Origin of the sequence: Paraburkholderia sediminicola (assembly GCF_046026895.1) — a bacterium.
Taxonomy (GTDB): Bacteria; Pseudomonadota; Gammaproteobacteria; order Burkholderiales; family Burkholderiaceae; genus Paraburkholderia; species Paraburkholderia sediminicola_C.
On the sequence record NZ_JAQQEU010000002.1, the window covers coordinates 173,015 to 226,282 of the forward strand.

Below are 53,268 nucleotides of genomic sequence, written 5' to 3' on the forward strand. Positions count from 1 at the left end.
GGCGATTGTCACGTGTTACGTGCTGGTTGAGGCGCTCGTTCCGCTGGCGCTCCTGTCGGGAAAGCGGGATAGCGCTGTCAAGGCGATTGCCTTGTTGCATGAAGTGTCAGTGCGTGCCGGTTTGAATGTGTATCAAGCGTGTTGCCGCTGTTTCGACGAATACCTGCGCTCGCTGGACGAGAGCGCGCCGGAACGTTTGCTTGCTTTCCGCTCGACGTTGGACGAACTCGAAACGACCCGGTACGGCGCGCCGCGCGCGATGCTGGCCGCGCAATACAGTCTCGCGCTCGGCCGCGCTGGACGGTGGGAGGAGGGCATTGCTGCCGTGGTGCATGCGCTGGCGCAGTGCGACGACACCGGCGACTATTGGTACGCCAGCGAACTTAGGCGCGTTCATGGCCAACTGCTCTTGATGAGCCAGACGGGTGGCCCACCATCCGATGACGTGGCGAGGGACGCGCAGGCGTGCCTGACCGCGGCGCTGGAGGACTCGATGGTGCAAGGCTGCCGTTCGCTGCAATTGCGAGCCGCGACGAGCCTCGGCTGCCTTTGGCACGCGCAAGGCCGAAGCGCGGAAGCTGTGCAGCTGTTGAAATCCGCATGCTCGAAGCTCACGGAAGGCCGTGATTGGGACGACTTCAAAGCGGCAACGCACCTGCTGCAGATCGCGGCCGCTGTCAGCGAGTCAGACAATGTTGGTGGCGATCCACCTGTCGTGGAGGAATCATTCGACGAACCGTCGTCTTGCGACATCGAGGAACGTGCCTAGACGACCGTTATCCGTGCAATATCCTTTGTTGCGCGACCTCGTCGATCAAATCCGGCCGGTCCAACTGCTCGACCCACCAGTGCAGGGCTCTACCGGTCTCATCGTCGCGCCATGCGAGATAGAAATGCGTGATGTCCCGCATGCCAATCACTTCTTTTTTCACCAGTTCGCCGCGGCTGAGCGGCTCGATAGCGAGACATTCCGGAATCGTGCCCACTGCCAGACCCTTGATCTGGGCGGCGAGCTTGGCTTCGAGCGTGGGTACGGTGAGGTATTCCTGATTGGCAGCGAGTGCGATGCTGCGCGGTGCGAGCTTGCGGGATGTATCGCCAATCGCGACCGCTCGATGGCGCGCGACGATGTCCAGCGTGAGCGGCTCCGGCGCCGAAGCGAGAGGATGATGCGGCGCCACCACGAACACATGCCGTAGCGAACCGATTGGCTTGGCGATCAGATTGGGGATCGCCGCCGGCTCTCCCGCGGCTCCGACGATCAGATCGGCACGGCGCGTCAACAGCGCGTCCCACGAACCGCCCAGCACTTCCGTCGACAGATGCAGCCGCGTGTTCAGTTTCAACCGATAAAACGTATCGACATGTTCCCAGAGCAACTCGAACGGGATGATCTCGTCGATCGCAATGTGCAGCTCGGATTCCCAGCCGTGCTCAATCCTCTTCGCTTTGCGTTCGAGGTCTTCCGCGGCCTGCAGCAAACGGCGCCCTTCCTCGACGACCACGCGCCCCGCATGCGTGAGTGTCGCGCGGCGGCCAGTGCGGTCGAACAGCTTCACGCCAAGATCGAGCTCCAGTTTCTGAACCAGATAGGTCAGGGTTGACGGGACCTTGTGCAGCGTTTCCGCCGCGCTGGCAAAGGTGCCGGTTCGATCGATCGCATCGAGAACCTGCAAGACTTCAAAGGATAGGTTCATGACAAACCGCCCGATGGAATGGGGAACGTGATCTCGAGAGCGCTTTATGGCCGTTGCGTTGATGTACGGAACATCCGGGTAGGATGACGCACAACATGCTTCAGCGCAATATGACATCCGCATGGGCGGGCCGATCGGGTTCGGACAGCCCCCCGAAGCGACACTCGACGCGGGACGGCGATGGCCGCCCGCGATGCATGCTCAATCGATCAACGGTTTCGACTGCGATCTGCGCCTACCACTTCGCGCCAAGTCGGAACTTGTGCAGCAATGGCTCCGTATACCCGCCAGGCTGCGACCGCCCCTCAAAAACCAGCGCCTTCGCCGCCTTGAACGCGAGCGATGTGTCCAGGTGACCGGTCATTGGCCGGTAATGCGGGTCGTTGGCGTTCTGCGCGTCCACTACCTTCGCCATCCGCTGGAACGTTTCGTTCACCAACGCTTCCGACACCACCCCGTGATGCAGCCAGTTTGCAATGTGCTGGCTCGAAATGCGCAGTGTCGCGCGGTCTTCCATCAGACCGACGTCGTCAATATCCGGCACCTTCGAGCATCCGACGCCCTGATCGATCCAGCGCACCACGTAACCCAGAATCCCTTGGACGTTGTTCTCGATTTCCTTGCGGATTTCCTCATCCGGCCACTGCGCCTGTTCGACGACAGGAATGGTCAGCAAGCCGTCGAGCAGTTCGTCGCGTACGCTGTCGTAGGCAGTCTTTTCCAACGCTTGCTGCACGGCCTGAACGTCGACTTGATGGTAGTGCAGCGCGTGCAGGGTCGCGGCAGTCGGCGACGGCACCCACGCGGTGTTCGCGCCCGCTTTCGGATGCGCGATCTTCTGTTCGAGCATCGCGTGCATCAGGTCGGGCATCGCCCACATGCCCTTGCCGATCTGCGCGCGTCCGCGCAATCCCGAGCTCAAGCCGGCCAGCACGTTATTACGCTCGTAAGCCGCGATCCACGCCGACGATTTCATCTCACCCTTGCGCATCATCGGACCGGCTTCCATGGCGCTGTGCATCTCGTCGCCGGTGCGATCCAGGAAGCCCGTATTGATGAACGCCACGCGCGCCGATGCCGCCGCAATGCACGCCTGCAGATTGACACTCGTGCGGCGCTCCTCGTCCATGATGCCCATCTTGAGGGTATGGCGCGGCAGCCCCAGCAGGTCTTCCACGCGGCCGAACAGTTCATTGGAGAACGCCACTTCGGCCGGCCCGTGCATCTTCGGCTTGACGATGTAGATCGATCCGGTCCGCGAATTGAGCTTGTTTTGCAGATCGTGCATTGCGCCCAGCGATGTCATCACCGCATCCAGAATCCCTTCGGGAATCTCATGGCCGTCGCGGTCGACGATTGCCGGGTTCGTCATCAAATGCCCGACATTGCGGATGAACAGCAACGAGCGGCCATGCAGCGTCACGGTCGTGCCATCGGGCGCGGTGTATTTACGATCGGCGTTCAGGCGGCGCGTAAAGGTCTTGCCGTTCTTGGTCACCTGCTCGGTCAGATCGCCTTTCGCGAGGCCGGTCCAGTTGCGGTAAAGCTGGACCTTGTCGGCGGCATCGACGGCGGCAACCGAGTCTTCGCAATCGATGATCGTCGAGACGGCCGCTTCCATCAGCACGTCTTTCACCCGCGCCGGGTCGGTCTTGCCGATGGAGTCCGTTGCGTCGATCTGGATCTCGAAGTGCAGGCCGTGATGCTTGAGCAGGACGGCGGAAGGGGCGCCAGCATCGCCCTGATAGCCGACGAACTGCGCGGGAACCTTCAACGCCGACGCGCCCTTCTTGAGCGTGACGGCGAGCTTGCCGCATTCCACGCGGTACGCGATGGCGTCGGCGTGCGAGCCGTGGGCGAGCGGCGCCGCTTCATCGAGGAATGCGCGGGCGCGCGCGATCACGCGTTCGCCGCGGACGGGGTTGAAGTAAGCGGTGCGCTGCGCGCCCGCGGTTTCGGGGATGGCGTCGGTGCCGTAGAGCGCGTCGTACAGGCTGCCCCAGCGCGCATTCGCGGCGTTGAGCGCGTAGCGCTGGTTCGAGAGCGGCACGACGAGTTGCGGGCCGGCTTGCCCGGAGATTTCGGTGTCGACGTTCTGGGTCGTCGCCTGGACGGCTGCGCTGGCCGGCACGATATAGCCGATGCTTTCGAGAAATGCGCGGTATGCCTTCAGATCGCGCACGGGCCCCGGATTCGCACGGTGCCACTGGTCCAGCTCGATCTGCAGACGATCGCGTTCTGCGAGCAGCGCTCGGTTCTTCGGCGCGAGGTCGTGGACGAGAGCAGCGAAGCCTTTCCAGAAGGCTTCGCTGTCGATGCCGGTGCCGCTCAACGCCTCATCGTCTACAAATTTGCTCAGAACAGCCGCGACCCGCAGACCGTTTCGCTCGATCATTTCACCCATCTTGTGCTCCAACAGTTTCAAAATATCAATCGATCAGCCGTTCAGGCTGTTTGCTGCGGTTCGGGCCACTTGCGAATCCTGATCCGGCTTGACACCGGACACGCCCACCGCGCCCACCACGTGCCCGTCGACGACGACGGGCACGCCGCCTTCCAATGTGCCGGCCAGCGGTGCGCTCAGGAACGCGGTCCGGCCGCCGTTGATCATGTCTTCGTACTGCTTCGATTCACGTCGGCCGAGCGCCGAGGTACGCGCCTTTTCGGTTGCGATGTAAGCGCCTATCGGCGCACAGCCGTCGAGGCGTAGCAGGGCCAGCAGATGGCCGCCGTCATCCACAACCGCGATGGTGACTGCCCATTGGTTTTTCTCTGCTTCCGCGCGTGCGGCTTCGAGGATTCGCATAGCTTCTACAACGGTCAATACAGGTTTGCTTTGCATGTCAGTGCTATCAAGTGAGTGTTTCGAAGTGAAGTGTCGCCACCGGCGTATGCCGTTGGCCGGGATTCGTTTCGCGGAGAAAAGGGTTATCCACCCAGCGCGCCCTGGGTGTTGACGTGCACCGCATAGATGGACTGCGACGACGCCATGAACAGCCGGTTGCGCGCGCGTCCGCCAAAACACAGATTCGCGCAGCGCTCGGGCAGGGCGATCCGGCCAATCAATTTTCCTTGGGGCGAGATCACCATGACGCCATCGAGTTCGTCATTGCCCATGCCCCAGCCGCACCACAGATTGCCGTCGACGTCCGCGCGCATTCCGTCGATCGTGCCGGCCCCCGCGTCGTAGAACATCCGGCCTTTGCCGATGCCGCGGCCGTCCGCGTCCATTTCATAGACGTGAATCATCCGGTTGGGGACCCCGCGCGATTCGATGATGTAGAGCAGCTTCTCGTCGGGGGAAAAGCACAGGCCGTTCGGGCCTTTCAGCTCGCGCGTGACCACGGACGCTTCGCCCGTCACGCCGTCGATCCGATAGACGGAGTGCGGGAGTTCCTGCTCCGCCTTGATGCCTTCGTAGTGCCCGGAAATGCCCATCGGCGGATCGGTGAACCAGATAGAGCCGTCCGACTTCACGACCAGATCGTTGGGGGAATTAAGCGGCTTGCCTTCAAACGAATCGAGCAGGACCGTGATGCTGCCGTCGTACTCGGTGCGTGTGACGCGGCGGCCGTGCTCGCACGTCACGAGCCGCCCCTGCCTGTCGCGGGTGTTGCCGTTCGCATAGTTGGAAGGTTTGCGGAACACGCTGACCACGCCCGTTTCCTCCTCCCATTTCAGCATCTGGTTGTTGGGAATGTCGCTCCAGAGCAGGTAGCGTCCATCGCCGAACCACACCGGACCTTCGGTCCACCGGTAGCCGGTAGCCAGCCGCTCGACAGCCGAAAAGGCCACGCGGTATTTATCGAAGGAAGGGTCTAGCGAAATCACCCGGGGGTCGGGGTATCGCTCAGCTTGTTGCCACATCTCAATCTCCTGTTCGGGTGCCCGGCATCTCCGCCCTTTGCGGCGGCACGACCGGAAGTATAAATGGAAATGAGTAAGCGCTTTCTCTTGAACTCGCGATCGAAGTACCATAAGATGCCTGAAATTCTTGAGTTTAGAGCAGCGGCGCATTGATGGTGGTGGTTATGTAAGAAAGCGATTACTCTGTTTCGCACCTTTTTGACCGGCCGGCGCAAAATTTTTAGAAGGGCAATGCCTGATGACTGAGACGACGAGCAAGAACGTAACCGGGCCGGTGATCCGGTTGCATCCCGCTGACAATGTGGTGATCGCCCGCCTCGACGTCGCCATCGGTACGCCGGTTCCGGCCGAAGATTTTGTTTGCCGCAGCCAGGTGGCCGCGGGTTATAAGATCGCGGCGACGCCCATCAAAAAGGGCGAGGCCGTTCGCAAATACAACGTGGTGATCGGTTTCGCCGCGGCGGATATCGCGCCAGGCACGATGGTCCATAGCCATAACGTCGAGTTCCGCGAGTTCGACCGGGACTACGCATTCGGCGCGGACTACCGGCCCGTCGAGATGGTGCCCGAAGCCGGGCGTGCCACCTTCCAGGGCATCGTGCGAGAGAACGGCGAGGTTGCTACGCGCAACTACATCGGCGTGCTGTCGACAGTCAATTGTTCGGCCACCGTTGCACACAGGATTGCCGAATGGTTCACGCCGGAACGGCTGGCGGATTACCCGAACGTGGACGGTGTGGTCGCATTTACGCACTCGATCGGTTGCGGCATGGAAATGAGCGGTGAACCGATGGCGCTGCTGCGCCGGACGATGGCGGGTTATGCGCGCCATCCCAATCTCGCCGCGGCGCTGATTGTCGGGCTGGGATGCGAGCGTAACCAGCTGGCCGGACTGATGGATCAGGAAGGTCTGCAAGCCGATTCGCGGCTGCACACGTTCATCATGCAGGAGAACGGCGGTACTCGCCGGACCATCGAGGCCGGCGTGGCCGCGGTCCAGGCGCTGTTGCCCGATGCCAATCGCGTGAAGCGCACGACGGTTTCCGCCAGCCACCTGAAGATCGGTCTGCAATGCGGCGGCTCGGACGGCTTTTCATCGATCACCGCCAATCCTTCGCTTGGCGCGGCAATGGACTTGCTGGTCCGTCATGGCGGCACGGCCATCCTCTCCGAAACACCGGAAATTTACGGCGTGGAACATACGCTGACGCGGCGTGCGGTCAGCCGCGAAGTCGGCGAAAAGCTGGTTGAGCGGGTCCGCTGGTGGAAAGACGAGTATTCGGTCGGCCGGGACGTGCAGATCAATGGCCAGGTCAGCCCCGGCAATCAGGTGGGCGGGCTGGCGAACATCTTCGAAAAGTCGATTGGATCGGCGATGAAAGGCGGCACCGGTCCGCTGATGGAAGTGTATCGATACGCCGAGCTGGTGAAGCAGCCTGGACTCGTTTTCATGGACACGCCCGGTTTCGATCCCGTCTCCGCGACGGGTCAGATTGCAGGCGGCGCAAATCTGATTGCGTTCACCACAGGGCGCGGTTCGATGTTCGGCGCGAAGCCCGTGCCGTCGCTGAAGCTCGCCACCAACACGCCGATGTACAGCCGTCTGACCGAAGACATGGATCTGAACTGCGGCGGAATCCTGGATGGCACTGCGTCGATTCAGAGCACGGGCCGAAAAATCTTCGACGCTATTCTAGCAGCCGCGTCGGGCGAGCGCACAAAAAGCGAAATGCTCGGGCTAGGTGATCACGAATTCGTCCCGTGGCAGATCGGCATCATGAGTTGAGTCCGCAGTGGCTCAGCGTGTCGCGAGGGCGAACGGCCATTTACACCCATAAGAAAACCGCCGCCCTGCAGCCAGTCAAATCAAATAGCGGAGACAGCCCCTTGAGTACCCAGAACCCGGCAATACAAATACCTGACAGCGCGGCAAGCAACTCCCTCTATGCGCGAGTGACCTGGCGCTTCATGCCCTTGCTGTTCGTCTGCTACGTGGTGGCGTATCTGGACCGGGTCAACGTGGGCTTCGCCAAGCTCCAGATGCTCAGCGATCTGAACTTCAGCGAGGCGATGTACGGCTTCGGCGCCGGCATCTTTTTCATCGGGTATTTCTTCTTCGAGGTGCCGAGCAACCTGCTGCTGCACCGGCTCGGCGCGCGCCGCTGGATCGCCCGGATCATGCTCACCTGGGCCGTGCTCTCGGCCGCGACCGCGTGGGTCACGACGCCCACGATGTTCTACATATTGCGTTTCTTTCTGGGCGTAGCCGAAGCGGGCTTTTTCCCGGGGTTGGTGCTGTATCTCACCTACTGGTATCCGTCGCACCGGCGCGGCAAGATGATCGCTTTCCTGATGGCGGGCAACCCGGTGGCCGGCATTGTCGGCGGCCCGATATCGGGCTTCATCATGCAGCGCCTGGCGGGGAACGCGGGGCTTGCCGGCTGGCAGTGGCTGTTCATTCTGGAAGCCGTCCCGGCTCTGATCTTGGGCGCCGTCATTTTCTGGTTCCTCGACGACCGGGTGAAGGACGCAAAGTGGCTGTCGGTCGAGGAGCGCGACTTCATTGCATCGGAAATCGATGCGGAAGCACGCACCAAAAGCCACGGTTCCGTGCGCCAGGTCTTCACGTCGCTTAAAGTCTGGACCTTGTGCGCGATTCTCTTCGGTATCGTGATGGGCTCCTATGCCGTTGGCTTCTGGCAGCCGACCATCATCAAGAGTTCCGGCATTACGGACGCCTTCACCATCGGCCTGCTCACCGTGGTGCCTTATCTTGCCGCCTTGATTCTGATGATTGTGGTCGGCCGCCACGCCGATCGCACGCGGGAACGCCGCTGGCACGTCGTGTTGCCGCAATGCATGGCGGCGGTGGGTTTCGTGACGTGCGCCTACGCGGGCAACAATACGTATCTCGCGTTGCTGGGTCTCACGCTGGCGGCGTCGGGCGTGATTACAGCCTTACCCATGTTCTGGGCCTTGCCCACGTCCTTTCTCGGCGGCACGGGTGCGGCCGCCGGCATTGCCTTGATCAACTCGACGGGCAATCTCGCAGGGTTCGTCAGCCCCGCGCTGGTGGGATGGCTAAAGACGGTCACGCATTCACTTGATTCGAGCCTGTTCCTGATCGCGGGGTGTCTGATCATCTCCGCCTGTCTCATCTTGACGCAGCTTCCGGCCAGGCTTGTCAACAAGTAGTTCCGCCATGGCACTCGATAGAAGTGCCAGATAATAACTTTCGGTATCCTCAATTACATGGATTAGAGACAACATGAAGACTGGCAAGTATCGCTATGTCGTTGCCTTGCTGCTGTTTATCGCGGGCGCGATCAATTACATGGACCGCGCGGCGCTCGGCGTCGTCGCACCTGTCCTCAACAAGGAGCTGAGTCTTTCACCATCGCAGCTCGGCGTGGTGTTCAGCAGTTTCTTCTTCGGCTATTCCATCTTCGCATTCGTCGGCGGGCAACTCGCCGACAAGTACGGACCGCGCAGGGTCTTTTCCTGGGCGATGGGGACGTGGTCCATTCTCTGCGGGTTGACTGCGGCCGCGACCGGATTCGGCACGCTGCTGTTCTTCCGGGCGCTGTTCGGCTTCGGCGAAGGTCCCATGAATTCGACGACCAACCGGACCATCACCAACTGGTTTCCCCGGCATGAAACCGCGACCATGGTCGGCTTTACGTTTTCGGGCCAGACGGTAGGCAGCGCGATCGCCGGGCCGGTGGTCGGACTGATTGCGATTGCCTACGGCTGGCGCACGTCGTTTGTGATCATCGCGGCGTTCGGGCTGGCGTGGATCGTCGCGTGGCGTATCTTCGCGACCGACAAGCCGGCGCAAAACGCGTGGGTCGGCGAGGCCGAGCGCGAGATGGTCGAAGCGAGCCGCAACGCGGCACATCCGGCGGAAAGCGGCGACGAAACGACGCCGCTGCGCAGCTACCTGTTTCGTCCGAGCACGCTCGCGCTCGGCGTCGGCCTGTTCGCGGTGAACTACACGCTGTTCGTGTTCATCTCGTGGATGCCGAGTTATTTCACCAACGCGCTGCATCTGGACATGAAGCACATGAGCATTCTGAGCGCGGTGCCATGGGCATGCGGCGGGATCGGCTACTTCGGCGGGGGCCTCGTCGCCGACGCGTATTTCAAGCGCGCGAGCAACAAACTGCAGGCGCGCAAGGTCTCGGCGATCGTGCCGCTCGCGCTGTCGGGTCTCGCCCTGCTGGGCGTCAGCATGGTCGATTCCGTGACGCCCGCAGTGCTGCTTGTCGCGTTCGCCGTACTGTTCCTGACGGCTTCGTCGCAAGCGTGCTGGGCCATCATGCACGAGCTCGTGCCGGGCAGGCATCTTGGGGGCGTCAGCGGCTTTGTTCACCTGATGAGCAACATCTCGGGCATCGTCGGGCCGACCATGATGGGTTTGGCGGTCCAGTACCTGGGCGGTTACAGCAGCGGCTTCATGCTCGGCGCGGCGGTCGATCTGGTCGGGGTGCTGGCCATGCTGCTGGTCATCGGCCGGCGCGCAGCAGGCGAGACAGTCGGGACGAACACCACCGCTGCATAAGCGGGCGCCCCCGCCGTGCAAGCGGTCAGGGCGGCGCAGGCGGACTCACCCGCCTGCAACCGTGCGCGCGGCCGCACGATCGGTCCCGCGAGCATCGTTATCTTTTTCGAGTCTACTGCCATGAAACACGTCATCGCTGAACCCGAGCAAGCCGACTATCAGACACGTGCGCGGATCGTTTCGGTGGAGGCGCGCACCATCCGCGTGCCACTCGACCGCCACACCGCGTTCTCGACCCGTCTCGTCACGGCCCGCGACTACACGGTCGTGCGCGTCAGGACGGCCGATGACCACTACGGCATCGGCTTTTGCTACAGCGGCAACCGCGCCGGCATGCTGGTCACGTATGCCGTGCGCGAATTGTTTGCGCCGCTGTTGCGCGGGCGCTGCGCGCTCGATGTCGAAGGCTCGTGGTGCGCGATGTACGACGAGTCATTGCTGCAGGGGCGCGCGGGCTCGGTCATGCGGGCGCTGTCCATCATCGACATCGCCCTGTGGGACCGCAACGCGCGCGCGGCGGGCCTGCCCTTGAGCCGTTATCTCGGCGGCACCTGCAGCACCACTGTGCCGGCCTATGCCAGCGGAGGTTACTACCTGGAAGGCAAGACGCCCGAGCATCTCGGCGAGGAGATGGCGGGCTACGTGGCGCTGGGGTTTCGGGCCGTGAAGATGAAGGTAGGGCGGCTCGATCCCCGCAGCGAGGAAGCGCGGATCAGGGCGGCGCGAGAGGCGATCGGCGACGACGTGCTGCTGATGCTCGATGCCAACAACGCCTGGTCCGACGTGCCGACCGCGCTCGAATACATGCGCCGATACGAGCCGTTCAATCCGTACTGGATCGAAGAGCCCTTCAGTCCGGATGACATCGAAAGCCATGCGCAACTGAGCCGCCGCACGCCGGTGACCGTTGCGACCGGTGAGATCGAAGCGGGGCGCTGGCGGCATCAGGCGCTGCTCGACAAGCGCGCGGCCATGATCCTTCAGTCGGACGCTGCGGTGTGCGGCGGGATCAGCGAATGGCGACGGATTGCGGCGTCGGCCGCGGCCGTGGGGGTAACGATGTGCCCGCACTGGTTCCACGATCTGCACGTGCATCTGGTGGCATCGACGCCCAATGCGCGCTACGTCGAATTTTTTCCTGACGACCAGGTGCTGAATTTCCGCCGGCTAGTGGATACGCAGCTGTCGTTCGCAGACGGCAAGCTGACCGTGCCGACGCGTCCAGGCCTCGGGTTCGACTTCGATGAAGCCGCGCTGAACGAATACGCGCTGGACGATTGGGCGTGACGCCGAAGCAATGATTAGCTGGAAACACCCGCCGGTTGCGCATGCAACCGGCGGGTGTTTCCGCATGTCATCAGGCGGTGACTTCGACCCCCGGCATCGAGAAGCCGATTTCGCGGAGTGCGGTGGCGAGCGCATCGCATTGCGCCGGCGTCAGATCGACGAGAGGAGGACGTACGACGCCCCAGTCAGGGTCGTTCGAATACACGCCGATCGCTGCCTTGAGCGCGGGGATCATCGGGAACCTGGCGAACACCGCACGCGTGGCATCCAGTGCTGCCTGACGGGCATCGGCGTCGGCCGCTTGCCACTGACGATACAGCTGCACGATAGCCGCCGGATTGACGTTTCCGGTTGCCGTGATACAGCCGACGCCGCCCGCGCGCATGGTGGCCAGCAGGAAGTTTTCACTGCCTGCGAACACATCGAAGCCCTGCGGCTGGAAGCGCTCGAGCATGGCCTGGGTGTTGCTCCAGTCGCCCGAACTGTCCTTCACGCCGGCGATCACGCCCGGGAAAGCAGCGAGCAGCCGCTCGATGAGCGCGAGGCTTAGCGGCACCTGCGACACGGGCGGGATGTGATACAGATAGATTCGCAGTGCGTCGGAGCCCACGCGTTCGATGATCTGCGCGTAGCTGCGGAACAAGCCTTCGTCGGTGACGCCCTTGTAGTAGAACGGCGGCAGCATCAGCACATGGTTCACCCCTAGCGAAAGCGCATGGCGTGTCAGTTCGACTGTGTCGGTGAGTGCCGAGCAGCCGGTGCCCGGCATCAGGCGATCGAGCGGAATGTCTGCATCGACCAACGTTTCGAGCAGTTTCATTTTCTCGCTGGCCGCGAGGGAATTCGCTTCCGAATTGGTGCCGAACACAGCGAGGCCGACGTCCTGTTCGATCAGCCATCGGCAATGACGGACATAGCGGTCGTTATCGGGGAGAAGGTCTCTTGTGAACGGCGTGACCACGGGCGAGTAGACGCCGCGGGGCCGGTTGACTGAAGTCATCGCGTGTTCCTTGTGCTTGAGGTGAGAGTGTTTCGCGCCATTCAGCCGGCGATCTGTTGCGCAGACGAGCGGGCCTGGAGCGCTTCAGGATTGACGCAGGTCGACGAGAGCTGGCCGTCGAACGCATCGATGAGATTGCGTACCGCGCGCATGGCCATGTTCTCGCGCGTCTGTTGTGTAGCGGAGCCGATATGCGGCACCGCTACCACGTTCGGTAACTGGAGCAGCGGCGAGTCCGGCGACAGCGGTTCGCGTTCGAACACATCGAGACCGGCGCCGAGAATGCGGCCTTCGCGGAGATGCGCGATGAGGGCGGCTTCGTCGACGACCTGTCCGCGAGCACAGTTGATGAGAATGGCCGACTGCTTCATGGCCCCGAGCTCGGCGCTGCCGATCAGGCGCTCGGTGGCGGGCGATAGCGGCACCAGCACGCAGACGAAGTCCGCAGTCGCGAGCAGTTCGGGAAGCGGCCGCCATTGCGCGCCGTAGCGCTCCTCTGCTTCGGGGTTGCGGGAGCGATTGGAATAGATCACGTTCATGCCGAAGCCGAGGGCGGCGCGCCTGGCGACCGCGTTGCCAATGCGCCCCAGCCCGACGATGCCCAGCGTTTTGTGATGCACGTCGACACCGAATTGCGCCTCGCCGATCGTGCGTGTCCACTGGCCGCGCCGCGTCCAGTCGGCGAGTTCGGAAATGCGCCGGGCGGTTGCGAGGATCAGACTGAACACGAGGTCGGCGGTGGTTTCGGTGACTTCTTCCGGCGTGTTCGTCAGAACGATGCCGCGGCGCGAGAGTTCGGGGACATCGAACGCATCGAAGCCGGCCGAAATGGTGGAGGCCACCTCGAGCAAGGGCGCGGCGTCGAGGATCTCAGGCGTGATCTTGAGATTGTTGCCGACCATTCCATGAGCCGTGCCCAGCGCGCGCCTGAACGGCGCGAGGTCGCCGGAGGAAACGTCGACCAGTTCGACGCAACAGTGCTCACGAAGTAGCCCCAGCACGGCAGGAGGCAACGAACGATAGGCCACGACATGCTTCATGAAAACCTCGGCGGAATGCTGTTACAGAGTGGATGGGTGCGATTGGACGCGACAAAAGCGATTGGACGCGACAAAAAAGAATCGCTTGCGGACAGACTATAAGTATCGGTAACATTCCCGTCAAGATTATTGATAATCGCATCGAAGATCCAGGAGCAACAATGAGCGAGAAGAAAAGCGGCTTGCGGCAGGGCCTGACGAACTACGGCGACGAGGGTTTCTCGCTTTTTCTGCGCAAGGCGTTCATCAAGGGCGCGGGCTATACCGACGACGCGCTGTCCCGTCCCATCGTGGCGATCGCGAACACGGGGAGTGCCTACAACCCGTGCCACGGCAACGCGCCGCAGCTGATCGAGGCGGTCAAGCGCGGCGTGATGCTGGCTGGCGGCCTGCCTGTCGAATTCCCGACGATTTCGATTGCCGAGAGCTTTTCGCATCCGACCAGCATGTACCTGCGCAACCTGATGTCGATGGACACGGAGGAGATGATCCGGGCCCAGCCGATGGATGCGGTGGTGCTGATCGGCGGCTGCGACAAAACCGTCCCGGCCCAGTTGATGGGTGCGGCGGCGGCCGGTGTGCCGGCCATTCAACTGGTGACGGGTGCCATGCTCACGGGCTCGCATCGCGGTGAACGGGTTGGGGCATGTACGGACTGCCGTCGTTTCTGGGCGAGTTTCCGTGGCGACCAGATCGGCGAAGCCGAGATCGAAGCGGTCAACAATCAGCTCGTCGCAACGGTCGGCACCTGTTCGGTGATGGGCACGGCCAGCACGATGGCCTGCATCGCGGAAGCCTTGGGCATCATGCTGCCGGGTGGCGCGTCTGCGCCCGCCGTAACCGCCGATCGCATCCGCATTGCGGAGCGCACCGGCGCGCAGGCCGTGGCGATGATCGGCCGGGATCTGAGTCCGGCGGCGATCCTGACGCCCAAGGCGTTCGAAAACGCGTTGCGGGTGCTGCTCGCAATCGGCGGCTCGACCAACGGCATCATTCACCTCACGGCCATCGCGGGCCGGCTCGGGATTCGCATCGACCTCGAACAGCTCGACCGGATGGCGCGCGAAACGCCGGTGCTCGTCGATTTGAAGCCGTCCGGACAGCACTACATGGAAGACCTGCATCGCGCCGGAGGCTTGACCACGGTCATGCGCGAGATAAAAGGGCTGCTGCATCTCGACGCGCTCACGGTGACCGGCCGCACGCTCGGCGAGGAGCTGGATGCCGCCCCGGCGAGCTTCGCGCAGGAAGTCGTCCGCCCGTTTGACCGCCCGATCTTTCCACAAGGCGGTATTGCGGTGCTGCGCGGCAATCTCGCGCCGGGCGGCGCGATCATCAAGCAGTCAGCGGCAAGCGCCAGCCTGATGGAGCACGAAGGACGCGCCGTCGTCTTCGAGGACGCGGAGGATCTCGCGCGCCGTATCGACGATCCGGAACTGGACGTGGAAGCGCACGACGTTCTCGTGCTCAAGCGGATCGGTCCGGTCGGTGCACCCGGAATGCCGGAAGCGGGCTACATTCCGATTCCGCGCAAGCTCGGCCGCCTGGGTGTGAAGGACATGGTGCGCATTTCGGATGGCCGCATGAGCGGCACGGCGTCCGGTACGGTGGTCCTGCACGTCACGCCCGAAGCGGCTATCGGCGGTCCCCTCGCGATCGTACAAACGGGTGACCGGATTCGCCTGAGCGTGGCGGAACGGTCTATCGAACTTGCCCTCAGCGACGAGGAAATCGCGGCGCGTCTTGCCGCGTTGCCGGCGCGCCAGGCCGATCCCGACGAGCGTGGTTATCGCAAGCTGTTCCTGACGACGATCACTCAGGCCGACGAGGGCTGCGACTTCGACTTTCTGCAAGCCGCGCGCATGACCGCGACCGTTCCCGGCAACGGAAACAAGGGTTAAGGTCATATTTTCGTATAGGCTCGCGGCTTAGATCTTTTTGCGGACCCCTGTGATGAGCAACGCTGCCAAGCCCAAACGCGCCGATGCACCCACTGCGAAGACGGTCGAACGCGACCGTAATATCGACGAGACGCTGCGTAGCGTCTCGGATGAGCTCGAGGAGCAGATCGTCCTGGGCGTTCTGCATCCGCGCGAACGGCTCGTGGAAGACGATCTGTGCGAGCGTTTCAACCTGAAGCGCCACGTCGCGCGTCTGGTGCTGGCGGAAGTGGAGCGGCGCGGCCTGGTGGAGCGCCGCAAGAATGTGGGCGCGCTGGTCAAGTCGTTCACGCCGCGCGAGGTCACGGAACTGTATGCGCTACGCGAACTGCTAGAGGCAGATGCGGCGAGGCGCATCGTTTTTCCGGTCAGCAGCGAGGCGCTCGATGCGTTGACGGCCATTCAGGCGGAGCACGACGAAGCAGCCATCGCCGGCGATCTGCGGCGCGTGTTCCGCGCGAACATGACTTTTCACCATGCGTTCTTTGCGTTGTCGGAAAGCCAGGTTCTGACCGAGGCGATTCGCGAGTATGAACGCCGCACGCATGCGATCCGTTCGGTATCGATCGTGTTTCCTCAGTATCTGGAGAAGGCGCGCGCCGAGCATCACCAGATGATCGAGGCGCTCCGAACCGGCGACCGGGAATCGTTGATCAGGTTATGCCGCGAGCACTTGGTGCCATCGCGCGATGCGTATCTTGAAGCGCACCATCGCCGTTCGGCCGGCTACGCCGTACAGAAAGGCGCAACCGGCTAACCGTATTCACCTGAATCACAGAGAGGGTATCAATGACTCGAGTACTGATTACCGGCGCGGCCGGTCACATTGGCCGTGTGCTCCGCGCCGGTTTCCAAGGCCATTATGCGCTGCGCCTCGCCGATATTGCGCCGCAGGCGCCGGCGCAGGCAGGCGAGGAAATCGTCACCGCGGATATCACGCGGCTCGACGATCTTCTGCCGGCCATGGAGGGTGTCGATGTCGTCGTGCATCTCGCGGGCGTACCTGACGAGGATCGCTGGGAGCGCATCCGCGATATGAACATCGAGGGTTGCTACAACGTGTTCGAAGCGGCGCGGCAAGCGGGCGTCAAGCGCGTGGTGTTCGCGAGTTCGAACCACGCGGTCGGTTTTCATCGTCGCGACCGGATGATCGACAACACCGTCGAGCCGCGCCCTGATAGCCGCTACGGCATCTCGAAGGTGTTCGGCGAGGCGCTTGGCCGGATGTACGCCGACAAGCACGGCATGTCGGTTGCGTGCATCCGGATCGGCTCGTTCCGCCCGGACGACCGGCCAACCGCGCCGCGCCACCTCTTCACATGGATCAGCCATCGCGACATGGTGCAGGTGGCGCGCCGCTGTATCGACTATCCGGACTTTCACTTCGCGGTCGTGTATGGCGTGTCCAATAACGCGCGCAATCGCTGGGATAACGCCAACGTGCGCTATCTCGGGTTCGCGCCGGAAGATGATGCCGAACTGCACGCGGCTGAGATCGCGGCAACGGGCAAGGCGGAAGATGCGCGTGAAGCGCTGTTTCATGGCGGCTTCGGCTGCCTTGTCGAATTCGACGGTGATCCGCGCCGGATCGATTGAGTGTGGCGGCCGTCGTCGGAACGATTGGGCCGCGTTGAGGCAGGCGGTCGTGACTTGGCATCCGTCACGACCGCGCTTCGTTTATCCGGCCAGCGGGCCCACCTCGAAACTGAAGTTCGCCACGCCATCCACGCCGCCTGCGACCTTGTCGCCTGGGCGTAGTGCGGCGACGCCAGCGGGTGTTCCACTGAAGATAAGGTCTCCCGGCTTCACAGTGACGGACTGAGAGACGTAGCTGATGATGTCCGCGACAGGCCAGATCATCTCGCTGAGGTCGCCTTGCTGACGAATTTCGTCGTTCACCGACAACCATATCCGGCCGCTGGATGGATGCCCCACTTCAGACGCCGGTTTGATCTCGCTCACCGGCGCAGAGGCGTCAAAGCCTTTCGCCCAGTCCCACGGTCGGCTCAGTTTTTTTGCCGTCGCCTGGAGATCCCGGCGGGTCAGATCGACGCCAACGCCATAACCCCAGACAAAATCGAGTGCGGTTTCAGGGGCGATGGCCTTTCCTTCCTTGCCGATCGCAATGACGAGTTCAATCTCGTGGTGCAAGTCGGAAGTAAGGGGAGGGTACGGAAGCCTGCCGGTCGCTGGCAAGACGGCATCGGCAGGTTTGGAAAAAAAGAAGGGAGGATCCCGGTCCGGGTTGGCGCCCATTTCGCGCGCGTGGTCCGCGTAGTTGCGGCCGACGCAGAACACGCGGCGCACGGGAAAGCGGCTCGTCGAGCCGCTGACAGCAACGGAGGTGATCGTGGGGGGTGTCACTGAGTATTCGGTCATGGTAAGCCTCGCGATGGGTATTGGCTTACCTACGATATCGCGCAGCGAACTCTCCGTTCAGGACAAATCCGCTGAACACCAGGACGAACTTACGGTCAACCTTTGCGCGCAGTTGCACCGCCGCTTCGTTGGCCCGCACTCCGGTGCATGTCGCGAAACTCACTCGGCGATTGACCGACTGACCGACGAAACCGCCTCGAAAAATAGGCTTCGTCGCGATAGCCGACCATAAACGCGATGTCCTTGATGCGCCGGCTGTCGTTGGCCAGCAGTTCCTTCGCGCGTGCGATGCGCCGCTCGGTCACCCACTCGACAAATGTCCGACCCGTCTCTTTCTTGATCAGATGCGCAAGGTAGTTCGGCGATAGAAACGCAGCGGCGGCGGCCGAGGTCAGGGACAGTGTGTCGCTCGCGAGATGGGCACTGACGTGGCGGTCCACACGGACCAAGGCGTCCCGTCGGCCGAGTCTTTGGACGTTACGCGAGGAAAGGCGAAGCAGCTGATCCGCGTGTCGTTGGCAGACGATCCCGATAAGCTGAAGAAGGTATCCGCGCAGGAGGGCGGTCGCGCCGAAGCGCCGCGTCTCATTGACCTCCAGCATGCGTGACAGAAGCGGTTCGATTTCGGCGAGATCGGCGTCCTCCAGAATGAAGTCGATGTACGCCTGAAGCCTGAATGGCGCGAGTTCGGGCGCCTGCGTGATCGCCACATCCTCGAGGTCCAGTGGATCCGCAATTCCGCTGGTATTGGCGCGTAGAAACGCTTGCGTAAAGTTGATGACGATAAAGCGCGAACGCGCGGGGTGCGGTATCAGATGCAAACGATGCGGCAGGATAAAGGCGACCGCGCCAGCAGGAAACGGCCGGCTTACTCCGCCGATGTGCTGTTCGGTATCTCCGCCGAGGTTGATCTGAATCTGAAAATATTCGTGCTTGTGCGGCTCTTCAATCGCGGGGCGTGAGGCTTGATCGCGTATGTAGAAATCGAGGCGGTCGCTTCGCTCGGGCATCGCATAAGTGCGTGATACCGCCGCCGGTGAAGCCTTCATGGCTGCGTGTTCCAATTGATTCAGGGTCGCCGGTACATTGTGCTTTGACGGCGGCGTCGGCTTCCTCGCCGCCGGACGAGGTACTCTATCAGACCATGAGTCGTCACGTGAAGATGTACCGCTTTGAGGCGGTGGGCACAGAGCGCTCACGCGCGTGCGGATGCGTTTCTTCTGAATAGTCAGGGTGTTCGTTTGCCGGTCAATGACGAGACCGGGGACCTCGACATCGGAGGCGCTGGTTCCATTTCGCTCGCCATTCCGGGGGGCCGTCGGGCCGGGTTCGCACTAGTGGTTCAGACAGAAGCACGCGCTCACCGCTTCGGCAGGCGACAGCCCAGTGTGGAAGTAAGCCTCCAACCGCTGGACGATCGCAACGTCAGGTTCCCAGGGCTCGCGAATGAAGCCCTCTCCGACGGCTTTTTCGTAAACGGCGTCTGCCCATGCGCACAGGTCGAATTCGAACCGGAAAGGCAGTTCTATCTGATTGGATTGGATGAACATGACAACCTCCACAACATCGAAAATGCGCGTGGTCAAATTACGCGGAAGCGGATTGAGACGACATGTCCTCTTCAACGATTGGATGCGCCAGGATCCTGATCATTGCGACAAGCACAGTCGCCACGACGGCAAGGAAGCCGGACATGTAGATAAGCACGATGGTCATCATCGTCTGCTCCTCCCTTCAGATATGCCGCAATTGCGGCGGCCACCACCGGCTGACGGCATGGGTCACGATTGCGCAGAAGGTCCACGGCCCAAGCCGCGAGACGAACGGTGCGCATCGATCGTCAAGAAACCGGATTCAGGTTCGCGGATCGATCGAGCGAACTGGTGATGAACAGGACTGACCATGCCAGGCGCATCGCGCTTGCACATTGGCCTTGAGATCAATGTACAGGTGCGAGGCACACGAAACCATTCTACGAATGGCTCGAATAGCGGCGCATGTGGATAGGAATCTCATACCCGCGTATAACTCGCGCAATTGCTGGAGGCAATGAAAGGTGTCCTTCGCAATGAAGATCCTGTTCGAAGGGCAATATCCGCAGGCGTGAAGCCAGGCTGGGAGAAGTCGTCGTGACGGCGAGGGGAATTGAACGTGTGACGGCCAGAATTGCGCGGCCCGGCAAGAGGGCAGTTTTCTGACCGGGTGGCAACCGTTATGGCCCATCTAGCGCGAGATTGAGCAAGCGCTCCACAGTGGCGGCATCAACGGGCTTTTCCAGGAAAGGGGGGGCACCCCTGGCCTGGATTTTGGCTTCCAGGGCAGCGGTCGGGAATCCCGTGGTGAAAATGATCGGAATGGCGTACCCGAGGGCCAGCAGGCAATCGTGCATTTCGATTCCGGACAGGCCCGGCATCCGTATATCCGAAATCAGGCATGACGTTTCGTCGATTAACCCCGACTCCAGAAATTCTTCCGCCGATGCAAACACTCGTGCTTGCCACCCTAGCGAACGAACCAGACTTGCGGTCGCCACCCGGGCACCCTCATCGTCATCGACGATGGAAATCATTTGAGAAGACACTAGCGACGGGCCTCGACACACTGGAAGCGGAGCGTGCCACCCGCAATCGTGTGGCACGCGACTCAAATCCATCGTAGCTCCGAAACCACCGCACGGAAATGATACGAATGTATAGACCGTTCGTGTGCGTGGCGTCGATCCGGATGGGTCCCGATGGCGCTCTCGAACATGACCGGTCGTTGTCATGTTTTCCGCACCGGCTTGCCCTTCACGACGCATCGCGGTCAACCCAGGGCAGGCTGAGCTGGAATCTGGCCCCGCGCCCGGCATGGTTGGACGCCCACACCTGTCCGCCGTGGGCTTCGATGATAGAACGGCAGATCGACAATCCCATGCCCATGCCGTCGGCTTTCGTGGTGAAGAAAGCGTCGAACAGCCGCGTTGCGATTTCCGGATCGATGCCCGGGCCGGAGTCCTGCACTGTGACGAGCACGTGCCCATCGTTATCCCGATGGGACTCGATAAGTAGTTCACGTGAGTTGTCGCCGATGTCAGCCATTGCCTGGATCCCGTTGATGACGAGGTTAATGAGCACTTGCTGAAGCTGGACCCGATCGCCGAGCACCGGAGGCAAGTCGGAGGCAAGCTCCAGGCGCAACGAGACCCGATGGTTCAGGAGTTCGCGCTGAACCAGCGCTACGACGTCATTGATCACATCGTTCAGTTCGAGCTGTGTCTTGCGCGGCGCCGCCTTGCCGGTGAGCGTGCGGATCCGCCGGACAATTTCGCTCGCGCGCCTGCCTTCGCCGATCATATGCTGCACACAGGCCCGCACCTCTTCCGGCTGCGGATTGTTGTGGCCGAGCCATCGGAGGCAGGCTTCGCCACTGGTCACGATCGCACCGAGCGGTTGGCCAACCTCGTGGGCGATGGATGCGCTCAGTTCCCCGAGCGTTGTCACGCGAGTTGCATGAGCCAGTTCCACCTGCAATGCTTGCAGCTGCTCATCCGCGCGTTTGGCCTCGGTCCGCCGCGCCGCGAGTTCCGCCTCGGCCTCCTTCTGTTCGGTCAGATCGAGCACGAACGCTACGCCGTTCTCCTCCGAACCCTCCATGAGCGCTCCGCCGATCAGAACGGGGATGCGAGTGCCGTCCTTGCGGATATATTCCTTCTCATAGGGCTGGGAACGCCCGTGCTGCCGTAGTTCTTCGACCGCCCGCGCGTCAGCGGCGCGATATTCCGCGGGCGTCATGCTGGCCCATTGGACCTGGCCGGACAGCAGATCTTGCCGCGAATAGCCGACGATCCGAAGAAACGCGTCGTTCGCGTCGGTGGCGATACCGGTCACGTTCCAGAAGAACACGCCGATGATGTTCGATTCGACCAGCCGCCGGATGCGAGCTTCGCGCACACGCAGTTCCTCTTCGGCTAGCTTGCGCTCGCTGTTCTCACGCTGCAGATCGGCGTAGAGCAGCGCGTTTTCCAGCGAGATCGCGGCCTGGGAGGCCAGCAGTTCCAGCACGGTCAGGCGTTCGGGCGTGAAGGCATGCGTGGCCAGGTTGTTTTCCAGATACAGCAGGCCGATCAGCGCGGAGCGCCGCATGATCGGCAGGCACAACACCGACTTCGGGCGCCGGCGGGCGAAGTAGTCGTCTGCCGCAAATGGATTCGATTGCATCGCATCGGTCAGCAAGACCTGCTCGTGGCTGCGGCGCACGTAGTTGATGATGGATGCGGGGAGCACCGCTTCCCGCTTGGACGATTCCGGCAACGCCGGTGCGCTCAGCGCCCGGCCCAGATGCTGCCGTACCTGGATGGTCTGTTGTTCGACGCTCGCTTCGGCCGCGAGGACCAGGCTCTCGCTGCGCGCGAGCAGCAAGTGGCAGGTCTGCGCCCCGGCATTTTCTAGCAGGATGTGCATTAGCGTGTCAACGAGGTCCTCGAGCACGATCTGGCCGGAGATGGCTTGCGACGCTTTCGTGACCGACAGCAGATCCAGTTGCGCAACGTTGCCGAACGCAGTCGCGGCCGGGGAAGCCGGATCTTCGCGCAGTTGCGGCGCGCGCGCGTCGATCTGTCTGACCTTGCCGTCGGCGCCCCAGCGCGCAAAGCACTCGCGCGCCTTTCGCATATAGGTGTCGGCAATCGTCTCGAATCCACGCGTGCGGTAGAACGCCGAGGCGCGCTCATATGCGATTGCCTCGTTCTGGACGAAGCCGTGCTCGCGCGCCGATCGAATGGCCTGTTCGTACAGCCGCATGGCGTCGGAGTCGTGCTCTCCCAGTCGGGCAATCTCGGCGGCTATCAGCGTGGTGCGGTCCGCGAAATTCTCGGGGCAATTGTTCGCCCACGTCTGAAGCTGCTGATGGTGAACGGAGATTGCCTCCAGATGGGTGGCTCGTTCGTCAGCCGATGCCGAATCGCAGTGCGCTGCGCGCGCCAGGGCGTCAAAGTAGTGATATTCCGCCAGCTCGAAACAGAATGGCGTCGTCCACAACAAGCGCTCGGCATTCGATGCCGCCGCGATGGCGCAAGCGTAGTCGCCTGCGTGGAAACGCGCTTGCAACTTGCGAATCCAATACCAGCAAGTGACGAGTGCCAGCCCCGGATCCGTGCGCAGATGCTGCTCGAACTGGTCTTCGTCGAATGCAGCATCGTTGAAGGAGCCAAAAGCGGGAGTCAGGCCGCGGAGTGCTTTGATCAGCCTGAGTTGCGTCGTCATGACGTCGGCGACGAATTCGAAGCGCATTTTATGTGCGAACTCGAAGCCGCTTTCGGCTTCACGCTGCACATCGCCGAGGGGATCTCCGGCACCTAGCAGATTGGTGATCAGGTTGTTGCCGCAATAGCCCGAAAACGTCAGGTCGCCGGTCTGGTTGGCCGTGTCGAAGGCGAGCCGCAGTGGGGCGCGACCTGAACGTATGTGCTTCGTCCAGGGCACGATGAAGGCGCCAAAGCCCGCGTAGACGCGGGCCTTGAAGCGATCCATTCCGTGCTTCTCGACGAGTTCGACGCCGAGCCTGCCGAACCGGAATCCGGCCTGGTAATCACCGAATTGCGGCCCGAGGGTCATGCCGAGCATGACATAGGCGAATCCCGATCCGTCGCTGTTGCCATGCTCGAGGCTCAGATTCGCCATTCGGCTGGCGGTAAGACAATACAGGTTCATATCGGTGGCATGGGCGGGCGGCTGGACGGCAGTTAGCACGTCCAGCGTGGCGCGGCAGACGGGATCGGTCATCAAAGGTAAATCGAGAAGCTGCTCGATCGAGCGCTTGCCCATCCGTTGCCACAATCGCTCGTACTCCTGTTGCACCTCCTCCTTGCGCGGGTGCGCCGACCACTTGACGCCAACGGCACGGAGAAACTCGAGGCTCACTTCAACCGCGCGGTCGGCTTGTCCCGCGTTCATATAAAGCGCCATGCGCAGGCACGCGACAGCGGCCTTGTCGATGAGGTTCGCGGCGCGATGTGAAAGCGTCGACAGTCGTTGTTCCGCCGTCGTCAGGTCGCCGTTGAGGAATTCGCATTCGGCACGCTGAAAGCCGAGCGAGAAAGTGAGCGCATCGTGCCGGTTCGCATCATCCTCTGCCGCCAGGGCGTGGCCGGCAGTGAAGTAGGCCAGTGCCGATGCGTAAGCCGTCGCCGCCTTGGCACGCATGCCAGTGGCGAGATTGAGTTCAGCTACGCGCTCGCGCTCTTCCGGTGCCGTGATCAGTGCGGCGCCGCGGTTGAACTGGTTCGTCACATCGAACCGATGCGCGGCAAGCTCGTCGGCTGTCATGCTCGACAGGAGCACGCGGCCGATGCGCAGGTGTATTTCACTGCGGCGTCCTTCGGGAATCAGTGAATAAGCCGCCTGCTGGATCCGGTCGTGCAGGAACTTGCCACTGCCGTGGGTACGCAAGATCAAATTTTCGCGCACCGCCGGCGCAAGGTGCTGCTCAATCTCGGCATGGCCGCTGACCAGCGCGAGCATCCGCAGGTCGAACCTGTTGCCGAGGCAGGCGGCCAGTTGCAGCGCTTCCTGTGCGGGGACCGGCAGCTGCCGCAACTTGCTCAACATCAGATCGACGACGTTGTCGGCAAAATCTTTCGCTTTGATCTGTTCGAGGTTCCAGCGCCATGCATGGATCTGGGTATCACGCCGTAGCAACCCCTCCTTGTGCAGCGCATCCAGAAACTGAATAAAGAAAAACGGGTTGCTCTCGGTGCGTTCGCAAATGAGCTGGGTGAGTGGCTCGCAGGACGCGGGTGGCGCATGCAGCGTGTCGGCCACCAACTGGTTTAAATGCGCGGCGGACAACGGCGCGAGCCGGATGTCGACCACCGGCGTGCCACTGTGATGGATCGCACCGAGGCTCTTCATCAGCGGATGCGTTCCGCTCACCTCGTTGTTGCGATAGGCGCCGATCAGCAGCAGGTAACGGGTATCCGGGTGGGTGAGCAAGTGCTCGACGAGCGCCAGGCTGGCTGCGTCGATCCACTGCAGGTCGTCCAGGAAGAGGACTAGCGGGTGTGCCCGGCTCGTGAACACCGTCACGAATCGCCGGAACACGAGGCGGAACCGGTTTTGAGCTTCCGTCGGCGGCAGCGCTGGTACCGGAGCTTGCGTGCCGATGATCAACTCGACTTTGGGCAGCACATCGAGAATGAGCTGGCCATTGACCCCGACCGCAGCCTGTAGTTGTTGCCGCCATCCAGCGAGGCGCGCGGCACTTTCGGCCAGCAGTTGCTGCACCAATTCGCCAAACGCTTGCGTAAGGGTGGCATAGGGAATGTCTCGCTGATACTGATCGAACTTGCCTGAAATGAAGTAGCCGCGTTTCGCGACAATCGGCTTGCGCAACGCGTCGACCAGCGCCGACTTGCCGATGCCCGAGTACCCGGAGACGGTCGCAAGCGCCGCCCGGCCGGTGGACGCCATGATTTCGAACACACCGAGGAGCGTATTTGATTCCTGATCGCGCCCGTACAGTCTGTGGGGTATCTGGAAGCGATCCGACCGATCGTCCGTGCCGAGCCGGAACCGCTCGACCCGGCCGCAAGCGCGCCATTGCGCCAGACACCGGTCAAGATCGGATTGCACGCCACGCATGCTTTGATAACGATCCTCCGGTAGTTTGGCGAGCAGTTTCATCACGATGTCGGACACCGGTTGCGGCACCTCGGGCGCGATGTCGCACGGCGGCGGGGGCATGCGGGCGATATGGCAATGCGTCCATTCCAGCGGATCGCTCGCCTGGAACGGCAGTTGACCGGTGAGCATGCGATAGAGCAGCACACCCATCGAATAGCAATCGGTCCGGTAATCGACTGGACGATTCGTGCGGCCGGTTTGCTCGGGCGACATGTATGCCCATTCGCCCACGGAGACGACAACGTCCTCTGGCGAGACGGTGTGCTCCTGAGTCGTCGCGAGGCTGAAATCCACTAGCAGAACTTCGCCGGTTTCTGGCGCGACCAGAATATTGGCCGGACGCAGATCCCGATGGATGACGTGGGCGGTATGGATGGCCGCCAATGCATCGGCCAGGTGATGCGCGATAGTCAGGGAGCGCGGCAGGTCCGGGCGCGGGCCGTGGCACAAAACGGTTTCGAGCGATTCGCCCGGGAAGTCTTCGAGAATCGACACCAGGCGTCCGCGGTCATCGATCAGGGAAAGCGGTTTGGCAACGCCTGCGCCTTTCAATGTTTGAAGGAGCAGGTATTCGCGTTTGAAACGAGCGGATTGGACTGCGCCGGCGTGTTCAGGAAGCAGCTTCAGCAGCACCGGCATCGCGTCCGACAGGCGTCGGCCACGGTAGAGGGCCGAGCCCGCAGTCATGTAGACACGATCAATGGTCTGACAATTCGCGACAATCATTGCCCCCCCTTGTCCGCCGGCGACCTGGGCCGACACCTGCAGGTTGCATTCCGCTGGCGGATGGGGCGCAGGTCCGCATGAATGTTGGCCTCATCCAAAGTGATCACGTCGCGACCCGCAACGATTTACAATTAGTTTACTCGGTTGCCAGTGAGGTGCAGGAGCACTGGCAACGCGATGAGCGTAAGACAAGACCGCATCAGGCGCGATAATCGAGCAGAATGCGATCGACGGATTCTGGGCCTGTCCAGTGATTTGAACCCTTCCTGCAAGCAGCCTGGGATCCGGTGATGTCTGCAACCGTGGCGGCGTAAAATGGGTCCATGCCAGCAGGGTGCGACCGCATTCTGGCTTCGCGAGGTGTCCAGATGACTACCAGGCCGACCCGCCAAATGGCGGATGAACCCGAAGCAACTGACGGTTCCGTCGTCTACGTTGTCGATGACGACGAGGGAATCCGGCGAGCCCTCGACCTGCTCTTGCGCTCCGTAGGCTTGCGCGTCGAAACGTTCGAGTCCCCGGATGAATTTCTCCGGTTTCCTCACTCCGCGGGACCGAGTTGCCTCATTCTTGACGTGCGGCTCCGCGGAAAAAGCGGCATGGCTTTTCACCAGGAAATCGTTAGTAGCGGCATGCATATCCCCGTTGTATTCATGACCGGTCATGGAGACATCGAGATGGGGGTGAAGGCAATGAAGGCTGGCGCGCTCGATTTCCTCGCGAAGCCATTCAAAGACCAGGATATGCTCGACGCAGTTGCTCAGGCCCTCGCGCGAGACAGCGAGCGGCTCGCGGCAGAAACCGCGCTCACGGGGCTGCGCGCTTCATACCAGTCGCTTTCGCCGCGCGAGAAAGAGGTGATGGGCTTTGTCTTGTCCGGTCTGCTGAACAAGCAGATCGCCGCCGAAATGAACCTGAGCGAGATCACGGTCAAGGTCCACCGTGGACAGGTGATGCGAAAAATGAATGCGCGCTCAATGCCGGACCTCGTCCGCAAGGCCGAATCGCTTGGTATCAAGCCCTGTCTGCCCGACGGCCGTCACCGCTGAGCGCCAGCGTACGCGAGCGCTTGTGCAGACCATTCGCGCGGGTTGAGAAAAGGTCCGGTCCCTGGCGCCGAGCGGTCGTCAAGACTGTGTCGGCGTTTCGTTCCAGATGGCCGCTCTGGTTGCTTGCGTTTGCCGCTCAACCGGAGACTCCCCTTTACGGCACGCCCGGTGAAATCTCCTTGCCGTGCCTATACCTCCGTATAAGGCGATTACGCTAATGCGGCATCGGCATATCCGACCGTAGAATAGACTCGCCCTCCGGCTAGACCTACCCTTATCTCATCGCGACACGCTCGCTGTTATTGCGGCGCAAAGCTCGCGGTACGGCCCGACGACCCCATGGCACTTTCGGATGGCCGCTCGACCGGTGCCCTTCGCAACGTCTCCAAGGAATCATCGTGTCACATGTTCTACGTAGCTGGATTCATATCGGCAGCAACGCATATAACGAGTACACCTTCGTGCCGTGGCTTGGCAGGACCATTTATCGCCGTACGGTCGACTTCTCCGTCATATGCATCCAGTAGCCGCAAGTCGGGAGTGGTTCGACCTCCAGGGTTATTCGCTGCTGCTTCACCATTTGCTAAGGATGGCAAAAGATCGTGAACGTTGAGCCCAATACGAATTCTGACCTCCCGTCAGAAAGTGAATCTTGTCATACGCCTGCTTTTCCTGCGTTGTCCTCATCCCATCATCCATCATCGCATCGGCCGGGCCGACTCACTTCAGCACCCGGGGCTCGAGACCCATGGGCGACGACGCTCGCAGTCATCGACCATTTTTTCTCTCCGCCACACCCGACGTGGAATCCTCCGGGCCTGTCCGGCCGCTCCCGCCTGGATGGCGAGCCGGTCAATTCGCGTCAGTCGGACGGTGGTGACGTGCGCACCTATACTGTGACGGTCGTGGAGGAACTGCCCAATGCGCTCTTCGCGTTACGCTGGCACGACCCGACGCTTTGCAACTACGAGGAGCAAATCTGGGCACCATGCCTTGCTCCCGCGATGGGGCGTTGCGCCCTGTCTGGCGAGCACATCAACAAGGGCGACCCGGTCTACCGTCCCCGAGTCCGCGGACGCTTCATTCCGCTTAACCGCGATGCGCTGATTCTGGCTCGCGAGCTGATCAAGGCCAGCACACGCGACTGAGACGCGATGTGGCACTGGTCCTCCAAGGGTGCGTTCCATCGTTTGGCCACAAGCGAGCGCGGCGCTCGCTGTCGTCATCGATGACGGACAGCGGCGGCCCCTTCGTTCACCGGATCGCCGGAGCGAAAGCGCTGCCGATATTCGGCGGGACTGATCTGAAGCCAGCGACTAAACGTACGCCGAAGTGTATCCGCGCTCTCAAATCCGCAACGCTTAGGGGTTTCGCCGATCGGGTGACGTCGAGCGCCATTTGCTTGCCGAAGTCCTCTTCGATCATGACCAGCGCGAGATCGATGCCGGCGGTCACGCCTGCGGTCGTATAGAGGCCGCTGTCTTTTACATAGATCTGGTCGGCTTCGATCTTCACCTTCGGAAACACTGGGCAGCCTGCCGGTTGAGCGGATTCACCAGGCCAGCGCTTATCACTTTCCAACCGCCGCGGTCGCCGAATGCGACTCACGCGCGTCCATCCTGGGTGGACTTCTGTGCGCGCCCGATCTCTGCGGAATTCCCGCCACATTGCTCTCCCACCGATCACCGGTGCCAGAGTTACGTAGTTCAATCGTCGATTGACGATAATTATTTGTTCGATTGAGCTAGGCAATTCATGGGATCAAATGCGGAAAAATTCAGGCGATCCAGCGCGATTTCGCTCCACAGGTCAATCGACCACCGGTGACCTGAAATTTTTTGTAGAATCATGATGTCGTCAGTTGACGAGTTATTTTTCAGGAGATATCTTCCAATGCTTGGGGGCAGTTGATGCCTTTGCGTGTCGGCAAGGAGCGTTCTTGCAAGGTCGGTGAACGCGTGGCCTTGTCGATCAACCGCCGCCGCCTGCACCTGTTCGATCAGGCGAGCGGCGTGAACCTGAAGGTGCAGAACGCATGAAACCCGCGGTATTTTCGTATCACCGGCCTCACACGCTTGAAGAAGCGCTCTCGCTGCTCGCGCAGCACGGCTTCGACGCGAAAGTCATCGCGGGAGGGCAAAGCCTCGCGCCGATGATGAACATGCGCTTTGCGCAGCCCGCCCATCTGATCGACCTCAACGCATTGCCGCAACTAAGCGGCGTGACGCTGGCGGGTGAGGTGCTATCCATTGGCGCGATGACGCGCCATCACGAGGTCGCAGCCAGCGGCACGGTGCGCGCCGCTTGCCCGCTGCTCGCGGAAGCGGCCGCGACCATCGGGCACTACGCGATTCGCCAGCGCGGCACGCTTGGGGGCAGCCTTGCGCACGCGGATCCTGCTGCGCAAATGCCGCTCATTGCCAGCACGCTGGGCGCGAGCATCGAAATTGTCGGACCGGACGGCAGCCGTGAGGTGCCGTGCGCGGAGTTCCTGATTGCGGTGATGACAACCGATCTCGCCGCTGAAGAAATCATTCGCGCCGTGCATTTCCCGGTCGCACGCCCGGGCGAGCGGCACGCATTCGAACTCTTTAGCAGGCGGCGTGGCGACTTCGCGATTGCGGCTTGCGCGCTCACCGCCATGCTCCACGGCAACAGATTCTCCAGCCTGCGGATTGGCCTCGGCGGCGTGGCGGACGCCCCGCTCGTGCTAAACGAACTCGCAGCGGGCTTCGTGGGCGCTGCGGTCGATTTGCCGACGCTTGCCGCGATCGCCGACGCCGTGGCTGGCGCTATCGACCCCTACGATCAACCGGACATCAGCGCCGCCTACCGGCGCGAACTCGTCAAGGCGCTCACGACGCGAGCGTTGCTACGCGCGACGCAGTCGGCCAACACGACTTCCAATTGAGTCATGGAAAAGAACAAGATTTATCTGAATGTGAACGGCGCCCGTCACGAAGTGCATTGCGAGCCTCGCAAGCTCCTTTCCGATGTGCTTCGCGAAGACTGCCGTCTGACCGGCACGCACGTGGGCTGCGAGCACGGCGTCTGTGGCGCGTGCACGGTGCTGATCGACGGCCGGCCGGCGCGCTCGTGCCTCGCGTACGCCGTTCAAATGGACGAGGTGCAGATCACCACGATCGAAGCTGTCGCGCAGGATGGCCGCCTCTCTCCGCTGCAGCTGGCGATGCACGAGTGTCATGGCCTGCAGTGCGGCTTTTGCACGCCGGGCATCGTGATGACCTTCGAGGCGTATCTGCGCGAGCACCCCAGCCCTTCCGAGGCCGAGGTGCGCGAGGCGCTTTCCGGCAACCTGTGCCGCTGCACCGGCTATCAGAACATCGTGCGGGCGATCCTGCGCGCGGCCGCGCGGATGCGGGGGGAGAGCGCCGATGTCTGAGCAGACGTTTCGCTACCTCAACAAGGCGCTGCCGCGCACCGAAGACTATCGCCTGCTGACGGGCTATGGCCGGTATCTCGACGATATCGAAATTGCGGGCGCCCTCCATGTGAGCTTCGTGCGCTCGCCGCATGCGCATGCGCGGATCGTTTCACTGGATACCGCGGCGGCCGCCGGCATGCCCGGTGTCGTGACCGTCGTCACCGGACGGGAGCTGGCTCAGTGGACCACGCCGATGCGTGTCGCTGCGCCGGTCGAGGGCTTGTTGCCGGTCGAGTTCGCGACGATGCCGACCGACATCGTGCGCTTTCAGGGCGATCTCGTCGCGTGTGTGGTTGCGACCGACCGGTATCTCGCGGAAGACGCGGCGGAGCAGGTCATGGTCGAGTTCGAGCCGTTGCCTGTGGTGACCGATATGTGGCAAGCACTAGAAGCCGATGCCGCGCAAGTCGACCCAGGGGTGCCGGGCAACCTCGTGTCGCACCAGACCTACTCGAACGGCGACCCGCAGGGCGTGGCCCAGCGAGCCTACCGTGTGGTCGAAGCGACCTTTCAGCAGCAGCGGCAGACCCATGTACCGATTGAAACGCGCGGTTGCGCCGCAGTCTGGGACGCCGGACGCGACCACCTGACGTTCCACATCGGAACCCAGGTGCCGCATCCTTTGCGCACTCAGCTCGCGCAACGGCTCAGACTCAGCGAGTCGCAGGTGACGGTGATTTCGCCTGACGTCGGCGGTTCGTTCGGTCAGAAGATCGCCCTGTACCGCGAAGAGCTGACCGTTGCCGCACTCGCGCGTCATCTGAAGCGGCCGGTGCGCTGGCGCGAAGACCGTCTCGAGAATCTGACCGCAGCGGCCAATTCCCGTGAAGACTTCTGCCGCACCCGCGCCTCGGTGGATGAGCACGGCACGCTGCTCGCGCTCGATCTGGAGATCCGTGAAGACTTCGGCGCGTATTGCTTCTTTCCGGCGAACTATCTCGCGCGCGTGGTCGCGATGGTGTTGAGTGGACCGTACCGGCTGCAGCACTACGCGTTCGACGTGAAAGTCGTGCTCAGTCACAAATGTGGCAATGCACCCATGCGCGCGCCGATGTCCATCACCAGCTGGGTCATGGACGGCACGCTGGAAGCGATTGCGCGCGAGCTGAAGCTGGATCCGGTCGAGGTGCGCCGCCGCAACCTGTTGACACCGGAGGAACTGCCGTACCGCACGGCCACCGGCGAATTGCTGGCCGACATTACGCCGTCGCAGACTTTTGAAGCGGTGCTGGCGGCCTTCGACTACGACGCTTTTCGCGCGCGCCAGCAGGCGGCGCGGGCAGCCGGCCGCTATCTCGGGCTTGGCCTGTGCAACGTGGTCGAGCCGACGACGTACGGTTCGCGCTTTTATAAATCGGCCGGCATTCCGGGCTCGGGACACGAGGCAAGCTGGATCCGTATCGAGCCGAGTGGTGTCGTGAACGCGTCGGTGGGTCTCGGCCCCAGTGGGCAAGGCTATGAAAGTGCAATGGCGAATGCGGTGGCCGAAGGTCTGGGGGTGGATCCGTCGAGCGTGCGTATCCATCTGGGCCACACCGATATCGCGCCCTACGGGATGGGCAGCCGCGGCGCCCGCAGCGGCACGGCGGGCGGCGGCGCGCTCTATTTGTGCGCGCTCGATGCGCGCCGCAAGGTGCTTGCCATCGCCGCTGGTTGTCTCGAACTGCCCGATAGCGACTCGCTTCGCCTTGTCGACGCGCGCGTCGAGCGCCGCAGCGGCGACGCGTGGGTCGAGACGGATCTGACGCTCGCCGACGTGGCGCGGCGTGCCTATATGGATCCTACTTCGCTGCCGCAGGCCCTCGCGCCTGGCCTCGAGTTTCACCTGACCTACGATCCACCGCCGATGACCTACTCGAATTCGACGCACGGATGCGAGATCGAACTGGACGTGGCCACCGGTGCAATCCATTTTGCGCGCTACGTGATCGCCGAAGACTGCGGCACGCTGCTCAACCCCACCGTGGTGACAGGGCAGCAACACGGCGCAGTGGCAATGGGACTGTCCGGCGCGTTGTTCGAGCACACGCGCTACGACGAAACGGGGCAGAACGTCACCGGCTCGCTCGCCGACTACCTGATCGCCACTTCGACTGAATTACCCAACTTCGAGATCATCCCGTTGCATACGCCTAGCCGCGCGACGGCGGCGGGCATCAAGGGGATGGCCGAAGGCGGCGTGATGGGCGCGCTCGGCGCCTTGACCAACGCCGTGAACGACGCGCTAGCGCCATTCGGCGTAGTGGCGGACCGTCACCCTTTGACCCCCATGCTGTTGCGCGGCCTGCTGCGCGACAAACTCTGACCGGATCAGGCAATCATGAATCAATCTGCAAGCAAACCCGCTGTCGGCTTTATCGGCCTTGGCATCATGGGCGCCTCGATGGCCGCGCGGCTCGCCGCAGCCGGCTATCCGTTGCACGTCTATAACCGTACGCGTGCGAAGGCCGAGCCGCTGATCGAAGCGGGCGCATCGTGGCACGCCACGCCGAAGGCGCTCGCTGAAGCATCCGACGTGATCATCACGATCGTCGGCATGCCGGACGACGTGCGCGCACTGTACCTCGGTGACGACGGTCTGATCGTGAACGCGCGGCGCGATGCCGTGCTGATCGACATGACGACTTCGAGCCCGCAACTGGCCGAAGAGCTAGCCGCGCACGCCGTGGCTCGCGGCGTGCACATGCTGGACGCGCCGGTTTCGGGCGGCGATATCGGCGCGCGCGAGGGACGGCTGTCCATCATGGTGGGCGGCGCGGCCGACGCGCTCGCGCGCGTCGAGCCGATGCTGCGCTGCCTCGGCACGAACATCGTGCTGCAAGGCGGACCGGGCGCGGGTCAGCACACCAAGCTGTGCAATCAGATCGTGATCGCATCGACGATGCTGGGCGTGTGCGAAGGCCTGGCTTATGCGCACAGCGCCGGACTGGATCCGCAGACGGTGTTGAGCGCGATCGGCGGCGGCGCGGCTGGCGGCTTCCAGTTGAACAACCTGGGGCCGCGCATCGCGAAGGGCGATTTCGCGCCAGGCTTCTTTATCGAGCATTTCATCAAGGACATGCGGATTGCGCATGAGGAAGCCGCTGACATGGGACGTGAGTTGCCAGGTCTGGATCTGGTGCGAAGTCTTTATCAGAAGCTCGCCGAGCAAGGCTTTACGCGTAACGGCACCCAGGCGCTCTTCAAACTCTACGAGCGCTGAGGAGCGGCGATGAAGCTGGCTGATCAATGCATTCTCCCCGCGCGACCCGACACCGTGTGGCGTGCGCTGAACGATCCTGCCGTGCTCGAAGCGTGTCTGCCCGGATGTAAATCGCTTTCGATGCTGGACGAGCGGCATTTCGAATCGACGGTGCAGATTCGCGTCGGGCCGGTGGCGGCGACCTTCAAAAGCAATGTGGAGCTGTCGGATCTCGATCCACCGAGGGCTTACACGATTGTCGGCACGGGCAATGCGGGCGCAGTTGGCTTCGCGAAGGTCACCGCGCGCGTGCAACTCGAACCGCAAGGCGAGACGACCGTGCTCGCATACGACGCGGATGTCGAAATCGGCGGCAAGCTGATGAGCGTGGGGTCCCGCCTGATTCAGTCCGCGGCGGGCAAGAACCTCGACGCCTTCTTCGGCGCCCTGAAGGCGCACATCGAAAAGGAGGTGGCGCCTGCGAACGCTATGCAAGACATCGAGCCGCCGCCGCAAATGCGGCTGGACACCGCGCCACTGACCAGCGGCGTGCAACATCAGCCGCACGGCGAAATGAAGCCGTCCACCGTCACGGCCAAACCCGGCCCGACACCCGATCTGCGGGTCTGGCTGGTCGGCGCAGGTTCGGGTCTGTTCGGATTGCTGATTGGATTTTTGATTGGACACGCGGCCTGACGGTCCGGGTCGCGATGGTGGTGCCCGTGAGTGTGCCCGTGCGGGCGTCGTTTTGTGAGCGTTTGAGTTGCGACAGGAGGCAACCATGCTGGTGGAAATGCGTACGTACCAGATTACGGCGGGAAAGGTGGGCGAGTTTCTGCAAATTTACGAGCGCGAGGGGCTGGAGATCATCAGTCGGTACGCACGGCTCAAGGGCTGCTGGACTAAAGACTCGGGTACGTTGAATTCGGTCGTGTTCTGCTGGGGCTATGACGATTATGCGCAGCGCGCCGCGCAGCGCGCGAAGCTCGCCGCCGATCCGCATTGGCAAGCTTTCACGCCACGTATCCTGCCGTACCTGGAGCATCAGGAATCGGTGTTCCTTGCGCCCGTGCCGTTTTGCCCGGCTGACTGATGCAGCAGAAGTGGTGAATTTTCCTGACTGCTGGACATGCAACGTTGCTTGCCGCGCCGCAGTCTGCTTTTGAGCTTTTGAGGTAATCAATGATTGAAGCTGAATTGCTCGACAACATGGTGACGTGGCGTCGTGCGCTGCATGCGCATCCCGAGACCGCGTTCGAAGAAGTCTCGACGGCGCGGCTGGTGGCATCGGTACTGCGCGAGTACGGTTTTGAAGTGACTGAGGGAGTCGGCAAAACCGGTGTGGTCGGAACGTTGCGAAGGGGGAGCGGTCCCGCGCTCGGATTGCGTGCGGATATGGATGCGCTGCCGATGGTGGAGTACAACGAATTCGAGCACCGTTCGCAACAGCGCGGAAAAATGCACGCGTGCGGTCATGACGGCCACACCGCGATGCTGCTGGGCGCCGCCGCTTCGCTAAGCCGCGATACCGGTTGGCACGGCACGGTGCACGTGATCTTCCAGCCGGCCGAAGAGGTGGCGGGCGGCGGGCGGGTCATGGTCGAAGACGGACTCTTCGAGCGTTTCCCGTGTGACGCGGTATTCGGGCTGCACAACTGGCCCGGCTTGCCGCTCGGCCATTTCGCGATCAACCGTGGTCCGATGATGGCCTCGTTCGATACCTTCGAGATCCTGGTGGACGGCAAAGGCTCGCACGCCGCGATGCCGGAAGAGGGGATCGATGCGCTGGTCTGCGCGAGCCATGTCGTGATCGCGCTGCAGACCATCGTGAGCCGGCGCGTCTCGCCGAAGGAAGCATGCGTGGTCAGCGTCACGCAGATTCATGGCGGCGAGGCCTGGAATGTGTTGCCCGATCGCGCCGTGATTCGCGGCACCGTACGCTGCTTCGATGCCGGCGTGCAGGAGCTCGTACGGAGTTTGCTGGACGAAATCGCCACACTGACCGCGCAGGCGCATGGCGCGAAAGCGACGCTATCTTACCGCTACGGCTATCCGGCAACGATCAATGCGCACGCCGAAGCCGACGTGGCGCTCGAGGCGGCGCGCGCGACGGTCGGCGCGACGAAAGTGACGTTGGGCTGTAAGCCGTCGATGGCCTCGGAAGACTTCGCGTTCATGGCTCAGGCGAGGCCGGGTGCGTATGTCTGGATGGGTGTCGATGGGCCAAAGCCTGGCGCTCCACTTCACAACCCGCACTACGACTTCAACGACGACGCATTGGCGACCGGCGCGTCGTATTGGGTGAACGTCGTGAAGGCGTTCGGCGCTGCGCGTGCGTGAAGCGTCGCGGCTGACGTGTGCGACTGCGTGGTCTGTCGGGGCCGCGCGGCGCCGGCGCATCGAGACACGATCACGTTGCGGGCATCAGCGGCGGGCGCGCCTGCTGCGGCGCGCTTTCGATCGTCACTTCGCTGTGCAAGAGGAACGTTGCCAATTCCGGCGCGCCGGGTTGGGCATCGGTCACCAGGGTCCAGTCGCGCTCGAGTGGTGTCCAGTGCTGCTGGCTCGCGCGATCCAGTTTGTGCGATGTCACCAGCACGAAGACGTTGGCCGCCTGCCTGATGATGCACTCCTTCAGATAGGCCTGCTCGGCGGTCGCCTCGCAGAGCCCGCGCCCGGCGACTACACCGTCCGCGCCAAGAAAGGCCTTGTCGACGGACAGGCGGTTCAACGCAATCTGCGCGAGCGGCCCGAGCGTGCTCATGCTGGAGGGCCGCAGGTCGCCGCCGATCAGCGTGACCGGCACGTCGCTCGATGCGAGCAGGCCGATTGCCAGCAGGTTGTTGGTGACCACCCGAATCTCGCGGCGCCCGGCCAGCAGTCGGGCCATGGCGGCGGTGGTGGTGCCGCCGTCGAGAAAGATGGTGTCGCCGTCCTGAACGTGGCGCACCGCTGCCTGCGCGATCGCATCCTTTTGCTCGCGGAAGCTTTCGCGCCGCAGATCGAGCGACTCTTCGGGTTCGTGAATCCCGACCGAGGCGGCCGCTCCCCCATACGTGCGCACGATCAGCCGTTCGTCGGCGAGCGCGCGCAGATCGCGCCGCACGGTGGCTTCCGACATGCCGAAATGCTCGCACAGGGCGCCTACGTCGTTCATGCCGGACAGGACGGCCTTCAGCATTGCCTCGCGGCGGTTCGTAACTTTCATGGTGATAGAGGGTAGTGGGTCGTCCGAATGGTGCGCGCAATAGACGGGAAAGGCGCCAACGGGCGTAAGTGTAATCAAACCGGTTGCCGGGGCAACGCCGGGGGCAGGGCCGCCGCGCTCGCGGTGGTTGTCACGGGGTGCAAGCGCTTGGTCTATTTTGATCGATTCGGTCAATCCTGGCGCGCGTTCCGGCTAAAAAGGCTGGTTTGCGGCAAATTTGCCAAAGCTCACGACTTTTTGATGATTGAATTGCGCATACCCGCACCGTCACGTACACTGCGAATGATCGCAACGATCAATTTAGATGATTGAGTCGATCATTTTTCAAACAGGAGACACTGATGGCCCAGCTTCCTATCAAACGCGCAATCGAACGCGTCCCGGGCGGGATGATGATCGTCCCGCTGCTTTTCGGCGCACTGATCGCTACCTTCTTGCCGGACATGCCGAAGTTTTTCGGCTCGTTCACGAATGCGCTGTTTACCGGCGCGTTGCCGATCCTCGCCGTGTTCTATGTGTGCATGGGCTCGTCGATCGATGTGAAGGCCACGCCTTATCTGCTCAAGAAGGGCGGCGCGCTGTTCGCGGCGAAGGTCGGCTCGGCGATTCTGGTGGGTGTCGTGCTCGGCCATTTTCTGGGTGAGCAGCCGGTTTCGTCCGGGCTGTTCGCGGGAATGTCGACGCTGGCGGTGGTCGCCGCGATGAATGACACGAACGGCGGCCTGTACATGGCGTTGATGGGTCAATATGGCAAGTCTGAAGACGTCGGCGCTTACACCATCATGTCGCTCGAATCAGGCCCGTTCCTTACGATGGTCACACTCGGCGTGGCCGGGCTGTCGGCGTTTCCGTGGCAGACGCTGGTCGGCAGCATCCTGCCGCTCGCGGCCGGCATGCTGCTCGGCAATCTGGACCGTGAGATGCGCAATTTTCTCAGCCGCGCTGTGCCGGTGATGATTCCGTTCTTCGCGTTGGCACTGGGCGCGAGCCTCGACCTGCACAAAGTATGGCAGGCCGGCCTGCTCGGCATGGGCCTCGGCGTGGCGGTGGTGATCGTGACGGGCATCCCCCTGTATCTGACCGACCGGCTGACCGGCGGCACGGGTGTCGCGGGCGTGGCGGCAGCCAACACCGCAGGCAACGGAGCGGCCGTGCCGGCGCTGATCGCGGCGGCCAACCCGGTCTATGCCGAGGCCGCGAAAAGCGCGACCTTGCTGGTCGCCTCGTGCGTCGTCGTGACTGCGATCGTGTCGCCGATCCTCACTGCGGCCGTCGCAAAGCGGGTCGGCAAGCATGCCGACGCCCGTCGCGCCGCCGCCCTGGAGGCGACCCGGTGAGCCACACGGGCATTCTGATCATCGCCGACGATCTGTCCGGCGCCGCCGACTGCGCGATTGCGTTCGCGGGCGCGGGGCGCAGTACGGCGGTGACGCTGAACGCGTCGCGCCCGATGGGCGCGGCGCAGGTGATCGCGGTGGACACGGACACGCGCCGCATGCGGCCCACCGAAGCCGCGCACTGCACCCGCGCCGCGTGGCTGACGCAGCGCGGGCCGGGGCGGCGTCTGTACAAGAAAATCGATTCGACCTTGCGCGGCAACTGGGCTGCGGAAGTCGCCGCGTTGCAGCCGCTCGCGGGCCTCGCCATTGTCGCCACGGCGTTTCCCGCCACCGGGCGCACCGTGCGCGAGGGCCGCGTATTCGTGCGCGGCGTGCCGCTCGAAAACACGGAAACGTGGAAGCTCGAACACGCCGCGCAGTGCGCAGACCTGAACGCGATGGTCGAGGCCGCCGGATTGCGCACCGCGGCTCTGGGTATCGACGCGCTGCGTGGCGATACCGCAGCGTTGCGCGATGCGATCGCCGCGGTGGCCAACAGCGGCGCGCAGGCGCTCATCGTCGATGCGGAAACGGATGCGGATCTGAGGGCACTCGCGCAAGCGACGGCGTCGCTGGACGAAGCCCTGTTCTGGGTCGGCTCAGGCGGTCTGGCTCGCGAACTGGCATCGTTGAGCGACCTGTTCGATGTCGCCACGCAAGCGGCGCAAGACATGCCGCTGGAGCCGCAGCAGCAGAGCAGCGCGATTCTGATTCTGGTGGGCAGCCTGTCAGCCGTCTCGGAACAGCAATGCACGATGCTGCGCGAGCGTGCGGGCGTGCGCGAGCTGATCGTGCCGCCGGCCGTGCTGCGTGCCGGCGAGCTTCATCTGGAGTGGGCGGGCTGGCAAGCGCGCGTCGGCGCGCATCTGGGCGCGCACACCGACTTGCTGGTGCGAATCGGCCGCGACGATCTGTTCGATCCCGCCGAGGGCGCCCAGTTGTCGGCGGCGCTCGCTTCGCTCGTCGCACCGTTTTTCTCGCATCTGAGCGGCTTGATCGCGACGGGCGGCGAAACAGCGCGGGCCATGCTCGGTACAGCCGGTATCGACAGCCTGCAACTGCTTTCGGAAATCGAGCCGGGGGTAGCGGTGGGCCGCCCGCACGGCAACCCGCGCCTCACCGTCGTCACCAAAGCCGGCGCCTTTGGCAGCGAGCACGCGCTGTATGGCGCCTACCTTCATCTGCGCGGCACAGCGCAATCCGCTGACAGCGAATCCGCATCGACTCACCCGAGCGGCACAACGACATCTTCGCCGGCGCGCGAAACGAACCAACGACATCCTGGCAAAACATCATGAGCAACTATCTTCCAGTCATCGGCATCACGATGGGCGACGCAGCGGGCGTGGGTCCGGAAATCATCGTCAAGAGCTTGACGCACGAGTCCGTCTATCGGCAGTGCCGCCCGCTCGTCATCGGCGATGCGGCGCGCCTCGAGCAGGCTAACCGGATTGTCGGCGGCACCGCGAAAGTGCGCCGCATCGAGAAGCCGGCGGATGCGCACTATGAACGGGGCACCATCGACTGCATCGACCTCGCGCTGATTCCCGCGGACTTGCCTTTCGGCGCGCTGTCGGCTCTCGCGGGCGATGCCGCGTATCAGTACATCGCGCGTGCCGTCGAACTCGCGAAGGCCGACGAGATCGATGCAATCTGCACGGCGCCGCTGAACAAGGAAGCGTTGCACGCGGGCGGTCACAAGTATCCCGGCCACACTGAAATGCTCGCGCATCTCACGGGCATCGAGGAGGTGTCGATGATGCTGGTCGCACCGAAACTGCGGGTGATTCACGTCACGACCCACATCGGCATCATCGACGCGATCCGCAAGATCGAGCCGGGCCTCGTGCAACGCACGCTCGAGCGAGGTCATGCGACGCTGGTCAAAGCGGGCATTGCCAATCCGCGCATCGCCGTGTGCGGCATCAACCCGCATGCCGGCGAAAACGGCCTGTTCGGTTATGGCGAGGAAGAGGAAAAGATCGTTCCGGCCGTCCAGGTCTTACGCGAACGCGGCTGGGACATCGAAGGCCCGCTGCCTGCCGACACGCTGTTCTTCCGTGCGGGACGCGGCGACTTCGATCTGGTGGTCGCGATGTACCACGATCAGGGCCATGGTCCGGTCAAGGTGCTCGGGCTCGAAGCCGGCGTCAACGTGACGGTCGGCCTCGATGTGATCCGTACCTCGGTCGATCACGGCACGGCGTTCGATATCGCAGGCAAAGGCATCGCTGACGAACGCAGCCTGCTCGAAGCACTGCGTCAAGGCGCCGAACTCGCAACGCGCCGCGCCTGACGCGGTTCGAAATGGATGCAGGTAGGCGCACGGTGCCGCCCGCTCGCGCGGAGTGACAGCGTGCCGTTAGGGCTGTAGTTGCAATGGCTATGCACACACGACGTACTGAAGATTTTCGCGAAAGGCTACTCGAAGCGGGTGTCGCGCTGTTCGCCGAAACGGGTTATCACGGCACCGGCGTCAAAGACATCGTCGAGCGTGCCGGCGTGCCGAAGGGCTCGTTCTACAACTACTTCGAGAGCAAAGAGGCATTCGGCGCGGCGATCCTGCACCACTACGCGCAGGAGCAGGCCGTTGAGTGGCAGCAGTATTCGCGCGAAGCGGCGTCTGCTGACCCGCTACTGGCGCTGCGCGGCATCTACGCGCGCATCGTCGCCGACTACGAAGACTGTGACGACCGCTGCGGTTGTCTGGTCGGCAACTTTGCGGGCGAGATCGCACAGTCGAGCAATCTGTGCCGGCTCGCTGCGCGCAGGACGGTCAATGAATGGCGTGTCGGCTGTGCCGATTATCTGCGGCGCGGCCAGGAATACGGCTCCGTGCGGCGCGATCTTTCGGCCGATGCCATGGCTGACCTTTTCTGGAACGCGTGGGAAGGCAGCCTGTTGCGCATGAAGCTGGACGACTCGGTCGAGCCGCTGAAGGCTTGTGTGCATTCAATGTTCGATCTGTTTTTCAAATCCCCACGGTAACGGTCGTAGCTGGTCTGAACGGCGTCTGGTCTCGATCCGGGCAACCGTTTATTCCGGTTTGAGACGACCGGTCATTTGAATGTAAGGAAGAGTGATTTCAATGCAGAACTTTACGTTTCAGAACCCCACGCGAATCATTTTCGGCGAAGGCCAGATTGCCGCGCTCGATGCTCACGTCCCGCCCAACGCACGGGTGCTGATTACGTGCGGCGGCGGCAGCATCAAGAGCAACGGTGTGCTCGCGCAAGTGCAGGCGGCGCTCGGTGAGCGCGCGTGGCACGTGTTCGGCGGCATCGAGCCGAATCCCACTTACGAAACGCTGATGGAAGCGGTCGCGTTCGCCCGCGAGAAGGACATCGACTTTTTGCTGGCGGTGGGCGGCGGCTCGGTGATCGACGGGACCAAGTTCATCGCGGCGGCGATGAAGTTTGACGGCGAGCCATGGGACATTCTGGCCAAGCAGGCGCCGGTGCGCGATGCGGTGCCGTTCGGCAGCGTGCTGACACTGCCCGCGACCGGTTCGGAAATGAACAATGGCAGCGTCATCAGCTACCGCGCGAAGGGCGACAAGCTGTTTTTCACGAGCGATGCGACCTATCCGCTCTTCTCGGTGCTCGATCCGACCACGACGTATTCGTTGCCGCCGCGGCAGATTGCCAACGGTGTCGTCGATGCGTTCGTTCATATCGTAGAGCAGTATCTGACCTATCCGGTGGACGCCAGGGTACAGGACCGTTTTGCCGAAGGCCTGCTGATCACGCTGACCGAAGTCGGCCCGCAAGCGCTTGCCGAGCCGCACAACTATACGGTGCGCGCCAACCTGATGTGGACGGCGACGCTGGCGCTGAACGGCCTGATCGGCGCCGGCGTGCCGCAGGACTGGGCGACTCACATGCTCGGCCACGAGATCACGGCGCTGTACGGACTCGACCACGCACAGACGCTCGCGATCGTCCTGCCGGCCATGCTGAGCGTGCGCCGCGAGTCGAAGCGCGGCAAGTTGCTGCAGTACGCCGAACGCGTCTGGAACATCACCGAGGGCAGCGACGACGAGCGTATCAGTGCGGCGATCACGGCGACCCGCGTGTTCTTCGAACGCATGTCGGTGGGAACCCGCTTGCGCGATTACCGGATTGGCGGGCAGTCGATCGGCACGCTGATCGCGAAGCTCGAAGAGCACGGCATGACGGCATTGGGCGAACACGGCGACGTGACGCTCGACGTGAGCCGTCAGGTCTATCAAGTTGCAGTCTGAACCGGCCGCGCATTTGCGCGGCTGATCATTTGGAGTGTCATTGTGAAAATTGGATTTGTTGGACTTGGCTCGATGGGCGCCGCGATCGCGAAGAACCTGATCGACGCCGGGCATGACGTGCAGGTTTTCAACCGGAGTCCGGCACGCGCCGAACCGTTGCGCGAAGCGGGGGCGGGCGTCGCGTCGAGTCCCGCGCAGGCGGCGCTGGAGGCCGACGTGGTGTTCACGATGGTGGCCGACGATGCCGCGCACGCCGCGGTCACGTTCGGCGAGGCGGGCATCGCCACCACGCTGAGACCGGGTGCGCTGCATATCTCGATGAGCACCATCAGTGTCGCCGCCGCGCAGGATCACGCGGCGAAGTATCGTGAAGCGGGTCTTGCGTTCGTGTCCGCGCCGGTGTTCGGCCGGCCCGATGCCGCGGCGGCGCGCAAGCTGTTCATCATGGCGGCCGGAGCGCACGAGCACCTCAAGCTTGCCGTGCCGCTTCTGGAAACGCTTGGGCAGTCGGTGGGCATTGTCGGCGAGGATCCTTCGCAGGCCAACCTGGTGAAACTGATCGGCAATTTCATGCTGTCCGTGATCATCGAAACGCTGGGCGAAGCCTGTGCCGTGGCGGGCAAGGCCGGCATCGATCCGATGCGTCTGATCGAGCTGTTGACGAGCGCAAACTTCAACGCGCCGCCCTACAAGATCTACGGTTCGATGATTGCGTCGCAGCAGTTTCAGCCGCCTGGCTTCTCGTTGCCGCTCGGCCAGAAGGATAACCGTCTGATGCTGGCGGCCGCCGAGGCACTTGGCGTTCCGCTGCCGCTCGCAAGTCTCGTTCACGACCGCTTCCTGACGTTGCGCTCGCAAGGGCTCGGCGCTGAGCATGACTGGTCGGCGGTGGCGCTTTGTGCGCTGTCCGATGCCGGTTTGAGCAAGGCGCTTCACGGCGGTTGAGCACAATGAGCACGATGCCGCTCGCTATGAGCGGCATTCGACGCGTCGCGTCTCCTTCCCTTAAGGATCGTCGAACGTCCGGCCGAGTGTTTGCTGGTTCATCAGTTACGAAAACTGATGACGCTCGAAGAACAAGTTTTTTCTGCAAGTCGTCTCGGAGTTCAAATGTGGCTAAGCGCCGCAGTGCCGTCGCAATCGAGGTGAATGCGGCCTCGGCGATATCGCTATAGAATTGACGCGCCACATCCGTGAATGTCGATTATTGGCAAGACAGTAGGGCCGTTTCGCAACTCTCTCTTCGATACACTTTCAATGTCCCATAGTACTCACCGGCCCACGGGCCGCGCTTCTGCTGGTCGGCGTCACCTCAGCAAGGAGATGCTGCTTCCCATGACGAGGCAAGCTGTCTCCGATATCTCGCTCGCGAATCACCTTGCTCTTGCGGTCTGTCGCAAAGGGCAAGGCAATGCTCATCTGATTAATGAGCTGAGCAGAGTCGTATATCTGACGTACTACTTACAAGAAGCCGGATTCGGTGATGCACCTGTCGATTTGTACCGGCGTGCGGAGGCGGCATTGGAACAAGCTGCCGGCAGGTCGCAGCGTGACGGAGTGGGGCAGGTTAATGACGAGGTCGCAGCCATGCTCGAAGAAATTTTGGGCATTCACGATCAGCAACTGACGGCGGCTGCGGCCAGGCACGTGATTGAGGCCAACGCGCGGTTTTCCAGGTTCATCAAAAGCGACTTTCGCTCGCCATTTTCGAAAGACGCACAGACGAACGATCGCCGGGACGACGCCCACTTCAGCGTTTCCGCGACCGCCAACAGCTTGCAATAGAACGGACAGGGAACGCGCTCCGAAGTCCTCAACATTCGGGGCATGCCGTTCCCAGGCCGTGCAGACGTGTTCAGTTAGCGCTGCGTTCCGTTGCTGTCGCGACGAGTGCCGGCGCTGCAGCCGCCTGAGCGAGTTCATCGCTCGACCATCCACCGCCGAGCGCATGCAGGAGTTGCACATTCGCGCTCAGCTGGCGTGTCTGGATATCGAGCACGCTGCGTTGCGCGTCGAGTGCGACCGTCTGCGCCTGCACGACATCGAGGTATCCCACTACACCCTGGCGATATTGACGTAACGCGAGGTCGACCGAGTACTGGGCGGCGTTTGCTGCATCCCGTTGCTCGCCAAGCGCATTGCCGAGATACGACAGCAGCGCAAGGTTGTCTTCAACCTGCTGGAATGCAAACAGCACCACACTGCGGTAACGATCTCCCGCTTCTTCGGTTGCCGCCTTGGCGGAATCGAGCTGCGCACGACGGTATCCGCCGTCGAACACGTACTGCACAAGCTGCGGGCCGACCGCCCAGAACAGGTTGGGCGCGCTAACCAGGCCGGCGTAGGCCGCGCTTTGCACACCACCCTGCAAGCTGAGCATGATGTCGGGGAAGTAAGCCGCCCGCGCGACGCCGATCTTTGCGTTGGCCTCGGCCACCCGGCGTTCCGCTGCGGCGACGTCGGGGCGGCGCTGCAGCAGCGTCGAGGGCAGGCCGGTCGGAATCGCCGGCAACGCGATGGCGGCGGTCTGGGGCGGCAGGCTGAATTCGGACGCGGAGGCGCCAACCAGGACCGCGATTGCGTGTTCGATCAGCGCCCGTTGCGCCAGGTTCTGTGACAGCTGCGACTTCGCCGATGAAAGCTGCGTTTGCGCGCGGGACACGTCGAGGCCCGACACGATCCCACTGTTGTGCAACGTTTGTGTGAGTTGCAGGGCCTTCGCATAGGCCACGACAGTCTCGTTCAACAACTCGGATTGCTGGTCGAGGCCGCGCAAGCGGACGTAACTGTCCGCCAGTTCGACCTGCAGGCTCAGCCTGACCGAGGCCAGATCGGCGTGGGTCGCCTGCGCCTCGTCCTTGCCGGCCACCACGGAGTCGCGCACGCGGCCCCAGAGGTCGAGGTCGTAGTTGATTTCGCCGCCAAGCGTAACGGAGTTGAAGTCGTTCGGCCCGCCCACGCGCAATGGCCGGTTCTCGGATTGGCGCTCACGCAGCGGCTGGGCGCTCACACTGACCGACGGGTAGAGTCCCGACTCGACCTGCGCCACGAAAGCCTGCGCTTGTGCATAGTGCGCGTACGCCGCGCGCAAGTCGGTGTTGTTGGCCAGCAGCCGCGTTTCGAGATCGTCGAGCTGCGCGTCGCCATACATCTTCCACCAGCCGTTGCGGTCGATGCGGTCGGCGGGCTGTGCCGTGGTCCACGGTCCAAAGGTCTTGTATTGCGCAGCGACCGGTGCCGGCGGAACCTGATATTGTGGCGCGAGCGAGCAGGCGCACAGTGCGACGACGCTCGCGAGAAGCGCCGGAAGTCCGTACTTAACCATGTGCAATTGCCTTCTTGCCGGTCGCTGTCGCAATCTGCACGCTGTCGCCGTCGGCGAGTCCGTCGGGCGGTGTATCGATCACGCGATCGGTTGCGGCTAGCCCCGAGCCGATCTCCACCGAGTTGCCCAGGTCGCGGTCGATCTTCACCTGCTTGAACAGCACGTGACCGTTCGCGCCAAGCGTGGCGACCACGACGCCGCGGCTATCGAAGACGAGCGCGCTCGCCGGCACTCGAAGCGAATCGGCGGAGGCGGGCAACGAGAATTTGAGGCTGGCGAACCCGCCCGGCAGCAGCTTGTCGTTGGCGTTGTTAACCAGCAGTTGAACCAGCGTCGTTCCCGAACTCGAATTCACCGAGTCCGCCGCTGCAATCACACGCGCGGTGAACTGCTGGTCGGGATACTCGGGAACGGTCAGGATGGCGGTCGTGCCGTCGTGTATCGCCGGTGCGTAATTCTGCGGCACCTGCACATACACGCGTAACTGTTTGACGTCGGAGACCGCGAACAGCTCCTGACCCACCGCGCCGCTGCCGGCGTTGACCAACGCGCCGACGTCGGTATCGCGGGCGGTCACCACGCCATCGAACGGCGCAACGATGCGCGCGAAGGCCTTGGTCGCGACGAGGCGGTCAACGTTGGCCTTCGCGGCCGCTACGATTGCCTCCTTGGCGGTGTAGTCGGCGGTGCGTTGGTCGACATCCTGCTGGGCGACGGAATCCGTGCCGCTCAGCGCTTCCCAGCGCTTGGCCGTCGTACCCGCCACCACAGCGTTCGCCTGCGCGCTCTGGAGATCCGCGCGCGCCTGCAATAGCTGCTGGTCGAGTTCGGGCGTTTCGATTTCGGCCAGTACCTGCCCCGCTTTGACGGGCGCGCCGATATCGACACTCCATGATTTCAGATAGCCGCTGACCTGCGCGAAAATCGGCGCCCGCGTATACGCTTCGAGGCGGCCGGGCAGTTGCAGCGAGGGGCCGTTGGCGTCGCGCACGGGCTGGATCACGTTGACGGTCGGTACGGCCTGGGCGTCGGTCCAGGTTTTCAGCTTGCGGGCATCGTCGGCTCGCAGCGTGACGCCGGCAACGACGATGCCTGCGACGATCAGCAGGCCGACCACGCCTGCTATCAGAAGCGGGCGGCGCGATGGCGTATTAGTGGGAAAAGTGGATTCAGACGACATGAGCAGGACCTCCCGAGACGGATGCCGGGGTAGCCGCGCGCCCGGGGCGCGCGTGCACGATACAAAAAATGACAGGGACGAGGAACAGCGACGCGGTGGTGGCAAACAGCAGACCGCCGATCACGGCGCGGCCAAGCGGCGCGTTTTGCTCACCGCCTTCGCCGAGGGCGAGCGCCATCGGCAGCATGCCGATGATCATCGAGAGCGCGGTCATCAGCACCGGGCGAAAACGTGTAAAGCCTGCTTCGAGGGCGGCCTTGAACGGGTCGCCATGCGCGGCCAGTCGTTCGCGGCAGAAACTGACGACCAGAATCGAGTTGGCCGTCGCCACCCCCATGCACATGATCGCTCCGGTCAATGCGGGTACGGAGAGCGTCGTGTGGGTCGCGAACAGCATCCAGACAATACCTGCCAACGCTGCCGGCAAGGCGGTCACGATCACGAACGGGTCGGCCCACGACTGGAAATTGACCACGATTAGCAGATAGATCAACACCACTGCGCCGAGCAGGCCGAACAACATGCCGGCAAAGGCGCTGTTCATCGTCTGCACCTGGCCCAGCAGCGAGACGGCCGAACCCTTGGGCAAGGTGCTGGCGTTGTCATGCACGATGCGCTGGATATCGGATGCCACCGCGCCCAGGTCGCGGCCCTGGGTGGTCGCGAAGATCTCGACCATCGGCTGGATGTTGTACTGGCTGACAACCTCGTTGCTGCTGGTGCGTTCGACGGTCGCCAGACCACCGAGGATCTGCGCGGTGCTGCCGCCGCTGGCCGTGATCGGCAGATTTTGCAAGGCGGCGAGCGAATCGAGACTGTATTGCGGCGTTTGCATCACGATCGGATACGAGACGCCGTTCGCGTTGTTCAGCCAGAACGTGGGCGCGACCTGGCTGGAACCCGCGAGGTTCACCACCATGCTGTTCGTCACGTCGCGCTCGGTGATGCCGAGCAATTGCGCCCGCGTGCGGTCGACATCGACGTTAAAGGTCGGGTTGCCGTGCGACTGTTCGATGCGTGCGTCGACCACGCCCGGCACATCGCGAACCTGGCGCAGCAGCCGGTCCGCATACGCGTAGTTGGCGTTCAGGTCATTGCCGCGAATCTGCAGATCGATCGGCGCCGGCGAGCCGAAGTTCAGGATCTGACTGATGATGTCCGCCGGCGGGAACGAGAACGTGACGCCCGGGAATTCGCGCGGCAACCTCTCGCGCATGACGCGAACGTACTCGTCGGTGGGACGATGGCCATCATTCAGCGCGATCTGGATGTCGCCGTCCTCCGAGCCGACCGTGCCGGTGTTGTTGTACGCGGTATTGATGCCGCTGACGGGCAGACCCATGTTGTCGACCACGGTGCCGAGATCCGCCGGTGGAATGATCTGGCGGATCGCGCTTTCGACATTCGCGAAAATCTGCGCAGTCTTTTCGACGCGAACGCCAACTGGTGCGCGCACATGCATCAGGATCTGTCCGGAATCGACCGAAGGGAAGAAGTTGCGGCCGAGAAACGGCACCAGCGCGAAGGAGAGGACGACAAAGCCGAGGAAGCCACTGACGAACGGACGCCGGTGAGTCAGCGCGAGTTCGAGCAACCCGCGGTAGGCGCTACGCACTTTTTCAAAGCGCGCCTCGAAGCCGCGCTGGAAACGCGCAAGCGGACCGGGACGCTTCGTGTCATGGGCGTGCTCGTCCTGCACATGCTGTTTCAGCAGGTATTTCGCCATCGTCGGCACAAGGGTTCGCGACAGGATGAACGACGCGATCATCGCGAAGATCACCGCTTCGGCCATCGGCACGAACAGGAAACGCGCGACGCCGTTCAGGAAAAACATCGGCACGAACACGATGCAGATACACAGCAGCGAGACGAACGCCGGCGTGACGATCTGCGCGGCGCCATCGAGAATAGCCGTCTCCACCTCCTTGCCATGTTCGAGGTGCCAGTTGATGTTTTCAATCGTCACCGTGGCATCGTCGACCAGAATTCCCACCGCTAGTGCGAGACCGCCGAGCGTCATGATGTTCAAAGTCTCGCCGAGCGCGGATAGCGTCGCGATGGAGCCGAGGATTGCGAGCGGGATCGAGGTTGCGATGATGATCGTCGAGCGCCAGCTGCCCAGGAACAGCAGGATCATCAGACTCGTCAGCACGGCCGCGATCACGCCCTCGCGCGCCACGCCGGTGATGGCCGCTCGCACGAACAGCGACTGGTCGCCGATGGGTTCGATCTGCAGGTTCGCGGGCCACGACGCTTTCCCTGCCGCAAGCCGCTCCTTGATGCCGGAGATGATGCCGAGCGTCGAAACCGAACCGTTCTTGAGCACGGACATCAGTACCGAGCGCCGGCCGTCGACGTGCACGATATTGGTCTGCGGCGGGCTGCCGTCGCGTACATTCGCAATGTCACGAATATAGACCGTGGTGCCATTGGCCGCCTTGACCGGCAGATCGCCCAAGGTCTTGATTTGCGACGGCGCATTGTTCAGTTGCAGCGTGTACTCGTAGTCACCGATCTTTTCCGTGCCTACCGGCGTAATCAGGTTCTGGCCGGCAAGTGCATTCGCTACGTCCTGCGCGGATAAGCCGCGCGCCTGCAGCGCCGCCGGGTCGATGTCGATCTGTACCTGACGTGTCTTGCCGCCGAACGGGTAGGGAATTGCTGCGCCTGCGACCGTCGTGAGAACCGGGCGCACCGCATTCAGGCCCAAGTCACCGAGATTCTGTTCGGAGAGTCCCTTGCCAGACAGCGCCAGCTGGATGATCGGTACGGTCGACGCGCTGTAGTTCAGGATCAGCGGAGGCGTCGTGCCTGCAGGCAACTGCCGTAACTGAGTTTGCGCGACCGCCGTTACTTGCGCGTTCGCCGTACTGATATTTACCCCCGGCTGGAAGAATATCTTGATGATCCCGAAGCCGGCGACCGATTCCGCTTCGATATGCTCAACGTCGTTCACGGTTGTTGTCAACGTGCGTTCGAACGGCGAGGTGATGCGGCCGACCATCTGGTCCGGCGGCAGACCCGTGTACTGCCACACGACGCTGATCACGGGAATCTTGATGTCCGGAAAGATATCGGTTGGCGTCCTCATCGCGGACAATGGGCCGATGATGAGAATGAAAATCGCCAGGACTACGAAAGTATAGGGTCGCCGAAGGGCGATACGGACTAGGCCGAGCATGAGAATTCCTGAGCTTGGGGTAAAACGTACGAGTGTCCTGGTGAAGGCTAGCGCGGCGTGCGATGACCCGCAGCCGCGTGCCTGTACCTGACACATGCACAGGACGAGCTTGACCGGACGATATAGTCGACCGTGATGGAATACTGGCTAGGTTTTCGCATAATCTGCATTTCTTGAGAACTGCTCTGCTGCTTAAGATCAATCAGACAACTTGCGCGCATCTTCCAATTGCCCGGCTTTTAGGAGAGAAAGGCATGCGCAACAAAGAAGGTTGACTTGGAATACGTGCCGACGTGCCGCAACGCAACCCAAGCGCGAATGTACACAAAGCTCGGCGCTTCTGCTGAAGGGCAAATGAAACATCAGGCGTGTGTGGAGGTCGGGTGGGCTGATTTCGCTTTGCCCGTACGCACCGCGAATACCTGTCGTTGTTGACATAGCGAGGTCTGGCAAGAGTCGGACGCTGAAGCACGAGCGCTGCTTTCTGCGAAGGCTAAACCTTCAGCGATTTTTATTACCAATTGTTCAAGAGGGGCATGCGTGTTAGTTGTAGAAGTGACTTTTGTGCAAAACAGTTGTGTGCAAAACAGGTGGACTGGAAAATGCGTTTGAAGAATCCCCTGCCCGGCGACCACGGCGTGTCAGCCGATAGTCGACGCGCCGCAGTATCACCGGATGCACCAGGCGAAACCAGTCCGTCGCGCTCGAGTTGGCGCGACCTTTACGGCGCCTTTCCGCACACTGTCGTCGGCGCAAGGCCCCGTCGTAGCAATTAGTTTCCGCGGAGAAAGTATGAAACCGTCAAGTGCCTGCTTGTGATCGTAACATCTGGCTGAAATAATCAGCTCGCATGCTTTCTTAATCGGCATATATCAGTTCTTCGGATCACATTCGAGTCGTGTGCCGTTCGTCAACCAACGAGCATCGCATGATTGTTGGTCGAAGCAGTCGAACGCGCTTGGTCATTCAGAAAAATTTAGCATTTCAACGCAGCGGCCTGCGTGTCGCATAGTCGTGCGCAGGTGTATCAGACTTCATTCGCGCAACACCAGAAGCCTACAAAGAGCAGCACAGTCCGATCAATGCTGGAGCCCGTATTCTCTACAACGTCGGAGGATGCGACGCGACGCATTGTTGCAAACCAATGGCGGGTTGTGCGGGCCGGCCACTGGGTATTCTTGATCCTCGCAGATACTACTATCACGGGTGGAAAGGATGACGAAGCGAATCGTTGTTGTAACGGGCGGTATGGGCGGCCTTGGAGAAGTGATCAGCACGAAACTGTACGACGCCGGTTATGCCGTCGTAGTAACGCACTCGACGAGCAATACCGGTTCAGCCCAATGGCTGGCTGGGATGGAATCGCGGGGTCGCGGTTTTCACGCATATCCGGTCGATGTGGCCGACTATGACTCGTGCCAGCACTGTGTAGCAAGAATTCAGGTTGAAGTCGGCCCCGTCGACATTCTAGTGAATAACGCCGGGATCACACAGGACATGACGCTCAGAAAAATGGACAAGGTCAACTGGGACGCGGTGATTCGCACCAATCTGGATTCGCTGTTCAATATGACCAAGCCGTTGTGCGAAGACATGGTCGCGCGCGGCTGGGGGCGAATCATCAACATCTCGTCCGTCAACGGGTCGAAGGGCTCTGTCGGCCAGACCAATTACGCCGCGGCCAAGGCCGGCATGCACGGCTTCACCAAATCGCTGGCGCTGGAAGTCGCGCGCAAAGGCGTAACTGTCAACACGGTTTCGCCAGGGTATCTTGCCACGAAGATGGTCACTGCGATTTCGCAGGAGATTCTGGACACAAAGATCCTGCCGCAGATTCCAGTTGGTCGTCTGGGCAAGCCAGATGAAGTCGCGGGCCTTGTCACGTATCTGTGCTCGGACGATGCAGGTTTTGTGACCGGGTCCAATATCGCCATCAACGGCGGCCAGCATATGCATTGATGCAGCGGCCTGTGACATTGTAGCGTCATCCAGCGCTTAGATTCGCGCAACGCAGCAACGCAAATACGTGTGCGAAGCTGGAGCAAGCTTCACTTCGAGCACCCACGAACGAACAAAGGCCGCTTTGCAAGCGGCCTTTGTTCGTTCGTGGGCTTGCGGCCTTCGGCTGCGAGCGGCGCTTTCAATAGCATGTCGACAGCCCCCTCTCCCTTTCGAAATGTCCGGGGTCAATGTTGCCCGCCGGACGTATCGGTTTGCTGGATTGAAGATTCAGTAACGAATGACGACCGAAGGAAAGTTTAGTTAATCGTCGCGTAACTCAAGACATCGGAGCGCGTCCTACACTTCGGTCCTTGCTCGATTCTGGAGTGCTTCATGGCACCGCAACCTTCCCTGGCGATTGACTCCGTACGTGGCTTCGAATTGACGCGCGACGGTCAGTATTTGATGTTGAAGGCTAATCAGACTTCCAGCATTGCGTTGCATTGTTCAGTCATGCACGAGTTGCTGGCGGCCTTGTCGAACGCTATTGGCGTGTCGGAGCGGATCCGTAGCAAGAAAAAGAGCGTGAAATTCGCGATGCCGTGTGAGGCCTGGGAGATTGGCAAGGACGCGGGTGCGGCCGCCCATCTGATTCTCACATTCCGTCTGCCCGGCGGTGCGGAACTCTCGTTTCGCATGCAACGCACTGAGGCCGTACACATGACGGAAGTGCTGGCGCTGGTGAGCGGCGTCGTAAGGGTCGGAAATCTGTCTCCCATCACCGTGCAATAGAACTCGCGTCTCAATCACCCACACCCCTCGATATGCGGCACAGCGTATTGCGCTCGGGTCTCCACCGTGTGTGTCTATCATTTGGCTTCCCTTCGCATGCTTGTTCAAACTTCAACGGTACGCCGCAGCAGGGCGGTGACGCTCGTCGGCCTGAGTGTGGCGGCGGTGTCGGCCCACGCGACGACA

44 protein-coding genes and 1 pseudogene (1 of these 45 running past the window's edge) are annotated in these 53,268 nt (G+C 62.3%); 28 read left to right on the plus strand and 17 right to left on the minus strand.

Annotated elements, in window-relative coordinates; genetic code table 11:
- Positions 1 to 769, plus strand: partial view of an ATP-binding protein gene (locus tag PQR02_RS02750; RefSeq protein WP_408225061.1) — the end only. 2,213 nt of this gene lie to the left of the window's left edge; the window shows 769 of its 2,982 coding nt (coding positions 2,214–2,982); the start codon falls outside the window, past its left edge; the stop codon is at positions 767 to 769.
- Positions 770 to 776: 7 nt separating this feature from the next.
- Here the strand turns inward: PQR02_RS02750 and PQR02_RS02755 are convergent, their stop codons facing one another.
- From PQR02_RS02755 to PQR02_RS02770, 4 genes are all read right to left on the minus strand, one after another.
- Positions 777 to 1,697 (minus strand): LysR family transcriptional regulator, encoded by a 921-nt coding sequence (locus PQR02_RS02755; RefSeq protein ID WP_408225064.1) that lies wholly within the window; start codon positions 1,695 to 1,697, stop codon positions 777 to 779.
- Between the two features lie 235 nt (positions 1,698 to 1,932).
- Positions 1,933 to 4,101 carry a malate synthase G gene (locus tag PQR02_RS02760; RefSeq protein WP_408225067.1) on the minus strand — a complete coding sequence of 723 codons (2,169 nt, stop codon included), beginning with the start codon at positions 4,099 to 4,101 and terminating at the stop codon, positions 1,933 to 1,935.
- Positions 4,102 to 4,134: 33 nt separating this feature from the next.
- Positions 4,135 to 4,539: a heme-binding protein gene (locus PQR02_RS02765; RefSeq protein ID WP_408225070.1), complete on the minus strand. Its 405-nt coding sequence runs from the start codon at positions 4,537 to 4,539 to the stop codon at positions 4,135 to 4,137.
- An 86-nt stretch (positions 4,540 to 4,625) separates the two neighbouring features.
- Positions 4,626 to 5,564, minus strand: coding sequence for an SMP-30/gluconolactonase/LRE family protein (locus tag PQR02_RS02770; RefSeq protein WP_408225073.1), 939 nt, complete (start codon positions 5,562 to 5,564; stop codon positions 4,626 to 4,628).
- A gap of 238 nt (positions 5,565 to 5,802) precedes the next feature.
- Here PQR02_RS02770 and PQR02_RS02775 point away from each other — a divergent pair, with 238 nt between their 5' ends.
- From PQR02_RS02775 to PQR02_RS02790, 4 genes are all read left to right on the plus strand, one after another.
- Complete coding sequence (locus tag PQR02_RS02775; RefSeq protein ID WP_408225076.1) at positions 5,803 to 7,350, plus strand: UxaA family hydrolase; 1,548 nt, start codon at positions 5,803 to 5,805, stop codon at positions 7,348 to 7,350.
- Positions 7,351 to 7,451: 101 nt separating this feature from the next.
- Positions 7,452 to 8,759, plus strand: a complete 1,308-nt coding sequence (locus tag PQR02_RS02780; protein WP_408225079.1) for an MFS transporter — start codon at positions 7,452 to 7,454, stop codon at positions 8,757 to 8,759.
- A gap of 73 nt (positions 8,760 to 8,832) precedes the next feature.
- Positions 8,833 to 10,125, plus strand: a complete 1,293-nt coding sequence (locus PQR02_RS02785; RefSeq protein WP_408225082.1) for an MFS transporter — start codon at positions 8,833 to 8,835, stop codon at positions 10,123 to 10,125.
- Positions 10,126 to 10,245: 120 nt separating this feature from the next.
- Complete coding sequence (locus tag PQR02_RS02790; protein WP_408225085.1) at positions 10,246 to 11,412, plus strand: mandelate racemase/muconate lactonizing enzyme family protein; 1,167 nt, start codon at positions 10,246 to 10,248, stop codon at positions 11,410 to 11,412.
- Between the two features lie 70 nt (positions 11,413 to 11,482).
- On the opposite strand, the gene PQR02_RS02795 is transcribed toward PQR02_RS02790, so the two are convergent.
- Both PQR02_RS02795 and PQR02_RS02800 read right to left on the minus strand, forming a co-directional pair.
- Complete coding sequence (locus tag PQR02_RS02795) at positions 11,483 to 12,412, minus strand: dihydrodipicolinate synthase family protein (protein WP_408225088.1); 930 nt, start codon at positions 12,410 to 12,412, stop codon at positions 11,483 to 11,485.
- 41 nt (positions 12,413 to 12,453) lie between these two features.
- Complete coding sequence (locus PQR02_RS02800) at positions 12,454 to 13,452, minus strand: 2-hydroxyacid dehydrogenase (protein ID WP_408225091.1); 999 nt, start codon at positions 13,450 to 13,452, stop codon at positions 12,454 to 12,456.
- Positions 13,453 to 13,613: 161 nt separating this feature from the next.
- On the opposite strand from PQR02_RS02800, the gene PQR02_RS02805 reads away from it, so the two are divergent.
- The 3 genes from PQR02_RS02805 to PQR02_RS02815 are packed head-to-tail and all read left to right on the plus strand — an operon-like array spanning position 13,614 to position 16,988.
- Positions 13,614 to 15,353: an IlvD/Edd family dehydratase gene (locus tag PQR02_RS02805; RefSeq protein ID WP_408225094.1), complete on the plus strand. Its 1,740-nt coding sequence runs from the start codon at positions 13,614 to 13,616 to the stop codon at positions 15,351 to 15,353.
- A 52-nt stretch (positions 15,354 to 15,405) separates the two neighbouring features.
- Positions 15,406 to 16,149 carry a GntR family transcriptional regulator gene (locus tag PQR02_RS02810; protein ID WP_408225097.1) on the plus strand — a complete coding sequence of 248 codons (744 nt, stop codon included), beginning with the start codon at positions 15,406 to 15,408 and terminating at the stop codon, positions 16,147 to 16,149.
- 32 nt (positions 16,150 to 16,181) lie between these two features.
- The gene (locus PQR02_RS02815; protein WP_408225100.1) at positions 16,182 to 16,988 is read left to right on the plus strand and encodes an NAD-dependent epimerase/dehydratase family protein; all 807 of its coding nucleotides are present in this window, start codon (positions 16,182 to 16,184) and stop codon (positions 16,986 to 16,988) included.
- Between the two features lie 81 nt (positions 16,989 to 17,069).
- On the opposite strand, the gene PQR02_RS02820 is transcribed toward PQR02_RS02815, so the two are convergent.
- From PQR02_RS02820 to PQR02_RS02845, 6 genes are all read right to left on the minus strand, one after another.
- Positions 17,070 to 17,771 (minus strand): fumarylacetoacetate hydrolase family protein, encoded by a 702-nt coding sequence (locus PQR02_RS02820; RefSeq protein WP_408225103.1) that lies wholly within the window; start codon positions 17,769 to 17,771, stop codon positions 17,070 to 17,072.
- 95 nt (positions 17,772 to 17,866) lie between these two features.
- Positions 17,867 to 18,820, minus strand: coding sequence for a helix-turn-helix transcriptional regulator (locus PQR02_RS02825; protein WP_408225225.1), 954 nt, complete (start codon positions 18,818 to 18,820; stop codon positions 17,867 to 17,869).
- A 285-nt stretch (positions 18,821 to 19,105) separates the two neighbouring features.
- Positions 19,106 to 19,321 carry a hypothetical protein gene (locus tag PQR02_RS02830; protein WP_408225106.1) on the minus strand — a complete coding sequence of 72 codons (216 nt, stop codon included), beginning with the start codon at positions 19,319 to 19,321 and terminating at the stop codon, positions 19,106 to 19,108.
- A 37-nt stretch (positions 19,322 to 19,358) separates the two neighbouring features.
- The gene (locus tag PQR02_RS02835; protein ID WP_408225109.1) at positions 19,359 to 19,490 is read right to left on the minus strand and encodes a hypothetical protein; all 132 of its coding nucleotides are present in this window, start codon (positions 19,488 to 19,490) and stop codon (positions 19,359 to 19,361) included.
- A gap of 493 nt (positions 19,491 to 19,983) precedes the next feature.
- Positions 19,984 to 20,340 (minus strand): response regulator transcription factor, encoded by a 357-nt coding sequence (locus PQR02_RS02840; protein ID WP_408225112.1) that lies wholly within the window; start codon positions 20,338 to 20,340, stop codon positions 19,984 to 19,986.
- 220 nt (positions 20,341 to 20,560) lie between these two features.
- Positions 20,561 to 26,158 carry a trifunctional serine/threonine-protein kinase/ATP-binding protein/sensor histidine kinase gene (locus PQR02_RS02845; protein WP_408225115.1) on the minus strand — a complete coding sequence of 1,866 codons (5,598 nt, stop codon included), beginning with the start codon at positions 26,156 to 26,158 and terminating at the stop codon, positions 20,561 to 20,563.
- A gap of 368 nt (positions 26,159 to 26,526) precedes the next feature.
- On the opposite strand from PQR02_RS02845, the gene PQR02_RS02850 reads away from it, so the two are divergent.
- The 3 genes from PQR02_RS02850 (at position 26,527) to PQR02_RS02860 (ending at position 28,355) form a co-directional block, all read left to right on the plus strand.
- A complete protein-coding gene (locus PQR02_RS02850) occupies positions 26,527 to 27,207 on the plus strand; it encodes a response regulator transcription factor (protein ID WP_408225118.1) in 681 nt (226 codons plus the stop codon).
- Between the two features lie 398 nt (positions 27,208 to 27,605).
- A complete protein-coding gene (locus tag PQR02_RS02855) occupies positions 27,606 to 27,734 on the plus strand; it encodes a hypothetical protein (RefSeq protein ID WP_408225121.1) in 129 nt (42 codons plus the stop codon).
- 354 nt (positions 27,735 to 28,088) lie between these two features.
- Complete coding sequence (locus tag PQR02_RS02860; protein ID WP_408225124.1) at positions 28,089 to 28,355, plus strand: DUF3331 domain-containing protein; 267 nt, start codon at positions 28,089 to 28,091, stop codon at positions 28,353 to 28,355.
- Between the two features lie 229 nt (positions 28,356 to 28,584).
- On the opposite strand, the pseudogene PQR02_RS02865 reads toward PQR02_RS02860, so the two are convergent.
- Positions 28,585 to 28,734, minus strand: a pseudogene (locus PQR02_RS02865) (GlxA family transcriptional regulator); the annotation flags it as partial.
- 383 nt (positions 28,735 to 29,117) lie between these two features.
- Between PQR02_RS02865 and PQR02_RS02870 the strand changes: the two are divergent.
- From PQR02_RS02870 to PQR02_RS02905, 8 genes are all read left to right on the plus strand, one after another.
- Positions 29,118 to 29,246 carry a hypothetical protein gene (locus tag PQR02_RS02870; RefSeq protein ID WP_408225127.1) on the plus strand — a complete coding sequence of 43 codons (129 nt, stop codon included), beginning with the start codon at positions 29,118 to 29,120 and terminating at the stop codon, positions 29,244 to 29,246.
- Positions 29,243 to 30,118 carry an FAD binding domain-containing protein gene (locus PQR02_RS02875; RefSeq protein WP_408225130.1) on the plus strand — a complete coding sequence of 292 codons (876 nt, stop codon included), beginning with the start codon at positions 29,243 to 29,245 and terminating at the stop codon, positions 30,116 to 30,118. The genes PQR02_RS02870 and PQR02_RS02875 overlap by 4 nt, the downstream gene beginning before the upstream one ends.
- A gap of 3 nt (positions 30,119 to 30,121) precedes the next feature.
- Entirely contained in the window at positions 30,122 to 30,610 is a 489-nt protein-coding gene (locus tag PQR02_RS02880) for a (2Fe-2S)-binding protein (protein ID WP_408225133.1), read from the plus strand.
- Positions 30,603 to 32,957 (plus strand): xanthine dehydrogenase family protein molybdopterin-binding subunit, encoded by a 2,355-nt coding sequence (locus PQR02_RS02885; RefSeq protein WP_408225136.1) that lies wholly within the window; start codon positions 30,603 to 30,605, stop codon positions 32,955 to 32,957. Before PQR02_RS02880 ends, PQR02_RS02885 begins: the two co-directional genes overlap by 8 nt.
- A gap of 15 nt (positions 32,958 to 32,972) precedes the next feature.
- Positions 32,973 to 33,854, plus strand: coding sequence for an NAD(P)-dependent oxidoreductase (locus tag PQR02_RS02890; protein WP_408225139.1), 882 nt, complete (start codon positions 32,973 to 32,975; stop codon positions 33,852 to 33,854).
- A 9-nt stretch (positions 33,855 to 33,863) separates the two neighbouring features.
- On the plus strand, positions 33,864 to 34,529 hold the full coding sequence (locus tag PQR02_RS02895) for an SRPBCC family protein (protein ID WP_408225142.1): 666 nt from the start codon (positions 33,864 to 33,866) through the stop codon (positions 34,527 to 34,529).
- Positions 34,530 to 34,614: 85 nt separating this feature from the next.
- Positions 34,615 to 34,926: an NIPSNAP family protein gene (locus PQR02_RS02900; protein WP_408225145.1), complete on the plus strand. Its 312-nt coding sequence runs from the start codon at positions 34,615 to 34,617 to the stop codon at positions 34,924 to 34,926.
- Positions 34,927 to 35,015: 89 nt separating this feature from the next.
- Positions 35,016 to 36,173: a M20 aminoacylase family protein gene (locus PQR02_RS02905; protein WP_408225148.1), complete on the plus strand. Its 1,158-nt coding sequence runs from the start codon at positions 35,016 to 35,018 to the stop codon at positions 36,171 to 36,173.
- Between the two features lie 70 nt (positions 36,174 to 36,243).
- Here the strand turns inward: PQR02_RS02905 and PQR02_RS02910 are convergent, their stop codons facing one another.
- Positions 36,244 to 37,041, minus strand: a complete 798-nt coding sequence (locus tag PQR02_RS02910; RefSeq protein ID WP_408225151.1) for a DeoR/GlpR family DNA-binding transcription regulator — start codon at positions 37,039 to 37,041, stop codon at positions 36,244 to 36,246.
- 341 nt (positions 37,042 to 37,382) lie between these two features.
- Here PQR02_RS02910 and PQR02_RS02915 point away from each other — a divergent pair, with 341 nt between their 5' ends.
- From PQR02_RS02915 to PQR02_RS02945, 7 genes are all read left to right on the plus strand, one after another.
- On the plus strand, positions 37,383 to 38,378 hold the full coding sequence (locus PQR02_RS02915; RefSeq protein WP_408225154.1) for a 2-keto-3-deoxygluconate permease: 996 nt from the start codon (positions 37,383 to 37,385) through the stop codon (positions 38,376 to 38,378).
- On the plus strand, positions 38,375 to 39,718 hold the full coding sequence (locus PQR02_RS02920; RefSeq protein ID WP_408225157.1) for a four-carbon acid sugar kinase family protein: 1,344 nt from the start codon (positions 38,375 to 38,377) through the stop codon (positions 39,716 to 39,718). The genes PQR02_RS02915 and PQR02_RS02920 overlap by 4 nt, the downstream gene beginning before the upstream one ends.
- A complete protein-coding gene (gene pdxA, locus PQR02_RS02925; protein ID WP_408225160.1) occupies positions 39,715 to 40,716 on the plus strand; it encodes a 4-hydroxythreonine-4-phosphate dehydrogenase PdxA in 1,002 nt (333 codons plus the stop codon). The genes PQR02_RS02920 and pdxA overlap by 4 nt, the downstream gene beginning before the upstream one ends.
- A gap of 89 nt (positions 40,717 to 40,805) precedes the next feature.
- Entirely contained in the window at positions 40,806 to 41,408 is a 603-nt protein-coding gene (locus tag PQR02_RS02930; RefSeq protein WP_408225163.1) for a TetR/AcrR family transcriptional regulator, read from the plus strand.
- A 100-nt stretch (positions 41,409 to 41,508) separates the two neighbouring features.
- Complete coding sequence (gene yqhD / locus PQR02_RS02935) at positions 41,509 to 42,663, plus strand: alcohol dehydrogenase (RefSeq protein ID WP_408225166.1); 1,155 nt, start codon at positions 41,509 to 41,511, stop codon at positions 42,661 to 42,663.
- A gap of 42 nt (positions 42,664 to 42,705) precedes the next feature.
- Positions 42,706 to 43,608, plus strand: coding sequence for an NAD(P)-dependent oxidoreductase (locus tag PQR02_RS02940; protein ID WP_408225169.1), 903 nt, complete (start codon positions 42,706 to 42,708; stop codon positions 43,606 to 43,608).
- A 390-nt stretch (positions 43,609 to 43,998) separates the two neighbouring features.
- Entirely contained in the window at positions 43,999 to 44,448 is a 450-nt protein-coding gene (locus PQR02_RS02945) for a hypothetical protein (protein ID WP_408225172.1), read from the plus strand.
- A gap of 70 nt (positions 44,449 to 44,518) precedes the next feature.
- Here the strand turns inward: PQR02_RS02945 and PQR02_RS02950 are convergent, their stop codons facing one another.
- The 3 genes from PQR02_RS02950 to PQR02_RS02960 are packed head-to-tail and all read right to left on the minus strand — an operon-like array spanning position 44,519 to position 50,349.
- The gene (locus PQR02_RS02950; protein WP_408225175.1) at positions 44,519 to 45,988 is read right to left on the minus strand and encodes an efflux transporter outer membrane subunit; all 1,470 of its coding nucleotides are present in this window, start codon (positions 45,986 to 45,988) and stop codon (positions 44,519 to 44,521) included.
- Positions 45,981 to 47,168, minus strand: coding sequence for an efflux RND transporter periplasmic adaptor subunit (locus PQR02_RS02955; RefSeq protein WP_408225178.1), 1,188 nt, complete (start codon positions 47,166 to 47,168; stop codon positions 45,981 to 45,983). Before PQR02_RS02955 ends, PQR02_RS02950 begins: the two co-directional genes overlap by 8 nt.
- Positions 47,158 to 50,349 (minus strand): efflux RND transporter permease subunit, encoded by a 3,192-nt coding sequence (locus PQR02_RS02960; protein ID WP_408225181.1) that lies wholly within the window; start codon positions 50,347 to 50,349, stop codon positions 47,158 to 47,160. The genes PQR02_RS02955 and PQR02_RS02960 overlap by 11 nt, the downstream gene beginning before the upstream one ends.
- Before the next feature lie 1,215 nt (positions 50,350 to 51,564).
- Between PQR02_RS02960 and phbB the strand changes: the two genes are divergently transcribed.
- Together phbB and PQR02_RS02970 are read left to right on the plus strand one after the other, a co-directional pair.
- The gene (phbB, locus tag PQR02_RS02965) at positions 51,565 to 52,308 is read left to right on the plus strand and encodes an acetoacetyl-CoA reductase (RefSeq protein ID WP_408225184.1); all 744 of its coding nucleotides are present in this window, start codon (positions 51,565 to 51,567) and stop codon (positions 52,306 to 52,308) included.
- Positions 52,309 to 52,683: 375 nt separating this feature from the next.
- Complete coding sequence (locus PQR02_RS02970) at positions 52,684 to 53,082, plus strand: hypothetical protein (RefSeq protein ID WP_408225187.1); 399 nt, start codon at positions 52,684 to 52,686, stop codon at positions 53,080 to 53,082.
- Positions 53,083 to 53,268: the final 186 nt, after the last annotated feature.

Coding starts and splice junctions, on each gene's coding strand:
- PQR02_RS02825 (WP_408225225.1), bottom strand. CDS start 18,820: ATGAAGGCTTCACCGGCGGCGGTATCACGCACTTATGCGATGCCCGAG.
- PQR02_RS02815 (WP_408225100.1), top strand. CDS start 16,182: ATGACTCGAGTACTGATTACCGGCGCGGCCGGTCACATTGGCCGTGTG.
- PQR02_RS02785 (WP_408225082.1), top strand. CDS start 8,833: ATGAAGACTGGCAAGTATCGCTATGTCGTTGCCTTGCTGCTGTTTATC.
- PQR02_RS02760 (WP_408225067.1), bottom strand. CDS start 4,101: ATGGGTGAAATGATCGAGCGAAACGGTCTGCGGGTCGCGGCTGTTCTG.
- PQR02_RS02970 (WP_408225187.1), top strand. CDS start 52,684: ATGGCACCGCAACCTTCCCTGGCGATTGACTCCGTACGTGGCTTCGAA.
- PQR02_RS02875 (WP_408225130.1), top strand. CDS start 29,243: ATGAAACCCGCGGTATTTTCGTATCACCGGCCTCACACGCTTGAAGAA.
- PQR02_RS02830 (WP_408225106.1), bottom strand. CDS start 19,321: ATGTTCATCCAATCCAATCAGATAGAACTGCCTTTCCGGTTCGAATTC.
- PQR02_RS02885 (WP_408225136.1), top strand. CDS start 30,603: ATGTCTGAGCAGACGTTTCGCTACCTCAACAAGGCGCTGCCGCGCACC.
- PQR02_RS02835 (WP_408225109.1), bottom strand. CDS start 19,490: ATGATGACCATCGTGCTTATCTACATGTCCGGCTTCCTTGCCGTCGTG.
- PQR02_RS02915 (WP_408225154.1), top strand. CDS start 37,383: ATGGCCCAGCTTCCTATCAAACGCGCAATCGAACGCGTCCCGGGCGGG.
- PQR02_RS02955 (WP_408225178.1), bottom strand. CDS start 47,168: ATGTCGTCTGAATCCACTTTTCCCACTAATACGCCATCGCGCCGCCCG.
- phbB (WP_408225184.1), top strand. CDS start 51,565: ATGACGAAGCGAATCGTTGTTGTAACGGGCGGTATGGGCGGCCTTGGA.
- PQR02_RS02800 (WP_408225091.1), bottom strand. CDS start 13,452: ATGAAGCATGTCGTGGCCTATCGTTCGTTGCCTCCTGCCGTGCTGGGG.
- PQR02_RS02770 (WP_408225073.1), bottom strand. CDS start 5,564: ATGTGGCAACAAGCTGAGCGATACCCCGACCCCCGGGTGATTTCGCTA.
- PQR02_RS02895 (WP_408225142.1), top strand. CDS start 33,864: ATGAAGCTGGCTGATCAATGCATTCTCCCCGCGCGACCCGACACCGTG.
- PQR02_RS02775 (WP_408225076.1), top strand. CDS start 5,803: ATGACTGAGACGACGAGCAAGAACGTAACCGGGCCGGTGATCCGGTTG.
- PQR02_RS02910 (WP_408225151.1), bottom strand. CDS start 37,041: ATGAAAGTTACGAACCGCCGCGAGGCAATGCTGAAGGCCGTCCTGTCC.
- PQR02_RS02960 (WP_408225181.1), bottom strand. CDS start 50,349: ATGCTCGGCCTAGTCCGTATCGCCCTTCGGCGACCCTATACTTTCGTA.
- PQR02_RS02755 (WP_408225064.1), bottom strand. CDS start 1,697: ATGAACCTATCCTTTGAAGTCTTGCAGGTTCTCGATGCGATCGATCGA.
- PQR02_RS02840 (WP_408225112.1), bottom strand. CDS start 20,340: ATGATTTCCATCGTCGATGACGATGAGGGTGCCCGGGTGGCGACCGCA.
- PQR02_RS02805 (WP_408225094.1), top strand. CDS start 13,614: ATGAGCGAGAAGAAAAGCGGCTTGCGGCAGGGCCTGACGAACTACGGC.
- PQR02_RS02870 (WP_408225127.1), top strand. CDS start 29,118: ATGCCTTTGCGTGTCGGCAAGGAGCGTTCTTGCAAGGTCGGTGAACGC.
- yqhD (WP_408225166.1), top strand. CDS start 41,509: ATGCAGAACTTTACGTTTCAGAACCCCACGCGAATCATTTTCGGCGAA.
- PQR02_RS02905 (WP_408225148.1), top strand. CDS start 35,016: ATGATTGAAGCTGAATTGCTCGACAACATGGTGACGTGGCGTCGTGCG.
- PQR02_RS02810 (WP_408225097.1), top strand. CDS start 15,406: ATGAGCAACGCTGCCAAGCCCAAACGCGCCGATGCACCCACTGCGAAG.
- PQR02_RS02945 (WP_408225172.1), top strand. CDS start 43,999: ATGACGAGGCAAGCTGTCTCCGATATCTCGCTCGCGAATCACCTTGCT.
- PQR02_RS02795 (WP_408225088.1), bottom strand. CDS start 12,412: ATGACTTCAGTCAACCGGCCCCGCGGCGTCTACTCGCCCGTGGTCACG.
- PQR02_RS02845 (WP_408225115.1), bottom strand. CDS start 26,158: ATGATTGTCGCGAATTGTCAGACCATTGATCGTGTCTACATGACTGCG.
- PQR02_RS02765 (WP_408225070.1), bottom strand. CDS start 4,539: ATGCAAAGCAAACCTGTATTGACCGTTGTAGAAGCTATGCGAATCCTC.
- PQR02_RS02930 (WP_408225163.1), top strand. CDS start 40,806: ATGCACACACGACGTACTGAAGATTTTCGCGAAAGGCTACTCGAAGCG.
- pdxA (WP_408225160.1), top strand. CDS start 39,715: ATGAGCAACTATCTTCCAGTCATCGGCATCACGATGGGCGACGCAGCG.
- PQR02_RS02820 (WP_408225103.1), bottom strand. CDS start 17,771: ATGACCGAATACTCAGTGACACCCCCCACGATCACCTCCGTTGCTGTC.
- PQR02_RS02790 (WP_408225085.1), top strand. CDS start 10,246: ATGAAACACGTCATCGCTGAACCCGAGCAAGCCGACTATCAGACACGT.
- PQR02_RS02890 (WP_408225139.1), top strand. CDS start 32,973: ATGAATCAATCTGCAAGCAAACCCGCTGTCGGCTTTATCGGCCTTGGC.
- PQR02_RS02900 (WP_408225145.1), top strand. CDS start 34,615: ATGCTGGTGGAAATGCGTACGTACCAGATTACGGCGGGAAAGGTGGGC.
- PQR02_RS02880 (WP_408225133.1), top strand. CDS start 30,122: ATGGAAAAGAACAAGATTTATCTGAATGTGAACGGCGCCCGTCACGAA.
- PQR02_RS02950 (WP_408225175.1), bottom strand. CDS start 45,988: ATGGTTAAGTACGGACTTCCGGCGCTTCTCGCGAGCGTCGTCGCACTG.
- PQR02_RS02850 (WP_408225118.1), top strand. CDS start 26,527: ATGACTACCAGGCCGACCCGCCAAATGGCGGATGAACCCGAAGCAACT.